General features: G+C 65.2%; 48 protein-coding genes and 1 tRNA gene (1 of these 49 cut by a window edge). 24 read left to right on the top strand and 25 right to left on the bottom strand.

Annotated features, from left to right (window positions below; translation table 11 throughout):
* Both folK and folB read right to left on the bottom strand, forming a co-directional pair.
* Positions 1-319: the 5' portion of a 2-amino-4-hydroxy-6-hydroxymethyldihydropteridine diphosphokinase gene (gene folK / locus RS899_RS29775; RefSeq protein ID WP_315808713.1), read on the bottom strand. It extends 218 nt beyond the left edge of the window; 319 of the gene's 537 nt are visible here — the first part of the coding sequence; the start codon lies at positions 317-319; its stop codon lies off the left edge, out of view.
* Entirely contained in the window at positions 310-663 is a 354-nt protein-coding gene (gene folB / locus RS899_RS29770) for a dihydroneopterin aldolase (RefSeq protein ID WP_169942437.1), read from the bottom strand. The genes folK and folB overlap by 10 nt, the downstream gene beginning before the upstream one ends.
* 80 nt (positions 664-743) lie before the next feature.
* On the opposite strand from folB, the gene plsY reads away from it, so the two are divergent.
* A complete protein-coding gene (gene plsY, locus RS899_RS29765; protein ID WP_054908021.1) occupies positions 744-1,313 on the top strand; it encodes a glycerol-3-phosphate 1-O-acyltransferase PlsY in 570 nt (189 codons plus the stop codon).
* Between the two features lie 94 nt (positions 1,314-1,407).
* Here plsY and tsaD read toward each other — a convergent pair whose 3' ends face one another.
* On the bottom strand, positions 1,408-2,433 hold the full coding sequence (tsaD, locus tag RS899_RS29760; protein WP_024763614.1) for a tRNA (adenosine(37)-N6)-threonylcarbamoyltransferase complex transferase subunit TsaD: 1,026 nt from the start codon (positions 2,431-2,433) through the stop codon (positions 1,408-1,410).
* 200 nt (positions 2,434-2,633) lie between these two features.
* Here tsaD and rpsU point away from each other — a divergent pair, with 200 nt between their 5' ends.
* The 8 genes from rpsU (at position 2,634) to RS899_RS29720 (ending at position 15,368) form a co-directional block, all read left to right on the top strand.
* On the top strand, positions 2,634-2,849 hold the full coding sequence (rpsU, locus tag RS899_RS29755; RefSeq protein ID WP_003085057.1) for a 30S ribosomal protein S21: 216 nt from the start codon (positions 2,634-2,636) through the stop codon (positions 2,847-2,849).
* 200 nt (positions 2,850-3,049) lie between these two features.
* The gene (dnaG, locus tag RS899_RS29750) at positions 3,050-5,074 is read left to right on the top strand and encodes a DNA primase (protein WP_054908019.1); all 2,025 of its coding nucleotides are present in this window, start codon (positions 3,050-3,052) and stop codon (positions 5,072-5,074) included.
* A gap of 78 nt (positions 5,075-5,152) precedes the next feature.
* Positions 5,153-7,006, top strand: coding sequence for an RNA polymerase sigma factor RpoD (rpoD, locus tag RS899_RS29745; RefSeq protein ID WP_054908018.1), 1,854 nt, complete (start codon positions 5,153-5,155; stop codon positions 7,004-7,006).
* Positions 7,007-7,112: 106 nt separating this feature from the next.
* Positions 7,113-10,847 carry a bifunctional diguanylate cyclase/phosphodiesterase gene (locus RS899_RS29740; RefSeq protein ID WP_054908017.1) on the top strand — a complete coding sequence of 1,245 codons (3,735 nt, stop codon included), beginning with the start codon at positions 7,113-7,115 and terminating at the stop codon, positions 10,845-10,847.
* Between the two features lie 16 nt (positions 10,848-10,863).
* Positions 10,864-10,940 (top strand) — tRNA-Ile (locus tag RS899_RS29735).
* A 194-nt stretch (positions 10,941-11,134) separates the two neighbouring features.
* Entirely contained in the window at positions 11,135-11,458 is a 324-nt protein-coding gene (locus tag RS899_RS29730) for a hypothetical protein (protein WP_024763617.1), read from the top strand.
* Between the two features lie 164 nt (positions 11,459-11,622).
* On the top strand, positions 11,623-13,803 hold the full coding sequence (locus RS899_RS29725) for a putative bifunctional diguanylate cyclase/phosphodiesterase (protein ID WP_315808712.1): 2,181 nt from the start codon (positions 11,623-11,625) through the stop codon (positions 13,801-13,803).
* Positions 13,800-15,368: a PAS domain-containing methyl-accepting chemotaxis protein gene (locus tag RS899_RS29720; RefSeq protein ID WP_315808711.1), complete on the top strand. Its 1,569-nt coding sequence runs from the start codon at positions 13,800-13,802 to the stop codon at positions 15,366-15,368. Before RS899_RS29725 ends, RS899_RS29720 begins: the two co-directional genes overlap by 4 nt.
* Here the strand turns inward: RS899_RS29720 and RS899_RS29715 are convergent.
* The 5 genes from RS899_RS29715 to RS899_RS29695 form a co-directional block, all read right to left on the bottom strand.
* The gene (locus tag RS899_RS29715; RefSeq protein WP_003084988.1) at positions 15,365-15,523 is read right to left on the bottom strand and encodes a YqaE/Pmp3 family membrane protein; all 159 of its coding nucleotides are present in this window, start codon (positions 15,521-15,523) and stop codon (positions 15,365-15,367) included. The genes RS899_RS29720 and RS899_RS29715 overlap by 4 nt on opposite strands.
* Before the next feature lie 204 nt (positions 15,524-15,727).
* Positions 15,728-17,077 carry a glutamine synthetase family protein gene (locus RS899_RS29710; RefSeq protein WP_054908014.1) on the bottom strand — a complete coding sequence of 450 codons (1,350 nt, stop codon included), beginning with the start codon at positions 17,075-17,077 and terminating at the stop codon, positions 15,728-15,730.
* A gap of 76 nt (positions 17,078-17,153) precedes the next feature.
* Complete coding sequence (locus tag RS899_RS29705) at positions 17,154-17,705, bottom strand: helix-turn-helix domain-containing protein (protein WP_037010973.1); 552 nt, start codon at positions 17,703-17,705, stop codon at positions 17,154-17,156.
* A 13-nt stretch (positions 17,706-17,718) separates the two neighbouring features.
* Entirely contained in the window at positions 17,719-19,008 is a 1,290-nt protein-coding gene (locus RS899_RS29700) for an NAD(P)/FAD-dependent oxidoreductase (protein ID WP_054908013.1), read from the bottom strand.
* 107 nt (positions 19,009-19,115) lie between these two features.
* A complete protein-coding gene (locus RS899_RS29695) occupies positions 19,116-19,874 on the bottom strand; it encodes a hypothetical protein (protein ID WP_315808710.1) in 759 nt (252 codons plus the stop codon).
* A gap of 287 nt (positions 19,875-20,161) precedes the next feature.
* Between RS899_RS29695 and fnr the strand changes: the two genes are divergently transcribed.
* On the top strand, positions 20,162-20,863 hold the full coding sequence (gene fnr, locus RS899_RS29690; protein WP_139092941.1) for a fumarate/nitrate reduction transcriptional regulator Fnr: 702 nt from the start codon (positions 20,162-20,164) through the stop codon (positions 20,861-20,863).
* A 159-nt stretch (positions 20,864-21,022) separates the two neighbouring features.
* On the opposite strand, the gene RS899_RS29685 is transcribed toward fnr, so the two are convergent.
* Both RS899_RS29685 and RS899_RS29680 read right to left on the bottom strand, forming a co-directional pair.
* Positions 21,023-22,996 (bottom strand): PhoX family phosphatase, encoded by a 1,974-nt coding sequence (locus tag RS899_RS29685; RefSeq protein WP_315808709.1) that lies wholly within the window; start codon positions 22,994-22,996, stop codon positions 21,023-21,025.
* A 207-nt stretch (positions 22,997-23,203) separates the two neighbouring features.
* Positions 23,204-23,911, bottom strand: a complete 708-nt coding sequence (locus RS899_RS29680; protein ID WP_315808708.1) for an MOSC domain-containing protein — start codon at positions 23,909-23,911, stop codon at positions 23,204-23,206.
* 100 nt (positions 23,912-24,011) lie between these two features.
* On the opposite strand from RS899_RS29680, the gene RS899_RS29675 reads away from it, so the two are divergent.
* On the top strand, positions 24,012-24,890 hold the full coding sequence (locus RS899_RS29675; RefSeq protein ID WP_054908008.1) for a LysR family transcriptional regulator: 879 nt from the start codon (positions 24,012-24,014) through the stop codon (positions 24,888-24,890).
* 452 nt (positions 24,891-25,342) lie between these two features.
* On the opposite strand, the gene RS899_RS29670 is transcribed toward RS899_RS29675, so the two are convergent.
* The 10 genes from RS899_RS29670 to bioB all read right to left on the bottom strand — a co-directional run bounded on the left by RS899_RS29670 (position 25,343) and on the right by bioB (position 37,954).
* A complete protein-coding gene (locus RS899_RS29670) occupies positions 25,343-27,121 on the bottom strand; it encodes an acyl-CoA dehydrogenase C-terminal domain-containing protein (protein WP_315808707.1) in 1,779 nt (592 codons plus the stop codon).
* A 307-nt stretch (positions 27,122-27,428) separates the two neighbouring features.
* Entirely contained in the window at positions 27,429-29,225 is a 1,797-nt protein-coding gene (locus RS899_RS29665) for an acyl-CoA dehydrogenase C-terminal domain-containing protein (RefSeq protein WP_315808706.1), read from the bottom strand.
* A 119-nt stretch (positions 29,226-29,344) separates the two neighbouring features.
* Entirely contained in the window at positions 29,345-30,625 is a 1,281-nt protein-coding gene (locus tag RS899_RS29660; protein ID WP_054908005.1) for a GGDEF domain-containing protein, read from the bottom strand.
* Between the two features lie 165 nt (positions 30,626-30,790).
* On the bottom strand, positions 30,791-32,596 hold the full coding sequence (locus RS899_RS29655; protein ID WP_054908004.1) for a phenylacyl-CoA dehydrogenase: 1,806 nt from the start codon (positions 32,594-32,596) through the stop codon (positions 30,791-30,793).
* Positions 32,597-32,904: 308 nt separating this feature from the next.
* Positions 32,905-33,135, bottom strand: a complete 231-nt coding sequence (locus RS899_RS29650; protein WP_054908003.1) for a hypothetical protein — start codon at positions 33,133-33,135, stop codon at positions 32,905-32,907.
* A gap of 74 nt (positions 33,136-33,209) precedes the next feature.
* On the bottom strand, positions 33,210-33,893 hold the full coding sequence (gene bioD / locus RS899_RS29645) for a dethiobiotin synthase (RefSeq protein ID WP_054908002.1): 684 nt from the start codon (positions 33,891-33,893) through the stop codon (positions 33,210-33,212).
* 195 nt (positions 33,894-34,088) lie between these two features.
* A complete protein-coding gene (bioC, locus tag RS899_RS29640; protein ID WP_315808705.1) occupies positions 34,089-34,895 on the bottom strand; it encodes a malonyl-ACP O-methyltransferase BioC in 807 nt (268 codons plus the stop codon).
* Entirely contained in the window at positions 34,888-35,613 is a 726-nt protein-coding gene (locus RS899_RS29635) for an alpha/beta fold hydrolase (protein ID WP_054908000.1), read from the bottom strand. The genes bioC and RS899_RS29635 overlap by 8 nt, the downstream gene beginning before the upstream one ends.
* A complete protein-coding gene (gene bioF / locus RS899_RS29630) occupies positions 35,606-36,811 on the bottom strand; it encodes an 8-amino-7-oxononanoate synthase (RefSeq protein ID WP_315808704.1) in 1,206 nt (401 codons plus the stop codon). The genes RS899_RS29635 and bioF overlap by 8 nt, the downstream gene beginning before the upstream one ends.
* A gap of 84 nt (positions 36,812-36,895) precedes the next feature.
* Positions 36,896-37,954: a biotin synthase BioB gene (gene bioB / locus RS899_RS29625; protein ID WP_315808703.1), complete on the bottom strand. Its 1,059-nt coding sequence runs from the start codon at positions 37,952-37,954 to the stop codon at positions 36,896-36,898.
* A 243-nt stretch (positions 37,955-38,197) separates the two neighbouring features.
* On the opposite strand from bioB, the gene RS899_RS29620 reads away from it, so the two are divergent.
* The 7 genes from RS899_RS29620 (at position 38,198) to rarD (ending at position 43,705) form a co-directional block, all read left to right on the top strand.
* A complete protein-coding gene (locus tag RS899_RS29620) occupies positions 38,198-38,491 on the top strand; it encodes a hypothetical protein (RefSeq protein ID WP_024763634.1) in 294 nt (97 codons plus the stop codon).
* Positions 38,492-38,515: 24 nt separating this feature from the next.
* Positions 38,516-39,238: a ComF family protein gene (locus RS899_RS29615; RefSeq protein ID WP_315808702.1), complete on the top strand. Its 723-nt coding sequence runs from the start codon at positions 38,516-38,518 to the stop codon at positions 39,236-39,238.
* Between the two features lie 93 nt (positions 39,239-39,331).
* On the top strand, positions 39,332-40,096 hold the full coding sequence (locus tag RS899_RS29610) for a TOBE domain-containing protein (protein WP_054907996.1): 765 nt from the start codon (positions 39,332-39,334) through the stop codon (positions 40,094-40,096).
* Positions 40,097-40,216: 120 nt separating this feature from the next.
* A complete protein-coding gene (locus tag RS899_RS29605) occupies positions 40,217-40,588 on the top strand; it encodes a substrate-binding domain-containing protein (protein ID WP_054907995.1) in 372 nt (123 codons plus the stop codon).
* Between the two features lie 68 nt (positions 40,589-40,656).
* Positions 40,657-41,631 carry a serine/threonine protein kinase gene (locus RS899_RS29600; protein ID WP_045212794.1) on the top strand — a complete coding sequence of 325 codons (975 nt, stop codon included), beginning with the start codon at positions 40,657-40,659 and terminating at the stop codon, positions 41,629-41,631.
* A 56-nt stretch (positions 41,632-41,687) separates the two neighbouring features.
* Positions 41,688-42,686: a lysozyme inhibitor LprI family protein gene (locus RS899_RS29595; protein WP_054907994.1), complete on the top strand. Its 999-nt coding sequence runs from the start codon at positions 41,688-41,690 to the stop codon at positions 42,684-42,686.
* 131 nt (positions 42,687-42,817) lie between these two features.
* Positions 42,818-43,705: an EamA family transporter RarD gene (gene rarD, locus RS899_RS29590; protein WP_054907993.1), complete on the top strand. Its 888-nt coding sequence runs from the start codon at positions 42,818-42,820 to the stop codon at positions 43,703-43,705.
* Between the two features lie 647 nt (positions 43,706-44,352).
* Here the strand turns inward: rarD and RS899_RS29585 are convergent.
* Both RS899_RS29585 and RS899_RS29580 read right to left on the bottom strand, forming a co-directional pair.
* The gene (locus RS899_RS29585) at positions 44,353-44,871 is read right to left on the bottom strand and encodes a glycine cleavage system protein R (protein ID WP_024763639.1); all 519 of its coding nucleotides are present in this window, start codon (positions 44,869-44,871) and stop codon (positions 44,353-44,355) included.
* Positions 44,872-44,890: 19 nt separating this feature from the next.
* Positions 44,891-45,340, bottom strand: a complete 450-nt coding sequence (locus RS899_RS29580; RefSeq protein WP_038803503.1) for a GNAT family N-acetyltransferase — start codon at positions 45,338-45,340, stop codon at positions 44,891-44,893.
* A gap of 294 nt (positions 45,341-45,634) precedes the next feature.
* Here RS899_RS29580 and RS899_RS29575 point away from each other — a divergent pair, with 294 nt between their 5' ends.
* Together RS899_RS29575 and RS899_RS29570 are read left to right on the top strand one after the other, a co-directional pair.
* A complete protein-coding gene (locus RS899_RS29575; protein ID WP_315808701.1) occupies positions 45,635-47,812 on the top strand; it encodes a malate synthase G in 2,178 nt (725 codons plus the stop codon).
* Positions 47,813-48,257: 445 nt separating this feature from the next.
* Positions 48,258-49,787 carry an NCS1 family nucleobase:cation symporter-1 gene (locus tag RS899_RS29570; RefSeq protein ID WP_315808700.1) on the top strand — a complete coding sequence of 510 codons (1,530 nt, stop codon included), beginning with the start codon at positions 48,258-48,260 and terminating at the stop codon, positions 49,785-49,787.
* Positions 49,788-49,832: 45 nt separating this feature from the next.
* Here RS899_RS29570 and pcaD read toward each other — a convergent pair whose 3' ends face one another.
* Complete coding sequence (pcaD, locus tag RS899_RS29565) at positions 49,833-50,630, bottom strand: 3-oxoadipate enol-lactonase (RefSeq protein WP_315808699.1); 798 nt, start codon at positions 50,628-50,630, stop codon at positions 49,833-49,835.
* A 97-nt stretch (positions 50,631-50,727) separates the two neighbouring features.
* On the opposite strand from pcaD, the gene RS899_RS29560 reads away from it, so the two are divergent.
* Positions 50,728-51,603, top strand: a complete 876-nt coding sequence (locus tag RS899_RS29560; RefSeq protein ID WP_315808698.1) for a LysR family transcriptional regulator — start codon at positions 50,728-50,730, stop codon at positions 51,601-51,603.
* Here the strand turns inward: RS899_RS29560 and RS899_RS29555 are convergent, their stop codons facing one another.
* A complete protein-coding gene (locus RS899_RS29555; protein WP_315808697.1) occupies positions 51,604-52,356 on the bottom strand; it encodes a glutathione S-transferase family protein in 753 nt (250 codons plus the stop codon).
* Positions 52,357-52,534: 178 nt separating this feature from the next.
* Between RS899_RS29555 and RS899_RS29550 the strand changes: the two genes are divergently transcribed.
* From RS899_RS29550 to RS899_RS29540, 3 genes are all read left to right on the top strand, one after another.
* Positions 52,535-53,038: an RNA polymerase sigma factor gene (locus RS899_RS29550; RefSeq protein ID WP_409978100.1), complete on the top strand. Its 504-nt coding sequence runs from the start codon at positions 52,535-52,537 to the stop codon at positions 53,036-53,038.
* The gene (locus tag RS899_RS29545; protein WP_084359348.1) at positions 53,035-53,997 is read left to right on the top strand and encodes a FecR domain-containing protein; all 963 of its coding nucleotides are present in this window, start codon (positions 53,035-53,037) and stop codon (positions 53,995-53,997) included. Before RS899_RS29550 ends, RS899_RS29545 begins: the two co-directional genes overlap by 4 nt.
* Positions 53,998-54,203: 206 nt before the next feature.
* Positions 54,204-56,612, top strand: a complete 2,409-nt coding sequence (locus RS899_RS29540) for a TonB-dependent siderophore receptor (protein ID WP_315808695.1) — start codon at positions 54,204-54,206, stop codon at positions 56,610-56,612.
* 184 nt (positions 56,613-56,796) lie between these two features.
* On the opposite strand, the gene RS899_RS29535 is transcribed toward RS899_RS29540, so the two are convergent.
* A complete protein-coding gene (locus RS899_RS29535) occupies positions 56,797-57,654 on the bottom strand; it encodes a protein phosphatase 2C domain-containing protein (RefSeq protein WP_315808694.1) in 858 nt (285 codons plus the stop codon).
* Positions 57,655-57,671 lie beyond the last annotated feature (17 nt).

Below are 57,671 nucleotides of genomic sequence, written 5' to 3'. Positions count from 1 at the left end.
CATCGAACTCGCCATGCAGGTCGCCGTACAGCAACACGTCGATATCCAGCGGCAGGCCCTTGCGCTCCGGCGCATAGCGGCCGTTGTCCGCCTCGATGTGCTTGAGCCGCAGGCTCAACTCCGCCAGCGGCAGGTCGGTGCGCGCCACAATCACGAAGTTGTAGAAGGGGCCGCTGCGGATACCCACCGGCTCGCTCTCGAACACCGGCGAACAGCGGATATCCTCGAGGAACTCGTCCAGTGCCCCCAGCCCCGCGAGCAGGTGCTGCTCCCGGTCGAAGTTGCTGCCCAGCCCGAGGTAGACCGTCGTCAGCGGCATCCGCGTTCGATCTCCACACCTACGCCGATGGCGGCCGCAACGGCACCGGGCTTGGTGACCTTCAGGCGCAGCCACTGGATACCGAATTCGGTCATCAACAACTCGGCGAGGCGCTCGGCAAAGGTCTCCACCAGCTGGAAGTGCGCGTCACGGGCGAAGGCCATGACCCGCTCTGAGAGCACGGCGTAGTCCAGGGCCTTGGCGATATCGTCGTCGGCCGCCGCCGGGCGGTTGTCCCAGCCCAGCGTCAGGTCCAGGCGCAGGCACTGCCGGATACCCCGTTCCCAGTCGTAGACGCCGATCACGGTGTCCACTTCCAGCCCCTCGATGAAAACTCTGTCCACTGACTGCATGCTCCAAGGCGACACGACAAGCGGCCGGCGCCCCGTTAGAATCGGAAACGACCTCGTCTCCGGTGGAAACCATGTTCTGGTTCTTGGCGATCCTCGCCTACCTGCTCGGATCACTGTCCTTCGCGGTACTCCTCAGTCGCCTGTTCGGCACTGCCGACCCGCGCGCCAGCGGCTCGGGCAACCCCGGCGCCACCAACATGCTGCGCCTGGCCGGCAAGAAGATCGCCATCCTCACCCTGCTCGGCGATCTCGCCAAGGGGCTGCTGCCCGTACTCATCGCCCGCCTGCTCGGCCTGTCCGACGTAGAGCAGGCCTGGGTAGGCCTGGCAGCGGTAGTCGGCCATCTCTACCCGCTGTACTTCAACTTCCGCGGCGGCAAGGGCGTCGCCACCGCCGCCGGCATGCTGCTGGCGCTTTACCCGCCAGCCGCGCTGCTCGCAGCAGTCGCCTGGCTGGTGACTTTCAAGCTGTCGCGTACCAGCTCGCTCGCTTCCCTGGTCGCCACGCCGCTGACGCTACCGCTGCTGGCCTGGCAGGAGCCGTCGGCGCTACTACCGATGACCGTGCTCACCGGCCTGATCGTCTGGCGTCACCGCAGTAACCTGCGCGATCTCATCGCCGGACGCGAGCGCCACTTCTAAAGCCGCGAGCTTCCCGACCCGCGTACCACGCTGCAAGCGAAAAAACGGCCCATGCCGCTCAGAGCATGCGCCGCGTCGTTTGCAGCTTCATTATTCAGATCGCTGGCAGCGACTCCATTGGCCAACGCGCATGGACGCCGATCGACGGGCCGTCCTGCTGCCCCGCCACCAGGCGCTGGCAGCCAGCATAGGCGATCATCGCGCCGTTATCGGTGCAGAAGCGCGGGCGGGCGTAGAACACCTGGCCCTTCATTTCGCCGAGCATCTTTTCCAGATGCTGACGCAAGGCCTGGTTGGCGCTGACGCCGCCGGCAATCACCAGGCTCTTGAGGTGAGTCTGCTTGAGCGCGCGCTTGCACTTGATGGTCAGCGTCTCGACCACGGCAGTCTGGAACGCCAAGGCGATATCGCTGCGGGTCTGCTCGCTGTCGTCACCTTCGGCCACGCAGCGCTGCCAGGTGTTCAGGGCGAAAGTCTTGAGGCCGCTGAAGCTGAAGTCCAGCCCCGGACGATCGGTCATCGGCCGCGGGAAGACGAAGCGACCCGCGGTGCCGCGCTCGGCCAGACGGGCGATCTCCGGGCCACCGGGATAGGCCAGGCCGAGCAGCTTGGCAGTCTTGTCGAAGGCCTCACCGGCAGCGTCGTCCACCGACTCGCCGAGTACCTGGTAACGGCCAATGCCATCCACTCGAACCAGTTGGGTGTGGCCGCCAGACACCAGCAAGGCGACGAACGGAAACTTCGGCGGCTGCTCCTCCAGCATGGGAGCCAGCAGATGGCCTTCCATATGGTGCACGCCGACGGCCGGTATGCCCCAGGCGAACGCCATGGCCTGGGCGCAGGACGCGCCTACCAGCAGCGCGCCCACCAGGCCGGGGCCGGCGGTGTAGGCGATGGCATCGATGTCTTCAGCGGTGCGACCGGACTCGTCCAGTACCTGGCGAATCAGCGGCAGCATGCGCTTGACGTGATCACGGGACGCCAGCTCGGGAACCACGCCGCCGTATACGCGATGCAGGTCGATCTGGCTGAACAGCGCGTCGGCCAGCAGGCCTTTTTCGCTGTCGTACAGGGCGACGCCGGTCTCGTCGCAGGAGGTTTCCAACCCCAGCACTAGCATGGGTTTGAGCCTTTACTCTGGGCAAAATTGAAGCCGCGCATCATAATCTTCGGCTGGGCTTCGGACCAGTGCTTTTCGATCGGAGGCTTTGCATTCCTCCTTCCGAACGTTTAATATCCGCAACCCTTGAAAACCGCCGACTCCGAACAACCGTCAGGAGCGCGATAAATCCTCCGGTAATCATTGAAGGTACGACCTGGATGCCCGCCGTCAAAGTTAAAGAGAACGAACCCTTCGACGTAGCTCTGCGTCGTTTCAAGCGCTCCTGCGAAAAAGCAGGCGTACTGGCCGAAGTCCGTAGCCGTGAGTTCTACGAAAAGCCGACCGCCGAGCGTAAGCGCAAGGCCGCTGCCGCTGTTAAGCGTCACGCCAAGAAAGTGCAGCGCGAACAGCGCCGCCGCGAGCGCCTGTACTGAGTTACAGCGCTTCGTCGCACGCTTTCCGCATCGCCCGGCCCACTCGCCGGGCGAGTGCCTGAAACAAGGCACCCGACTCCGATTCGCATTCGCGGACTTCGGAGTTTTTGCTTTTCAAGCCCCATGCTTAGTCTCAAGCCCCGCTCGCGGCTTCATCGCCCCGCGCTATGCTTGGGTCCACCCTGCGTCCCGATGAGTCTATGGCCGGCCTGATTCCACAATCCTTCATCGATGACCTACTCAACCGCACCGATATTCTCGATGTGGTGAGTTCGCGCATCCAGCTGAAGAAGACCGGCAAGAACTACAGCGCCTGCTGCCCGTTCCACAAGGAGAAGACACCCTCCTTCACCGTCAGCCCGGACAAGCAGTTCTACTACTGCTTCGGCTGCGGCGCCGGCGGCAACGCGCTCGGCTTCATCATGGACCACGACCAGCTGGACTTCGTCCAGGCGGTCGAGGACCTGGCCAAGCGCGCCGGGATGGACATCCCCCGCGAGGAAGGCCGGCGCGGCAACAAGCCTCGTCAACCGGTCGACTCGCCGCTGTACCCGCTGCTGGCCGGCGCCGCCGAGTTCTACCGCCAGGCACTCAAGAGCCACCCGGCCCGCAAGGCCGCCGTGGAATACCTCAAGGGTCGCGGCCTGACCGGCGAAATCGCCCGCGACTTCGGCCTGGGCTTCGCCCCGCCGGGCTGGGACAACCTGCTGAAGAACCTGGGCGGCGACAACCTGCAACTCAAGGCCATGCTCGACGCCGGCCTGCTGGTGGAAAACCCCGACAGCGGCAAGCGCTACGACCGCTTCCGCGACCGGGTGATCTTCCCCATCCGCGACAGCCGCGGCCGGGTGATCGCCTTCGGCGGCCGCGTATTGGGCGACGACAAGCCGAAATACCTGAACTCGCCGGAAACCCCGGTCTTCCATAAAGGACAGGAGCTCTACGGCCTGTTCGAGGCACGGAAGAACAACCGGGATCTCGACGAGATCATGGTGGTCGAAGGCTACATGGACGTCATCGCACTGGCGCAGCAGGGCATCCGCAACGCGGTCGCCACCCTGGGCACGGCCACCAGCGAAGAACACATCAAGCGGCTGTTCCGCATTGTGCCGAACATCCTCTTCTGCTTCGACGGCGACCAGGCCGGCCGCAATGCCGCCTGGCGCGCACTGGAGTCAGCGCTGAGCAACCTGCAGGACGGGCGCAAGGTGCGCTTCCTGTTCCTGCCCGAAGGCGAAGACCCGGACAGCCTGGTGCGCGCCGAAGGCCCGGATGCCTTCCGCGCCCGCCTCGCCCACCAGGCACAGCCGCTGGCGGACTACTTCTTCCAGCAACTGACCGAGGAAGCCGACCCCAGCACGCTGGAAGGCAAGGCGCACCTGGCAACCCTGGCCGGACCGCTGCTGGAGAAGATCCCCGGCAACACGCTGCGCCTGCTGATGCGCCAGCGCCTGGGAGAGATCACCGGCCTGTCCGCCGAAGCGCTCAGCCAGATCAGCGCGCCGCGCTCGGGCCTCACCGGCCAGGCAAAACCGAATCACACCCCTGCAACGGCGCAGGCACCTGGCCCGGAGCAGCACGCCCACGAGTACGCCGACTACGACATGGGCCAGTTCGCCGGCCACGGCGACAGTCATTACCAGGATGCTTCGAGTTACTTCGAAGCGCCGATGGAGTTTTCCGCCGGCAGCGGCGGAGCCAAGCAGGGCAAGAAGTCCTGGAAGGGCGATCGCAAATGGGACGGCAAAGGCAGAAAAGGCGACTTCACACCACGCCAGCCGCGCACCGAGATCAGCGTCGAATCACCGACCCTGACCGCGCTGCGCACCCTGCTGCACCATCCCCAGCTGGCGCAGAGCGTCGAGGATGCGAGCCATTTCTCCAACGAGGGACAGACCTATTCGCAACTGCTCGCCGCACTGGTCGAAGCGTTGCAGAAGAATCCGAAACAGAGCTCGATGCACCTCATCGCGCGCTGGCACGGAACGCCCCAAGGGCGCCTGCTACAGGTGCTGGCGGGGAAAGAATGGCTGATCGACGACGGCAATCTTGAAAAGCAGTTCGTCGACACCATTACTACACTTGCACACAACCAGCTGCACAGCAGCCGTGAAGCCCGCTTGCACAGCGTGCTGCGAAAGAACCCCAGTGAACTGACCGACGAAGAGAAAGCGTTACTGCGGGAGCACTACAGCACCCCCTCTTCAACAGGCAGCCAGAGCTGAACTGGCGCCTGAAGCCTCGAATCTGGTATAATCCTCGGCTTATTTCAGCCCGCCAAGACCTTCAGTGGATAGGGTGTTATGTCCGGAAAAGCGCAACAGCAATCTCGTCTCAAAGAGTTGATCACCCGTGGTCGCGAGCAGGGTTACCTGACTTACGCGGAGGTCAACGACCACCTGCCGGAGGATATCTCTGATCCGGAACAGGTAGAAGACATCATCCGCATGATCAACGACATGGGGATCAACGTATTCGAGACAGCCCCGGATGCGGATGCCCTGTTGCTGGCGGAAACCGATACCGATGAAGCTGCCGCCGAAGAAGCTGCTGCCGCCCTTGCCGCGGTAGAGAGCGACGTTGGCCGTACGACCGACCCGGTGCGCATGTACATGCGTGAAATGGGTACCGTGGAACTGCTGACCCGCGAAGGCGAGATCGAAATCGCCAAACGCATCGAGGAAGGCATCCGCGAGGTCATGAGCGCCATCGCCCAGTTCCCGGGCGCGGTGGACGGCATTCTCGAAGAGTACAACCGCATCGTTGCCGAAGGCGGCCGCCTGTCGGACGTTCTTAGCGGCTACATCGACCCGGATGACGGCACCCTGCCGGCCGAGGAAGTCGAGCCGGTCGGCCTGAAGGACGACGCCGAAGCCAAGGATAAGGACAAGGACGAAGAGGACGAAGAGTCCGACGGCGACAGCGAGGAAGAAGAAGGCGATGGCGGTCCGGATCCGGAAGAAGCCGCTCGTCGTTTCGGCGCCGTCTCCGAGCAGCTGGAAAAGGCCAAGAAGGCCCTGAAGAAACACGGTCGCGGCAGCAAGCAGGCCACCGAAGAACTGGTCGCCCTGGCCGAGCTGTTCATGCCGATCAAGCTGGTGCCCAAGCAGTTCGACGTGCTGGTCGCCAAGGTCCGCGATGCGCTGGACAGCGTGCGCCGCCAGGAGCGCGCCATCATGCAGCTGTGCGTGCGTGATGCCCGCATGCCGCGTGCCGACTTCCTGCGCCAGTTCCCCGGCCACGAAACCGACACCGCCTGGGTCGACTCCGTACTCAAGGGCAAGCCCAAGTACGCCGAGGCCATCGAGCGCCTGCGTGACGACATCCTGCGCAACCAGCAGAAGCTGGTCGACCTGGAAACCAGCTCGCAGCTGACCGTTGCCGAGATCAAGGACGTCAACCGCTCCATGTCCATCGGCGAGGCGAAAGCCCGTCGTGCGAAGAAGGAGATGGTCGAGGCGAACCTGCGTCTGGTGATTTCCATCGCCAAGAAGTACACCAACCGCGGCCTGCAGTTCCTCGACCTGATCCAGGAAGGCAACATCGGCCTGATGAAGGCGGTGGACAAGTTCGAATACCGTCGCGGCTACAAGTTCTCGACCTATGCAACCTGGTGGATCCGCCAGGCGATCACCCGCTCGATCGCCGACCAGGCCCGCACCATCCGTATTCCGGTGCACATGATCGAAACGATCAACAAGCTCAACCGTATCTCCCGCCAGATGCTGCAGGAGATGGGTCGCGAACCGACCCCGGAAGAGCTGGGCGAACGCATGGACATGCCGGAAGACAAGATCCGCAAGGTCCTGAAGATCGCCAAGGAACCGATCTCCATGGAAACGCCGATCGGTGACGACGAAGATTCGCACCTGGGCGACTTCATCGAGGACTCCACCATGCAGTCGCCGATCGAAGTGGCGACCAGCGAGAGCCTCAAGGAAGCCACCCGCGAAGTCCTCGCCGGCCTCACCGCTCGCGAAGCCAAGGTCCTGCGCATGCGCTTCGGCATCGACATGAATACCGACCACACCCTCGAGGAAGTCGGCAAGCAGTTCGATGTAACCCGTGAGCGTATCCGCCAGATCGAAGCCAAGGCGCTGCGCAAGCTGCGCCACCCGTCGCGAAGCGAGCATCTGCGCTCCTTCCTCGACGAGTGATGAACAAACCCCCGGCCCAAAACCGGGGGTTTTTCTTTGGGCCTTCCATCGGGCAAAGTGCCACGTCTACACTTCGGCATAGTCCCCCCCTGGAATGAGGCCGTTCATGCCGCGTCTGCAGGCAGTTCTACTGTGGTGCCTCGCATTCTGGGCGGGACAGGCATTCGCCCTGAGCCTCACGCCTGAGGAGCAGCAGTGGCTGAACGTGCACCCGACGTTGCGCCTGGGCGTGGACGCCTCCTGGCCCCCCTTCGAGTTCCGCGACAGCGACGGCGTCTACCAGGGACTGGCCGCCAGCTACGTCAAAGTCATCAGCGACAGGCTCAAAGTCCAACTCCAACCGATCGAGCCGGCAAGCTGGAGCGAAGTCCTGCAGCAGGCCCGGGACAGCCATCTCGACCTGCTCCCCGGCATCATGGCCACGCCTGAACGCCTCGAATACCTGACCTTCACCCGTCCCTACCTCGACTTCCCGATCATCATCCTTGCCCGCAAGAACGGCCCCGCGCCAGCCAGCGTGAAGGAGCTTTACGGCCTCAAGGTCGGCGTGGTCGCCCACTACGCCCCACATGAACTGCTGGTCGCCAGGCACCCCGACCTCAACCTGCAACCGCTGCCCAGTGTCGCTGCCGGACTGCAGGCGCTGGCGGTCGGCCAGGTGGACGCGTTCGTCGGCGACCTCGCCTCCAGTGTCTGGAACCTTCGCCAGCTCAAGCTCGAGGGCCTGCAGATCAGCGGCGAGACCCCCTACCGCTACCAGTTGGCAATGGGCGTACCGAAGGACGAGGCGATCTTCGTTGGCATTCTCGACAAGGTGCTGGCGGACATGACCGTGGAACAGATCGACGCACTGCAGGCCCCCTGGGTTGGCGGCCTGGTCGACCACCGCAGCGTGTGGCCCGATGTGTTCCGCGTGGTCGTACCCATCGCGTTTCTGACCACCCTCACCCTGCTGGTCCTGTTCACCATGAACCGGCGCCTGCGCGGCGAGATGCAGCGCCGGGAGAAACTCGAGCAGGCCCTGCGCGACAGCGAACAGCACTACCGCGGCCTGGTGGAAAGCCTCACCGCCATCGCCTGGGAAATGCGCCTGGCGGAAAACCGCTTCACCTACGTCTCGCCCCACGCCCAGCGGCTGCTCGGTTACCCGCTGACCGACTGGCTGGAACCCGGCTTCTGGCAGCGCACCCTGCATCCGGAAGACGCCGAGCACGCGATCCACTTCTGCATGAGCGAGAGCCATGCCGGGCGCAACCACAGCTTCGATTACCGCATGCTCGCCGCCGATGGGCGGATCGTCTGGATCCGCGACATCGTTACGCTGATCCAGCATGGCGACGACCTGATCCTGCGCGGCCTGATGATCGACATCACCGAGGCGAAGCACACCGAACAGGCCCTGCGCCTGTCCGAACAGAAGTTCGCCTCGGTCTTCCATCACTGCCCCGACATCATCGTCCTCGCCCGCCGGGTCGACGGCGTGCTGCTGGCGGTGAACAGCACCTTCGAACGACAGATCGGCATCCCCGCCAGCGAAGCCCTGGGCAAGACCTCGACCGACCTGGGAATCTGGGGCGCGCCCGGCATGGGCCCGGCCATGCTGCAGCGCCTGCAGGGCGAACCGCTGAACAACGTCGAGATCCCGCTCAATCGCCGCGACGGCAGCCACTTCACCGCCCTGCTGTCAGCGCAGCACATCATCCTCGACGACACGCCGGCGCTGGTCGTCGTGGTGCGCAACATCTCCCAGGTCAAGGAAACCCAGGAGCAACTGCGCGTCTCCGAGGAGAAATTCGCCAAAGCCTTCCACGCCTCGCCCGACGGCATGCTCATCTCCCGCATCAGCGATGGCCGGCTGGTGGAAGTGAACCAGGGCTTTACCCGCATCACCGGCTACAGCCGCGAGGAAGCCGCCGAGCGCTCCACCCTCGACCTGCGCCTGTGGGCCAACCCGGCCGACCGCAGCAAACTGCTGGGCATCCTCGACAACGCCGCCAGCGCCCCCGATTTCACGGCGCAAATTCGCACTCGCGACGGCAGCCTGCGCCTGTGCGAACTGTCCGCCCACCGCATCACCATCGGCAGCGACGACTGCATGCTGACCATCGCGCGCGACATCACCGAGCGCCAGCAGATGCAGGAAAAGCTGCAGCTGGCCGCCACGGTGTTCGAAAGCACCGCCGAAGGCGTGATGATCACCGACGCGCGCCAGCAGATAGTCGCCGTCAACCGCGCCTTCACCGAGATCACCGGCTACAGCGAACAGGAAGCCCTCGGCAACTCACCGCGCCTCCTCGCTTCCGGCCAGCACGACAGCAGCTTCTACGTCGCCCTCTGGCACCAGCTCAACGCCGAGGGCCATTGGCAGGGCGAAATCTGGAACCGCCGGAAGAACCAGGAACTCTACCCGGAGTGGCTCACCGTCAGCGCCGTACGCAATGCCGACGGCGAGTTGTCGCACTATGTCGGCGTGTTCGCCGACATCTCCACCCTCAAGTACGCCCAGGCACGGCTGGACTACCAGGCCCACCACGATCCACTCACCGGCCTGCCCAACCGCCTGTTGTTCGAAAGCCGCCTGAACGCCTCCCTCAAGGAAGCCCAGGAAGACGATCACCAGGGCGCCGTGCTGTTCCTCGACCTGGACCGCTTCAAGCACATCAACGACAGCCTCGGCCACCCGGTCGGCGACCTGCTGCTCAAGTCCATTGCCACCCGCCTGCGCGAGCAGCTGCGCGACGTCGACACGGTAGCGCGCCAGGGTGGCGACGAATTCATCATCCTGCTGCCCGGCCTGCACCACGCACTGGACGCCGAACACGTCGCCAACAAGCTGCTGCTCTGCTTCGACAAGCCGTTCATCGCCGGCGAACAGGAGTTCTTCGTCAGCGCCAGCATCGGCATCTGCCTCTACCCCAGCGATGGCTCGGATGTCGCCACCCTGGTGAAGAACGCCGACGCCGCCATGTACCGGGCCAAGGCCCAGGGCCGCAACCGGGTGGAGTTCTACACCCGCGAACTGACCTTCCAGGCCACCGAGCGCATGGCCCTGGAGCATGAATTGCGCCGCGCGCTGGAAAGCGACCAACTGCAGCTCTACTACCAGCCCAAGCTCTCCCTCGGCACAGGCCAACTGGTCGGCGCCGAAGCCCTGATCCGCTGGAAACATCCTCAATTCGGCGCGATTTCGCCCGATCGCTTCATTCCTCTGGCCGAGGAAAACGGCCTGATCCTGCCATTGGGCGACTGGGTCCTGCGCGAAGCCTGTCGGCAGATGAGCCGCTGGCAGGACAGCCACGCCGCCTTCGGCCCGCTCTCGGTCAACCTGGCCGGCGCCCAGCTGCGCCAGACCAACCTGGTCGAACGCATCCGCGAGCTGCTCGCCCACTACAACCTGCAGCCCTCGCGCCTGCAGTTGGAGATCACCGAAAGCTTCCTCATGCACCAGACCGAGGAAGCCCTGTCGATCCTGCACAGCCTCAAGCACCTGGGCGTACAACTTGCCATCGACGACTTCGGCACCGGCTACTCCTCCCTCAGCTACCTGAAGCAGCTGCCGCTGGACACCCTGAAGATCGACCAGTCCTTCGTCCACGGCCTGCCGGACGACCCCCACGACGCCGCCATTGCCCGGGCGATCATCGCCCTGGGCCGCAGCATGAACCTCACCGTGATCGCCGAAGGCGTGGAACACGAAGCCCAGGAACGCTTCCTCGAAGCCGAAGGTTGCGACCAGATCCAGGGCTACGCCCTGAGCGCCCCGTTGCCGGCCGACGCCTTTGCCAACCGCTTCCTGGTTCCGCTGCATCCGATTGGCGCGACGCATAACGCGCCGGTATAATCCGCCCGCCTTCTGGGGGCCTATAGCTCAGTTGGTTAGAGCAGAGGACTCATAATCCTTTGGTCCACGGTTCAAGTCCGTGTGGGCCCACCACCTCTTCAGCAAAAAGCCGCGCAGATGCGCGGCTTTTTGCGTTTCTGCCAGTCAATTATCCAACAGCCAAACGAGAGCCACTTCACACCCGCCGTCGACCATCTGACGCGAGCGCCGCGCCGAGATGACTGGGGTCAATATCAGATAGCCACTAGCCATTAAATTGGCATCTCCCTGATATGAGCGAATCCGTCATGACTCTCCACCGGTATCCGGTCCAGTTGCTGGTCACTTCCCAGGATCCGGCGTTGGCGCGCCAGGTTCGTGCGCTGCTGGCGGCCTACGAGCTGCCCTGCGCGGTGATGGAGGGACCGCGCAACTGCGAGCAGGCGCCGCTGTGCCGATGGTTCAAGGACGCGCCCTTGAGCGATTCGGCGCGGATGCTCGCGCTGCTGGCCGACGCCATCGGTGTGCTGGAGCGAACCCGCCATGCCTTCCGCTCCCGCGAACTGGGCGAGTTGCGCCAGCGCCTGAGTGGCGCACTGCAGGAGTTGTCGGGGCCGCGCCCGCTGGTGTAAAAGACTTCCACCCGCGTTCCGCGTTGCGGAAGCTGGCTTTGCCGGGCAGGACTTATGGGCCTGCAAGACAAAGCGCCGAGTTGGTCGCCGTCGATTTCGACGAGACGACGAGCCGGCGCTTTTTTCATGCCCGACAAAAACAGCAGACCCGCAAGGAGCCAAACATGGGCCTGGGACCGAAGCTCGATAGCGTGCTCGAGCGCATCGGCCTGTCGACGATGGAAGTCGATCAGCGCCTGAGTTACCTGGAGTGGCGCGAGGAGGACGGCGGCCATCTCCACGGCCGCGCCAGCGAACTGGAGGGCTGCCACCAGCGCTTCATCGAGCAGCTCTACGATCACCTGCGCAACTACCCGCCTCTGGGCGCGATTCTCTCCGAGCCGGCGACGCTGGCGCGGCTGAAATGCAGCCAGTTCGAATACTACCGCCAGCTGTGGGACGCCCCGCAGGACGCGGACTACGTGCGCGACCGCCTGCGTATCGGGCTCGTGCACCAGCAGGTCGGCGTCGAGCTGAAGTGGTACCTGGGCGCCTATCGCCTGTACCTGGACCAGATGCTCGCCGACCTGATGGGCGACGCCCCGGAAGCGAAGACCTACGCCAGCCTGCTCAAACGAGTGTTCTTCGACATGTCCCTGGCCATCGATACCTACGGCGCCGCCCAGCGCCAGGCGCTGGAGGACAGCGAGGCGCGCTTCGCCCGCGCGCTGCGCGGTGCCAACGACGGCATCTGGGACTGGGACCTGGGCAACGACCGCCTCTACGTCTCCGAGCGCTGGGCGCGCATGCTCGGCCTGACCCGCGACAACCTCGGCGAAGGCAGTACCAGCTGGTTCGCCCGCGTGCATCCGGACGACCTGCCCGGCCTGCGCAAGGCCATCGATGCGCACCTGCGCGGCAGCAGCGCGCTGCTCAGCCACGAGTACCGTATCCGCCAGCGCGACGGCAATTACCTCTGGGTGCTGGCGCGTGGAGTAGTCACCGATGGGCGCATGGCCGGCTCGCAAACCGACATCAGCCAACACAAGGCCAGCGAACACCAGCTCAGCCACGCGGCGCGGCACGACCCGCTCACCGGCCTGGGCAACCGCCTGCGCCTGGACGAGCTGCTGCAGCAGGCCCTGATGCGCCAGCGCCGCCCCGGCGCGCGCGAGTCCGGTCTGCTGTTCATCGACCTGGACCGCTTCAAGCTGATCAACGACAGCCTCGGCCACGCCGTCGGCGACCGCGTGCTGGTGGAAGTCTCGCAGCGGCTGCTGCGCTGCCTGCGACCGGGCGATCACCTGGCGCGCTTCGGCGGCGACGAGTTCGTCGTATTGCTGGACGACCTCGCCAGCCTCTGCGATGCCGAGCAGGTCGCACAGCGCATGCTCGATTGCCTGCGCCAGCCGCTGCACGTGGACGGCCGCACGCTGGTGGTCAGCGCCAGCATCGGCATCACCGGGTTGATGACCGACGGCCAGGCCATCGACACCCTGCAGGCCGCCGACCTGGCGCTGTATCGCGCCAAGGAAGCCGGCAAGGCGCAGTACGCACGCTTCAGCCTCGAGCTGCAGGCCGAGGCGCAGCGCCGGCTCGACCTGGAAAGCGCGCTGGCGCAGGCGCTGCGGCGCGAGGAGTTCAGCCTGCACTACCAGCCCATCGTCCGCCTGGACAGCGATTCGCCGCACTGGGAGGCGGTGGAGGTGCTGCTGCGCTGGAAGCACGACGGCCAATCCGTCTCGCCGCTGGACTTCATCCCGGCGCTGGAGGAATCCGGCGAGATCGTTCCTGTCGGCGACTGGGTACTGCGCCAGGCCTGCCGGCAGACGGCGCTCTGGCAGAGCCAGGGGTACCGCGACCTCTACTGTTCGGTCAACCTGTCGAGCCGGCAGCTGCAGCAACCGGGCTTCGCCGCGCGGGTACAGCAGATTCTGGCGGAGAGCGGCCTGTCGCCGCGCAGCCTGGTACTGGAGATCACTGAAAGCCTGCTGATGCAGGACGGCGCGGAAACCCTCGCCTGCCTGCGCGAACTGGCCGCCGAGGGTGTGCGCCTGGCGCTGGACGACTTCGGCACCGGCTACTCCTCGCTGGGCTACCTCAAGCGCTACCCGCTGCACATTCTCAAGGTCGACCGCAGCTTCATCACCCGCGTGCCCGACGACCCTGAACTCAGCGCCATCTGCCGCGCCATCATCGGCCTGGGCCACAGCCTTGGCCTGGAAGTAGTGGCCGAGGGCGTCGAACGCCAGGAACACCTCGACTTCCTGCGCGCCGAAGGCTGTCGCCACGCCCAGGGCTTCCTGTTCAGCAAGCCGCTGGCGCCGGAACAACTCTTCCAGACCCGCGTGGAGCACCAGCGATGAAGCAGAACCTGCCGATCACCGGGCGCCAGGTGGATGTGCCGATCAACGCCAACATTCTCTCCACCACCGACCTCAAGGGCGCGGTCACCCACGTGAACCCGGACTTCATCCAGGTCAGCGGCTTCCAGGCCGAGGAGCTGGTGGGTTTCAACCACAACCGCGTGCGCCACCCGGACATGCCGCCCGCTGCCTTCGCCCACCTCTGGCAGACGCTGCAGGCCGGGCGCAGCTGGATGGGCCTGGTGAAGAACCGCTGCAGGAACGGCGACCACTACTGGGTCAGCGCCTTCGTCACACCGATTCGCCATGGCGGAAAAGTCGTGGAGTACCAGTCGGTGCGCACCCGTCCCGGCGCCGAGCAGGTCGATGCGGCGGAGCGCCTTTACGCGCGGATGCGCGGGGGAGCGAAGATGGCTCGCCCGCGCCTGCCACTGTCGGTGCAACTGCTGATTGGGCTGGTGCTGGCGCAGGCCGGCGGTGCCCTGCTGGCGCTGTTGCTGCCCAAGCTGACGGTGCTGGCATTCCTGCTGGCGCTGGGCGCCTCGGGCGCCTGGCTGGTGCTACGCCTGCAACCGCTGGGCGCGCTGCTCGGGCGAGCGCGGAAGATCGCCAACAACCCGCTCAGCCAGCAGCTGTATACGGGCCGGAACGACGAATTCGGCGAGCTGGAGTTCGCCTTCCGCATGCTGGAGGCGGAAACCGCCGCGGTGGTCGGGCGCATGGCGGACGCCTCGCATCAGTTGGCCGAGCATTCCGCGGCACTGGCCGACGCCATGGCCGGCGGCAGCGCCGCTTCGCAGCTGCAGCAGCGCGAGACCGAACAGGTAGCCAGCGCCATGCAGCAGCTCGCGCAGAGCGTCCAGGAAGTCGCCCGCCACGCGCAGCACAGCGCGGTGGCGGCGCAGTGCAGCGAGCGCATCACCCAGTCCGGGCATCAGGATGTGCACGGCACCCGCGGCCAATTGGCAGCGCTGGAAGCCGGCGTGCGTGCAGCGAGCGTCGCGGTGGAGCAGCAGAAGGAGCACAGCGAGGCTATCTCGCGGATGCTCGAAGTGATCCGCGATGTCGCCGGGCAGACCAACCTGCTGGCGCTGAACGCCGCCATCGAAGCGGCACGCGCCGGGGAAAGCGGGCGTGGTTTCGCAGTGGTCGCCGATGAGGTGCGGGCGCTGGCTTCGCGCACGGAGAATTCCGCGCGGGACATCCAGTCGTTGGTCGGTAATCTCCAGCAGGGCGCCGAGGATTCGGTGCGCGCGCTATGGCATTGCTGCGAGCAGGCAGTCGCCAGCCTGGAGCAGGCCGGGCATGCGGCGGGCACGCTGGAACAGATCAGCGAGCAGGTCTCGGCGATCCAGCGCATGAGCCTGGAAATCGCCGAGGCCATCGAGGAACAGGGCGTCGCCAGCGAAGACGTGCAGCGCAGCCTGCACGCCATTCGCAGCTCAGCCGACAGCAATGCGCAAAAGGTCGGCACCTGCCAGCGCAGCGCCGCGCGCATGGCGGAACTGTCGGCGGAGCTGCGGATGCTGGCGGAGCATTTCTGGGAGGGCAGCCGGGCGGGTTAGCGCTTGGCGATGATGTACACGGCGTGGACGATGCCGGGGATGTAGCCGAGCAGCGTCAGCAGGATATTGAGCCAGAACGCGCCGCCGAAACCGACCTGGAGGAACACGCCCAGCGGCGGCAGAAGGATGGCGATCAGAATGCGGATGAGGTCCATGCGGTGGCTCCTTGTGAGATTGCCTTGTGCATGGAATTGACCGCAGGAAAGCGAAGCGGGTTCAGAGAAATTGGTGAAGCGCTGCGCCGTGCTCACTCACGTGAGAGGCCTTTCTGTAGGAGCGAGCTTGCTCGCGAACAATCCCCGACGCGGGACTGGTTCGCGAGCAAGCTCGCTCCTACAGGGTGAGGTCAGCCACAGGCGTCAGAGGAACCAGCGGTACTCCCGCGCGCTGACTTCGTTCATGAAGTCCAGGTGGTCGTGGCGCTTGTTCTCGCAGTAGACGAAGACGAACTCGCTGCCCAGGCCATCCTTCACCACCGGATGGTCTTCCATCTCGGCGACGGCGCCGAGCATGTCGCGGGGGAAGTCGATGCCGCTGGAGCGGTCTTCGTTGAGCGGCGGGATGGGTTCCTGGCGGGCTTCCAGCCCGTGCTCCATGCCGGTGAGGATCGCCGCGAGCACCAGGTAAGGGTTGGCGTCGGCGCCGGCGAGGCGGTGTTCGATGCGCAGGTTCTTGCCATCCGACTCGGGAATGCGAATGCACGCATCGCGATCCTCGAAGCCCCAACTGGCCTTGCTCGCGGCATTCACGCGGGAGCCATAGCGGCGGTAGGCGTTGTGGTTGGCGGCGAAGATCGGCATGCAGTGCGGCAGCAGCTCCAGGCAACCGGCCACGGCGTGGCGCAGGGCCTGCTGGTTGTCGCGGTCGAGCAGGTTGTTGCCGTCGCGGTCGTAGAGACTGACGTGCACATGCATGCCGCTACCCGGTGCATGCAGGTAGGGCTTGCTCATGAAGCTCGCGCGGTGCCCATGCTTGAGCGCCACGCCACGGGTGGCGCGGGTGAACAGCGCGGCCTGGTCGGCGGCGTGCAGGCCGTCGTCGCAGTGGGCGAAGTTGATCTCGAACTGGCCAGGGCCGATCTCGGCGGTGATCACGTTGGCGTCCACGCCCTGCTCGCGGGAGGCTTCGACGATCTCGTGGAGCACATCGGAGAAGCGCGACAGGCGCTCGATGTGCATGTTCGGCTGGTCGTCCTCGTCGTCACACAGCGGGTCGCGCGGGTATTGCGGCAGGCCGTTGTCGAGCTTCTTGTCGAACAGGTAGAACTCCAGCTCGAAGGCCACCACCGGGCGGATGCCCTTGGACTCCAGGCGCTGCATGACGCGGGCGAGCACTTCGCGCGGTTCGAATTCGATGGGCGCCTCGGTGCCGTCGGAACTGATCAGCATCTGCCCCAGCGGCTGGTTCTCCCAGCGCACCGGTTTGAGCGAACCGGGGATCAGGCGGCGCGGCGCATCCGGGTCGCCGTCGTTGAAGCAGTAGTCGCCGATGGGGTGCAGGCCGCCCTGTACGCCCAGCAGCACGCAGTTCTGCGGCAGTTTCAGCGGGCTGCCAGCGGCGACTTTCTCGAGCATGTCCACGGGGTAGCGCTTGCCGTAGAAGTGGCCGGGAATGTCCAGGCAGATCAGGTCGACGTAGCGGATGTCCGGGTATTGCTGGCGGAAGGCGCGGACTTCGCTGAGCAGGTCGGGATGCATCGGGCGGTTCATGATTTTCTCTGGGGCCTTTGTGCGGGGGCGGCCGGATCGTTTTCCCAAGCCAACCCTCGCGGGCTGGCTTGGGAAATTACGTGAAGATCCACAGCACCCTTGTTGGTTTATCGGTGAGGTTGCCGTAGCGGAACTGGCTGTGCGGCGGCAGCTGGAAACTGTCGTTGGGATAGAGGGTGACGGTGTCGTCCTCGTACCAGATGGTCAGCTCGCCTTCGAGGACGAAGCCGCCCTGCTCCGAGCTGTCGTCCAGATGGCCTTCGCCGCTGGTGGCGCCGGGGGCGAGGATGCTGTCGAGCATGGAGAAGCCGCCGGACATGTTCGGCGAGGCGAGGATGTCGGTGACGCCGCCGGCGTAGTACAGGGTGCGGCGATCGTTCGGCCGGGTGACCCAGTCGCGTTCGCGACGGGTGTCGCCGGCGTAGAAGTAGGTAGTCGGTACGCCCAGGGCTTCGCTGATGGCGGTGAGGTCGGCCACGGTGGGTTGCGACAGGCCGCGCTCGACCTGGGACAGGAAACCCACCGAGCGGCCGATCTGTTCGGCCAGCTCACCCAGGGTGAGGTTCTTGTGCTTGCGCAGGTCGCGGATCAGCGTGGCAAGGTGTTCGTTGGTGGCCGTCTGGGTCATGGCAGGTTCCGAATTAGACAAAGTCCCGCAATCGATACCAGGCCTTGCCGACGGCTTCCAGTGGCGCGGCGAAGCGCTGGCCGCCGGGGAACCCGGGATTGCGGATGCGTTGATAGAGGTCAAGCTCGTCACTGCGCCCCTGCATCGCCTCGCTCACCGCATGGGCAGCGGCCAGGCTGGGCAGTACGCCGTGGCCGGAATAGCCCTGCAGCCAGTAGAGATCGCCGCGCCGGCCAATGTCCGGGGTGCGCCGCATGCTGCAGTCGATGTGCCCGCCCCAGGCGTATTCCAGTTCCACGCCCTTGAGTTGCGGGAATACCCGCTCGACATAGGGGCGAGTGGCAGCGCGGATGTCCGACGGCATGCCGCCCAGGTAGGTGCAGCCGCCGCCGAACAGCAGGCGATGATCAGGGGTCAGGCGGAAGTAGTCGAGGACGAACTGGTTGTCGGTGACGCAGCAGTTCTTCGGCAGCAGTGAACGAGCCAGCTCCTCGCCCAGCGGAGCGGTGGCAACCTGGTAGGTGCCCACCGGCAGGATGCGCTCGGAGACGTCGCGGTCCAGCCCGTCGATATAGGCGTTGCAGGCCAGCACCAGGGAGGCGCAGCGCACGCTGCCATGCTCGGTCGTCACCTCGTAGCCGTTGCCGCTCTCGCGGAAGCTCAGCGCGCGGGTCTGCTCGAAGATGCGGCCGCCGGCGCGCTCGATGGCCCCGGCGAGGCCGTAGGCCAGCTTGAGCGGATTCAGGTGCGCAGAGTTGGGGTCATACAGGCCGGCCTGGTAGCGGTCGCTGGCGATCCACTGCGGCAGGTCTTCACGGGGGATGAATTGCAGGCCTTCGTAGCCCCAGCGACGGTTGGCTTCAGCCTGCCAGTCGTAGAGCGAGCCGACGCGGCGTTGCAGCACGGCGGTCCACAGGTGGCCGATGCGGTAATCGCAGTCGAAGCCGTGGCGTTGCGGCAGGTCGCGCAGTTCGTGGGCGGCCCACAGCATGCCCTGCCACAGGCGCAGTGCGCCTTCATGGCCGAGGTCGTCCTCGATGGGACCGAGGTCGCTGGACCAGCCCGGCAATGCCTGCCCGCCGTTGCGTCCGGAGGCAGCCCAGGCGATCCGGCTGGCTTCGATCATGCAGACCTGACGGCCGCCTTCCACCAGTTGCAGCGCCGTGTGCAGGCCACTGAACCCGGCACCGATCACCAGGACTTCGCATTCCAGCGGCTCGCGCAGCACATCGCGCGGCTGGATCAACTCGGGGTTGGTACCGGCGTAGTAGGTGCCGACCGGCTCGGCGGAGCGCAGGAACATCGCGACCTCGTGAAATTGTTCTGTTTATTTTTCATGAAAAATAACAGAACAAATTTCACAAGGCTAGTCCGCCGGTCTTTTCGTCCGGCGGACTCCGCTTCAACTCGTCAGGAAGACAGCACCGCTGCGCTGTCCTGCCCTTCGCGCTTCTGCCGCACGCTGACCATGACCACCAGCGCCACCAGGATGCCGGCGAGAATGGCCGAGGAGCCGATGGTGCCGAAGTCCAGCCCACCCTTCTCGTGGGACTTGGTCAGCACGTCGCCCAGGGTCGCGCCGAACGGCCGGGTCAGCACGAAGGCCACCCAGAACAGCAGCACCGAGGAGAGTTTGGTGAAGTAATGCAGCAGCACCACCACGGCGATCAGGCTGCCGATCAGCAGCGCGCCGCCGGCGAAGCCCATGCCGGAGTCGTCGGCGAGGAAGTCGCCCAGCGCGGTGCCCAGGGTGTTGGAGAAGAGGATGGCGACCCAGTAGAACATCTCGCCCTTGAAGCTGCGGATGTTGTCCACCGACAGCGAGGTACCGCTGAAGCGCCAGGCCGCGAAGATCGCCACCAGGATGCTGACCAGGATCGCCGAGCCGCTGGCGTAGCCCAGGCCCAGGGTGCGGTCCATGAAGTCGGACATGGTGGTGCCGGCGGTGCTGGTGGAGAGGATCACCAGCCAGTACAGCCAGGGCACGTAGCGCTTGCTGGCGAGCTGGCCGACCAGGGTGACGAGGAAGACGCTGATGAGGATCAGCGAGCTGATTGCATAGCCGACGTTCAGGGTCATCGACAGCAGGTCGCCGGCGGTTTCCCCCAGGGTGGTGGCGCAGATTTTCATCACCCAGAAGGCCAGGGTGATCTGTGGCAGTTTATTCACGACGTATCTCCGGAAAATGAGCGGGATCGACGCGCGGGTCGCGTCACGGCACCCCGGAGTTCCTGTGGTCTCCCCCAATGACCCCGGTGCATGGGCGTGGAGACTGAAGTCGGCGCAGTGAAGAAAGGGTCAAGCGGGTATGAAAAATCCATTGGCCTGCTTCCCGACTGGTGATCCGACGGATGACAGATGGCTGTCAGTTGCTATGGTTCCATGAGGGGGCGATGCGCCCGAGAAACGCTGAATTGCGCGCGATTGGCCGGCGCATGGGGATATGGATGAATCAGATGATCAAACCGCAACCGTACTGCAAGAACTGCCGGCTGGCGCCGCCCACTCTTAGCGACGAGAAGGTCGAGGAGCTGGAGGCGATCATCAAGCCGGGGCACCTGCTGCATAAGGGCGACTTCGTGTTCCGCCAGGGCGATCCCTTCCACAGCGTGTTCCTGGTGCGTTCCGGTTCGATCAAGACCTTCACCACCAACGAGCAGGGGCTGGAGAAGATCACCGGGTTCTATTTCGCCACCGAGATCTTCGGTTTCTCCGGCATGGGCGAAGGCAGCTATCCGGTGTCGGCGCAGGCACTGGAAAGCACGCTGTGCAGCGAGATTCCGTTCAACCAGCTGGAGGAGCTGTCGCTGCAGATTCCCGGCCTGTCGCACCAGATCATGCTGATGATGAGCCGCAAGATCCGTGAGGATCAGCAGATGAAGCTGCTGCTCTCGCGGCTGAACTCGGACTCGCGCATCGCTGCTTTCCTGCTGAACATCTCCGCGCATTTCCGCGAGCGTGGCTTCTCTGCCACGCGCTTCCGCCTGAGCATGTCGCGCAACGAGATCGGCGATTACCTGGGGCTGGCGGTGGAAACGGTGTCGCGCAGCTTCACCCGCCTGCAGAAGCACGGCTTGATCCGGGTCGACGGGCGGGAGACGGAGATCGTCGATTTCACCGAGTTGTGCGCGTTGGCGGGCGGGGAAGTCGAGCTTTAAGGTTCCAGCGGACCTTGCTCGCGAGCAAGCTCGCTCCTACAGGGTCCGCATTCCCCCGCTAGCTCCGTGCCAGCTCCTGCTCTTGCAGGAGCTAGCTTGCTCGCGAACCGCCCGAGCGGCGCATTTCCCTAAAGCCCCTCACCCTCGCCACGCTGCCCATCAAGTCCCGATCACTCCCCCATCATCCTTGGTGATCACCAGCGTGGTTGAGCGCGGAATGCTCTTGCCGTCGCTGGCCGGGAAGCTGAGGCCGGGGTGCTGGATGTTCACCCACATCGTCCTGCCATCAGGGCTCTGGGTAATCCCCGTCAGCTCGCAGCCTCGCGGGCCGACCAGGAAGCGGCGCACCTCGCGGCTGTGCGGGTCGGCGCAGAGCAGCTGGTTGCAGCCCATGGCCTGCATCGGCGCCTCGGCGTCGTCGTAGTCGGTCTCGATCCAGAGGCGGCCGGTGGTGTCGAAATACAGTCCATCCGGCGAGGAGAAGATATCGCCGTTGATGGTGCCGATCAGGTTCTCCGGCGCAGTAGAGCCCTTGTGCTCGCCAGCCAGCAGGAAGATTTCCCACTCGAAGGTGGTGGCGGTCGGATCACCGCCGGCTTCGTTCCAGCGCAGGATCTGCCCGTGCAGGTTGTCCTTGCGCGGGTTGGCGGCGTCCACCGGCTGTTTCTTGCCGCGCGCATCGTTGTTGGTGAGGCTGATGTAGACCTCACGGGTGGTCTGCTGCACCGCGACCCACTCGGGACGATCCATCGGCGTGGCGCCCAGCAGGTCGGCGGCGGCACGGGCGTTGACCAGTACCTCGGCCTGGCTGGCGAAACCGTTCTCGGCGGTGAGGCCATTCTGCCCATGCACCAGCGGCAGCCACTGGCCGCTGCCGTCGGCGTTGAAGCGCGCGACGTAGAGTGTGCCTTCGTCCAGCAGCTCGACGTTTGCCGCACGGTTGTTCGGCTCGTACTGGCCCGCCGGGACGAACTTGTAGATGTACTCGCCCTTGGTGTCGTCGCCGTAGTAGAAGGCCATGCGGTTGTCGGCGCCCAGCGAGAGGGTCGAGCACTCGCGGCAGAAGCGGCCCACGGCGGTGCGCTTCTTGGGCGTGGATTTCGGATCGAACGGGTCGATCTCCACCACCCAACCGAAGCGATTCGGTTCGTTGACGTGGCCACCGTGCGGCTGGTCGGCTTTCGGCGTGGCGTCGAAGCGCTCGTCCACCGCCTCCCAGGCGTAGTAGTTGCTGAACTGGCCGTTGGACAGCCCATAGCGCTTGTGCGAGACGCGCTTGGCATAGTCGGCCTTGTCGCGGTTGACGAAGTACTGGTGCCAGTTTTCCTCGCACGCCAGGTAGGTGCCCCACGGCGTGACGCCCATGGAGCAGTTGTTCAGGGTGCCGAGCACCTGTTTCGCCTCGGGATCGCTGGCGGTGCGCAGCAGGTCGTGGCCGGCCAGCGGGCCCGAGAGGGCCAGCGGCGAGCTGCCGGTGATACGGCGGTTGTAGCTCGAACCTTCGACGCGTTGCCATTGGCCGCCAGCGTCCTTCTTCACCTCGATGACGCTGAGGCCGTGGGCGGCGATTTCCTTGCGCACCTCGCCTTCCGGGCGGCCGCGGGTGCCGTCGGGGCGATCCTCGAGGGTCTGGCCCTTGGGATGCAGCGTCGGGTTGATGTACTCGTGATTGATCACCAGCAGGCCGTGGCTGTCCGGCGCATCAGGGAAGGGGAAGTAATGCATGCCGTCATGGTTGTCGCCGGCCTGCAGCTCCTGGGCCTTCCAGTCCTCGCTGGCGTCGCCCTTCCAGGCCGGCGAACCGGTCACCACGGCATCGCCCCAGGAGAAGAACGGCCGCGCGGTGTAACCGTCGGCGACTATCACGCGGTCGAACTTCGCATCCTGCTGCACCGGCACGCCCTTGAAACCCAGCAGCGCGGTCGGCACCGGGGCATCGGCGGCGAACAGGGAGCGGCCGGGGAACAGGCCGCCGCCGAGGAAGCCGACGGCGCCAAGCACCAGGCTGTTCTTCAGCAGGCGACGGCGCGAGGCATCGATCAGCTCGCTCATCGGCACATTGGCGGAGGGGTTGATCGACTGGTCGTCGAAAGCGGCCAATCGGTCGTGGAAATCCTGGAAACGTTCGTTCATCACGGGGAGTCCTTCCGCAGGGCCGCTCTAGGGTCGGCTCGGGTTACCAGTAGAAGCCATCGGCGGAAGGTTAGGAACGCGGTGTTACGTCGGCATGACAACGCCGCCGAGCCGTGTGACAGGTTCGGCGGCGAGAATAAAAGCCGCCCCGCAGGACCAAGACGACGTCCGGGGGCGGGCGCGAGGGCATTTGCGGAACAGTGCGGCTCAGCTGTGCAGGCCGCCCTGATCCGAACATTCGGGGCCCGCCAGGCGGGCCGTCCAGTCTTCCAGCACGCCACTGGTGAGGCGTTGCGCGGCGGTCTTGCGCCAGCGCAGGGATAAAGCGTCGCAGGCCATCATCAGGCGCAGGCCGGTACGGTCCAGCGGGTGGCCGAAGTACCAGTCCAGCAGGCTCGCCACGGAGAGCTGCGGGTAGTGCCGTTGCACCAGCTCCAGCGGTGCGTCGGGCGCGACCATGCCGGAACGGCGCACCCGGTAGAACCAACCGCAACGGCCCTGCTCCTGCACCTCGAAAGGCAGCGCGGGCAGGTTCCAACGCCGCGCCAGGCGGTAGCTGGGCGAGCGCGGCTGGCTCACTTCGATCAGCGCCTCGCCCCAGCGGAACAGGTCGCCGATACACACCTCGTGTTCATTGAGGCCGAAGGTCGACAGGTTCTCGCCGAAGGCCGGCTGTCGCCAGCGCGTCTGCGGGCGCTGCTTGCGCCAGTGGCGGTAGTGCTCGGCCGGATAGTGATGCAGGGCGCGGTCCAGGCCACCGTCGCGGCGCAGGTCGGCCCGTGCGTCCCCCGGCAGCCCTTCGGCGCCGAGCCAGACTTCCTGATGCGTTTCCAGCTTGTCGATATCGCTGAGCAGACCTCCCCAGCTTTCTTCGACTTTGCCTATGAAAACGCCCTGGATGACGATGCTTTCCACCTTTGTCTACCCATCTGAGACAGCGGACAAGCGCTAGAGTAGTGGCCTGGATGGGTGACACTCCATTTCGATTTTCCAGTTTCGTTGATAAGCAGGCCTTATGGATTTCCGCCAGCTCCGCTATTTCGTCGCGCTTTACGAGGAAGGCCATGTCGGGCGCGCCGCCGAACGTCTGGCGATTTCCCAGCCGGCGCTGTCGCAACAGATTCGCCAGCTGGAGCAGAACCTCGACGTGGCGCTGTTCCAGCGCAGCGGCAAGCGCCTGCTGCCGACGGCAGCCGCGCACACGCTGTACAACCATGCAGTGCCGCTGCTCGAAGGCCTGGAGCGCGCCCGCGAGGCGCTGCGCGGCTTCCGCGGGCAGAGCGCACGCAGTTTGGCCATTGGTGTGCTGCAGACGGTCAACGCCAGCCTGGTGCCGCACCTGGTGGAGCGCCTGCATGCGGTGCAGCCACACGTGCAGGTGCGCATCTACGAACTCTCTGGCGTGGAGATCGAGCGCCGCCTGTTGATCGGCCAGTTGGATATCGGCATCGGCTTCCTACCGCCGCGCCAGCCGGCGCTGCACGGCGTGGAGTTGTACCCGGACGAACTGCAACTGGTGATCCCGGCGGACCATCCGCTGAAGGACTTCAAGAAGGTGTCGCTGGCCCAAGCCGCCGAATTGCCGATGCTGCTGCTGGGCGAAGAATTTCGTGCCCGGCAGATCTGGCAGGAGCAACTGGCGGCCATTGGCCGGCGGCCACGGGTGCAAGCGGAGTTGAACCACATGGGTGGCATCCTCGACAGCCTGCCGCAGAGCCGTTTCGCCACGGTTCTCCCCGGCCGCGCGCGGCAGATGCATGCGCACAAGGATTTGCTCTGGAAACCCCTGAGCGAGCCGCGCATTCCGCTGAGCGTGGGGTTGGTCTATCGCGATGCGCAGCGCCAGCAGCCGACAGTGGAGTTGCTGCGCTCGTTGCTCGACGGCGCGGTTTGATGGGCACTATTGCTGATGGGTATCGGCAGGCTCAAGGCTCTCCAGCCGCGTAGGGCGCATAACCTGGAACAGGTTATCCGCCGACCCTGGAGCGGCGGATAACGCTGGCGCGTTACTCGCCCCACGAGTGGGCAGCCCTCGGGCGGGCAGGGGGCACAGGCAAAGAAAAAACCCCGCCTCTTTCGAGGCGGGGTTTTGCAGACCGATATCCTGACGTCCGTGCTAGCCACCGTCCTTGGTGGATTCCCTTGTTTCCGTATTGTCGTTGGCGCTTCCTGCGCAATGTCCTGACTGAGATAAAGGTTACCGCTGTAAGCCTTTGCCAGAAAGACGCCGATCACCACCGCTGTTTGTAAGCCATGGCTTACAAAGATTCGAAATACCCTTCTTCTCAAAGGAAATATCCCAATAAAAAAGCCCCGCCGAGGCGGGGCTTTTTCATACGCGACTGCTTAGAACTGCGCAGCGTCCAGCAGGTACAGCGACTCGCTGCCGGCCTTTACCGAGGCGGTCAGGGAGTGGATACGCGGCAGCAGGCGGGCGAAGTAGAAGCGCGCGGTACCGTGCTTGCTGGCGTAGAACTCGTCCTGGCCTTCCTTGCCCAGCGAAGCGCGAGCCATCAGGGCCCACATGTACGCGTAAGCGGTGTAGCCGAAGGCGTGCAGGTACTCGACCGAAGCCGCGCCGATCTCGTTCGGGTTGCCCTTCGCGCGATCCAGAACCCACGCAGTCAGCTCGTCGAGGTTCTGCACGGCGGCGTTCAGCGGGCCGGTGAACTCGGCCAGCTCGGCGGACGCCGATGCGGTGAAGGCACGGACCTCATCAGTGAACAGCTTGGCGTAGGCACCGCCGCTGCCGACGATCTTGCGGCCCATCAGGTCCAGCGCCTGGATGCCGTTGGTGCCTTCGTAGATCTGGGTGATGCGGCAATCACGCACCAGCTGCTCCTGGCCCCACTCGCGGATGAAGCCGTGGCCGCCGAAGATCTGCTGGCCGTGGATAGTGGTTTCCAGGCCCATGTCGGTGAGGAAGGCCTTGGCCACCGGGGTCAGCAGGGCGACCAGTTCCTCGGCGCGCTTGCGGGTGGTCGGCTCTTCGCTGTACTTGGCGGTGTCCAGCTGCATGGCGACGTAGCTGGAGAAGGCGCGGCCGCCCTCGTTCAGCGCCTTCATGGTCAGCAGCATGCGACGCACGTCCGGGTGGACGATGATCGGGTCGGCGGCCTTGTCCTTGGCGACCGGGCCGGTCGGCGCGCGGCTCTGGATACGCTCGCGTGCGTACTCCACGGCGCTCTGGTAGGAACGCTCGCCGGTGGCCAGGCCCTGGATGCCGACGCCCAGACGCTCGTAGTTCATCATGGTGAACATGGCGGCCAGGCCCTTGTTCGGGGCATCGACGATCCAGCCGGTGGCGCCGTCGAAGTTCATCACGCAGGTGGCGGAACCCTTGATGCCCATCTTGTGCTCGATGGAGCCACAGGACACGGCGTTGCGCTCGGCCAGGGAGCCGTCTGCGTTGACCATCACCTTCGGCACCAGGAACAGCGAGATGCCCTTGGAGCCAGCCGGCGCGTCGGGGAGCTTGGCCAGCACCAGGTGGATGATGTTCTCGGTCAGGTCGTGCTCGCCGCCGGTGATGAAGATCTTGGTGCCGGAAATCTTGTAGCTGCCGTCAGCCTGCGGCTCGGCCTTGGTACGGATGATGCCCAGGTCGGTGCCGGCGTGCGGCTCGGTCAGGCACATGGAACCGGCCCAGGTGCCGGCGTACATGTTCGGCAGGTACTTGGCCTTGAGCTCTTCGCTGGCGTGGTTGAGCAGCGACAGGCAGGCGCCGGCGGTCAGCATCGGGTATAGGCCGAAGGACAGGTTGGCCGAGTTGACCATTTCCTCGACCTGGGCGCCGATCACCTTGGGCATGCCCATGCCGCCGAATTCCGGCGCGCCGCCCACGCCCACCCAGCCGCCTTCGGCGTAGGTGCGGTAGGCCTCGGGGAAGCCCGCCGGGGTCTTCACACCCTCGGCGCTCCAGCTGCAGCCTTCTTCGTCGCCGCTGCGGTTCAGCGGGGCGATCACGCCGCCGGTGACCTTGCCGGCTTCTTCGAGGATCGCGGACGCGGTCTCGGCGTCGACGGTCTCGGCCAGGGCGGGCAGCTCGGCCCAGAGATTGGCGACCTCGAAGACTTCATTGAGGACGAATTGCATGTCGCGCAGGGGAGCTTTGTAGTCAGCCATGATGGATCCTCGAACGAAAACGACGGCTGATCAGGCAGCCAGCGGTATCAGAATAGGAGGTACACGAAGGTACGCCGCCGGAGTTTACTCCAACAACTTTTCAGACTTTAAGCGTCATGTTGTGACCATACAACTACAGATTGGTCACATTTTGTAGCAATGGGCAGAAGGCCCGCGCAGGGCGGGCCCCCTTATCTGGCACACGGTCTCCAAGCACGTAGGGCGCATAACGCCAGGGGCGTTATCCGCCGTTTGGGCCGGCGGATAAAGCGTTCCGCTTTATCCGCCCTACGCGGTCAGCCAAGGATTACAAGGCGAACTGCTCGGCCGACAGGCGCATCAGCACCTCGGAACCCGCCTCCGCCGCCGCCACATGGGACAGCGCGCGGGGCAGCAGGCGGCTGAAGTAGAACTCGGCGGTGGCCAGCTTGGTTTCGTAGAAGGCCTTCTCGCCAGCGCCCTCTTCGAGCTTCTGCTGGGCGACCAGCGCCATGCGCAGCCAGAAGTAGCCGAGGGTGATGTAGCCGGAGTACATCAGGTAATCCACCGAGGCGGCACCGACTTCGTCCGGGTTCTTCATGGCGGCCAGGCCGAGCTTCTGGGTCAGTTCGCCCCACTGCTTGTTCAGCGCCGCCAACTGGGCGACCTGGGCCTTGAGCTGCGGGTGCTCGGCGTGCTGCTGGCAGAGCTGATGAACCAGCTTGGTGAAGCCCATCAGCAGCTTGCCCTGGCTACCGAGTACCTTGCGGCCCAGCAGGTCCAGCGCCTGGATGCCGTTGGTGCCCTCGTAGATCGGCGCGATGCGGCAGTCGCGCACCAGCTGCTCCATGCCCCATTCACGGATGAAGCCGTGGCCGCCGAACACCTGCATGCCGTGGTTGGTGACTTCCAGGCCGGTCTCGGTCATGAAGGCCTTGCAGATCGGCGTCAGGAAGGCCAGCAGGTTGCCGGCACGCTCGCGCTCCTCGGCGTCCTGGGAGAGGTGTTCGATATCCAGCAGTTGCGCGGTGAAGTACGCCAGCGCGCGGTTGCCTTCGTTGAACGCCTTCATGGTCAGCAGCATGCGGCGCACGTCCGGATGGACAATGATCGGGTCGGCGGGCTTTTCCGGCGCCTTCGGGCCGGTCAGCGAACGCATCTGCAGGCGGTCCTGGGCGTAGCGCACGGCGCCCTGGTAGCTGGTCTCGCCGAGGCAGAGGCCCTGCATGCCGGTGCCCAGGCGCGCGTGGTTCATCATGGTGAACATGCAGGCCAGGCCCTTGTTGGCCTCGCCGATCAGGAAGCCCTTGGCGCCATCGAAGTTCATCACGCAGGTGGCGGACGCCTTGATGCCCATTTTGTGCTCGATGGAGCCGCAGGCCACGGCGTTGCGCTCGCCGGCCTCGCCGTTCGCGTCCAGGTTGAACTTGGGCACGATGAACAGCGAGATGCCCTTGGTGCCGGCCGGCGCGTCAGGCAGCTTGGCCAGGACCAGGTGGATGATGTTCTCGGAGAGATCATGCTCGCCGGCGGAGATGAAGATCTTGGTGCCGGTGATCGCGTAGCTGCCGTCGGCGTTGGGCACGGCGCGGGTCTTGATGATGCCCAGGTCGGTGCCGCAATGCGGTTCGGTCAGGCACATGGTGCCGGTCCACACCGCGCTGGTCATGCGCGGCAGGTAGGTGTTCTTCTGCTCCTCGCTGCCGTGGGCGTGGATGGCCGCCATGGCGCCCTTGGTCAGGCCGGGGTACATACCCCAGGAGCAGTTGGAGGCGCCGATCATCTCGCTGACCAGCAGGCCGAGGGACGGCGGCAGGCCCTGGCCACCGTATTCGGGGTCGCTGGAAACGCCGTTCCAGCCAGCCTCGACGTACTGCGCGAAGGCTTCCTTGAAGCCCTTGGGCGTGGTCACCACGCCGTTGTCGAAATGGCAGCCTTCCTCGTCGCCGGAGCGGTTCAGCGGGGCAATGACCTGCTCGCAGAACTTCGCGCCTTCCTCGAGGATGGCGGCGAACATGTCCGGGGTGGCGTCGGTGGCGCCGAGGGCTTCGTAGCGGCCGGTGAAGTCGAAGACTTCGTCGGTGAGGAAGCGCACGTCGCGCAGGGGGGCCTTGTACTCGGGCATCACGAATCTCCGTTCGGTTCAGGGCGCCACAATGGCGCGCAAACTTCGAACCTAACGGTGCGTGACCGCCCGGACAATCACGCTGCAGGCGCTGAATGCGGGGTCATAACCCGGCCGGGTCAGGCAGTGCGCACCGCGCCGCGACGGGATTGCCCATGTACGGCCACGCGGTTGCGCCCGCCGCTCTTGGCCGAGTACAGCGCTTCGTCGGCGCCCTTGATGACTTCCTCCGGGCTGCGCCGTTCGCCGTCGCGCTCGGCGACGCCGACGCTGATGGTGACCGAGACGGTCTGCGCATCCTTGCCAGCGCGTTTGCTGCGACCCTGGCGGTCATCCTTGGGGCGGTTGCCGCGGTCGCGCAGGTGCATGGCGTATCCCTCGATGGCCTGGCGCACGCCGTCGAGGTACGGCAGGCACTGCTCCACCGTCTTGCCGGCGAACACCAGGGTGAATTCCTCGCCGCCATAACGGTACGCCTTGCCGCCGCCACCCGTGCGACGCAGCTGGCTGGCAACCATGCGCAGCACCTGGTCGCCGACATCGTGGCCGTGGCTGTCGTTGAATTTCTTGAAGTGGTCGACGTCGATCATCGCCAGCACGTACTGCTGGCCCAGGCGCTGGAAGCGCTCGTTCAATGCGCGGCGCCCCGGCAGGCCGGTGAGCTCGTCGCGGAAGGCCATCTGGTACGCCTCGTGTGCGACGGCGCCGGCCAGGGTGAGCATCACCAGGCTGGTCATCACGGTGAGTGCATGGGGCAGGATGAAGACTTTGGGCAGCATCCACAGCAGGCCGAGCAGCCCCAGCAGTTGCGCCGCATGCAACGGCCGCGGCTGGCGCACGTAGGCCGCGACCAGGGCAATCAAGGCGATGATGAAGCCGAAGTAGGACAGCTGCGCGAGGCTCATCCACTGGCCGTGCAGCGACGGCCAGTAGGTGTCGCTGAGCAGCTCCGCCAGGCCCTGCGGGAAGCGCTTGGCCAGGGCTGTCGCCACGCCCACCACGGCGATCAGCGCGGCGCTGCGGGCGAGCAGGTCCTGCAGCATGTGCATGCGCTCCTGCCAGATGCCGTACATACCGTAGAGCAGCGGCAGCAGCACGCAACAGAGATGGAACACCAGCGCCGCCTCCGGGAGCACCACGCGATGCGCCTGGAAGTAGTCGACCTGGGTATCGAGGAGGAAATAGGCGATGTAGACCACCGCCAGCATGAACAGCTGGCGCTGGCGCCCATAGACCATGCACAGCGCACCACCGAGCAGCAGCAACAGGGTCGGTAGGACGTTGAACAGGGAGGTGAAGAAATCGGACAGTTCGGCCAGGGAGCCGGCGGCGATGCCGGCCGGGATCAGCAACAGGGGCGTGAGGAAGTGGCTGAGCCGGTAGGGGGCCGTGGGTCGCACAGGGGGTTCCGCAAGGTGGGTGCCGGGCTCGCCGTCAGTCGATCGGCAAGTGGCGTAATGATGGCATTTTCTGCGGACATTTGTGTGGGATCGGATACGAAAAAGCCCGCCTTGCGGCGGGCTCCTTCCTGTTCAGCAGACGGACGGCGAGCCGCCCTCCCCTGATCAGTAACCGAGGGCGAAATCTTCCTCGGCCAGGTCCATCAGGTTGTTGGCGCCGGACAGCATGGAGCCAACGTGCGCGCGGGTGCGCGGCAGGATGCGCTGGAAGTAGAAGCGCGCGGTCTTCAGCTTGGCCTGGTAGAAGGCCTCTTCGCTGGTACCGGCAGCCAGCTTCTCGGCAGCCAGGCGAGCCATGTCGGCCCAGAAGTAGGCCAGGCATGCGTAGCCGGAGAACATCAGGTAGTCGACCGATGCGGCGCCGACTTCCTCGCGGTCCTTCATGGCGGCCATGCCGACCTTCATGGTCAGGTCGCCCCACTCCTTGTTCAGCGCAGCCAGCGGTGCAACGAACTCTTTTACGGCTTCGTTGGCTTCGTTGGCCTGGCAGAACTTGTGCACGATCTTGGTGAAGCCCTTGAGCGCTTCGCCCTGGGTCATGAGGATCTTGCGGCCCAGCAGGTCCAGCGCCTGAACGCCGGTGGTGCCTTCGTACAGCATGGAGATGCGGCTGTCGCGGACGTTCTGCTCCATGCCGTGCTCGGCGATGAAGCCGTGGCCGCCATAGATCTGCACGCCGTGGTTGGCGGCTTCGAAGCCCACTTCGGTCATGAACGCCTTGGCGATCGGGGTGAGGAAGGCCAGCATCGAGTCAGCGGCTTTCTTCTCTTCTTCGTCCTGGCTGCGCTGGACGATGTCGACCTGCTTGGCAGCGAAGTACAGCATGGCGCGGTTGCCTTCGGCGAAAGCCTTGGCGGTCAGCAGCATGCGACGTACGTCCGGGTGCACGATGATCGGGTCAGCGGCTTTTTCCGGCGCTTTCGGGCCAGTCAGCGAACGCATCTGCAGACGCTCGCGAGCGTAGGCGATGCCACCCTGGAAACCGATTTCGGCGTGGGCCAGGCCTTGCAGCGCGGTACCCAGGCGAGCGGTGTTCATGAAGGTGAACATGCAGTTCAGGCCCTTGTTCGGCGGGCCGATCAGGAAGCCGGTAGCAGCGTCGAAGTTCATCACGCAGGTGGCGTTGCCGTGGATGCCCATCTTGTGCTCGAGCGAGCCACAGGAAACGGCGTTGCGCTCGCCCACGTTGCCTTCGGCGTTGGGCAGGAACTTCGGCACGATGAACAGCGAGATGCCCTTGGTGCCCTGCGGGGCGTCGGGCAGGCGGGCCAGCACGATGTGGACGATGTTGTCGGCCATGTCGTGTTCGCCAGCGGAAATGAAGATCTTGGTGCCGGTGATCTTGTAGGTGCCGTCAGCCTGCGGCTCGGCCTTGGTGCGCAGCATGCCCAGGTCGGTGCCGCAATGCGGCTCGGTCAGGCACATGGTGCCGGTCCACTCGCCGGAAACCAGCTTGGTCAGGTAGGTGTGCTGCTGCTCGGAGGTGCCGTGGGCGTGCAGGGTGTTCATGGCGCCGTGGGACAGGCCCGGGTACATGCCCCAGGACCAGTTGGCCTGGCCGACCATTTCGCTGATCGCAAGGCCGAGGGATTCGGGCAGGCCCTGACCGCCGTGCTCGACGTCATGGGCCAGGCTCGGCCAGCCGCCTTCGACGAACTGCTGGTAGGCCTCTTTGAAGCCGGTCGGAGTCTTGACGCCTTCCGGGCTCCATTTGCAGCCTTCCAGGTCGCCAGTGCGGTTCAGCGGAGCGATTACCTGTTCGCAGAACTTCGCACCCTCTTCGAGGATGGCATTCACCATGTCCGGAGTGGCGTCTTCGGCGCCCGGCAGGTTCTGGTAGTGCGCTTCGTAGCCCAGCAGCTCGTCGCGAACGAAACGGATATCACGCAAGGGGGCCTTGTAATCAGGCATAGCGGTAAACCTCTACGAAGGGTTCTGGTTAATGGGCGACCGGTTGCTGCGGTCGCAGTGCGGGAGCATTCCCGGCCGCCCAGTCGGTGCGCGCACGCATCCGGACAGTCAAACAGGCGTTTGAAACATACGTTTACGCCATACCCTTGTCAAGCGTGCAAACCGACCATCCGGTCACGCTCGCAAGGCGCTTCGCCGGGCATTCCGGCAGCGAACTCCTGAGCTTGATTAAAGCCCATGGCAGAGCGGCCGGCGTGTCGTGAGGACAGCCGGCCGCCAGGGGAATTCAGTTCAGGGAAAAGTGGCCGTCAGGCGCGGATATCGATGAGCGTGCCGAGCGTTTCGTCGGCTGCCTGGATGACCTTGGCGTTGGCCTTGACCTCGTGCTCGCCGCGGCGCAGGTCCACGAGGCGATCGTTCAGCACTTCGCTGGGAGCGGTGCCGGCAGTCGCGATGTCGGTGCTGGCGCGGTCGACGCGGCGCTGGCCGCTCTGCACGCCATACAAGCCCGCAGAGAAAGCATTACCGGAAATTTCCATCGCAGCGCCTCCACAACAAAAAGCAGCAAGTGGCCACTATTCAAGCAGACAGACCGCCCCAGGCCAAGGCTCGGTTACAAATCCAGGATGCCCAGGTCCAGATGCGCAGACACCGCCGCCGGAGTCGCCGAGGCCAGGCGCGGCACGCGCCCGATGCAGGGTGCGGGCAGTCGCTCGGCGAGGGTCGCGAGGTTTTCTTCCAGACGAGAGGTCTGCGCGTCGACGATGTTCGCCACCCAGCCGGCCAGCACCAGGCCGTCGCGCTGGATGGCCTCGGCGCTGAGCACGGCGTGGTTGATGCAGCCCAGGCGCACACCGACCACCAGGATCACCGGCAGCCCAAGGGCGACGGCGAGGTCCGACAGGTTCTCTTCCCCCGCCAGCGGCACGCGCCAGCCACCAGCGCCTTCCACCAGGGTGAAGTCGGCGCCCAGTTCCAGCACCGAACGCACCGGGCCCTTGAGCGCTTCCACCGTCAGCTTCACGCCCTGCTCGCGGGCCGCAAGGTGCGGCGCAATGGCCGGCTCGAAGGCGAAGGGGTTCACCTGCTCGTAGGCCAGCGGCACGCTGCACTCGCCCAGCAGCGCCAGCGCGTCGGAGTTGCGCAGGCCCTCGGGGCTACGCTCGCAGCCGGAGGCCACGGGCTTGGCAGCGGCGGTGGACAAGCCCGCCTGCCGCGCCGCGTGGAGCAGGCCGGCAGCGATGGTGGTCTTGCCGATCTCGGTGTCAGTGCCGGTAACGAAGTAGGCGTGGGACATGGCTTTCTTCAGTGCTCCTACGTGGACATATGCGCTAAGGGTTTTTCCCTCTCCCTAACCCTCTCCCTGAAGGGAGAAGGGACTGATCGGCGCAGGATGAATCTGTGGCGTCAGCAGGCACGGACCACTCCCTCTCCCTTCGGAGCGGGGCGCGCAGCCAGGACTGGGGAGAGGGTGTCCGCCCAGCAACAACGTTTACAAGGAAAAAGATTTGCGCAGGACGGCGTAGACCACCCGATAGGTCGCCGGCAGCCCCTCGGGCTGGCGGAAGCGCTCGTAGGCGGCGATCAGCGCGCGCACCCGCTCGCGCCCGGTGAGGCCGTCGGGCCGGCCGGGATTGAGGTTGTGCGCGCCGAGGGCCTTGAGTTCATGGGTCAGGCTGCGCAGGTCGGGGAAGTGCAGGACACGGTCATCGGTACGCAGTTCCAGCACGTCCAGGCCGCTGTCGGCGCAATGCCGTTGGTACTGCTCGAAGGCGCGGAAGCGATTCACGTGGACGAAACCGTCCACCACCTCCCAGCTCTGCCGCAATTCGCCCAGGGTACCGATGCACAGGCTGCTGAAGGCCAGCACGCAACCGGGGCGCAGCACTCGGCGCGCTTCTGCGAGCACGGCCGGAAGATCAGCGCACCACTGCAGGGCCAGGCTGGAGAACAGCAGATCCGTCGCGCCATCGCGCAGTGGCAGGCTTTCGGCGTCTCCGCCGACAAAATACTGCGCGCCACCCTGCTCGCGGGCGTGGCGCAGCATGCCCTCGGCGATGTCGACGGACAGCCCCTGCGCCTGTGGATAACGCGCCGCCAGCGCGCGGGTGAAATAACCGGTACCGCTCCCCAGGTCGATCCAGCGCTGCGGCGCGCCCTCGGCTGGCAAAGACTCCAGCAGACGGTTGCCGACAGCTCGCTGCAGTTCGGCTACCGCGTCATAGGTCGGCGCGGCGCGGGAAAAGGAAGCGGCCACCTGACGCTTGTCGGGCAAGCCGGTACTACTGCAATCAGGCATCGTCGCCCTCGTGGATGAATCGCAGGATGGCGCCGGCCACTTCGTCCGGCTGCTCCAGTGGCAGCCCGTGGCTGGTTCCGGACAGCAGGTTGACCTCGACGTCCGGCAGCCATTCCAGCAAGGCATCTGCGGCGCTCGCCGGGACCAGCGCATCGTTGGCTGCGAACAGGTGCAACTGCGGTCCGGGATAGCGCCCCAATGCGGCGCGGGTATCCAGTTGCCCCAGCAGTTGCAGGCCGGCGGTGAGCCCTTCGACATTCATCTGCGGCAGCGCCACCTGCAGCTGGCGAGCGAGGGTGCGCGCGTCACGAGCCCCCTGGCTGACCAACATCGTGAAGCGCTTGCGCACCAGGTGCGGTTCCAGCAGGAAGGCTTCGAAGAAGTCCTCGAACACCTCATTGGCCATCGCCTCCGGCCAGTCCTCGCGGCGGCGGAAGCAGAGGTTGCTGGCCAGCGTGACCAGGCCGCGGCAGGACTCGCCCCGGCGCGCGGCCAGTTCGGCGCCAAGCATGCCGCCCAGCGACCAGCCAGCGATCCAGGCGTCGTGGGCGACGTTGTCGTCCAGCTCGTCGAGCCACACGTTCGGATCGGCGTCGTCGGGCAGCGGCTCGATCTGTACGTTCAAATGTGGCGCCTGCTCCAGCAGCGCATCGCGCAACGGTTCCAGCGGTGCGCTGCCCAGGCCCCAGCCCGGCAGCAGGATCAGTTGATCACGCATCATCGCCCTCCTCGGCATCGATCTCTGCCAGAAGGCTAGACGACACGCGCTGCCAGCTTTCGGCCAGCGCCACCAGCAGGCGGTCGACCTGTGCCTCGGTGTGCGAAGCGGACAGGGTCACGCGCAGGCGCGCGGTGCCGGCGGGTACGGTGGGCGGGCGGATCGCCCCGACCAGAATGCCGCGCTGGCGCAGCTCCGCAGACAACGCCATGGCCTGGGCGCTGCCGCCGATGAGGATCGGCTGGATCGGCGTCGGGCTGTCCATCAGGCGCAGGCCGATGGCCGCGGCGCCGGTGCGGAAACGCGCGATCAGCGCATTCAGGTGATCACGGCGCCAGCTCTCGGCACGCAGCAGTTCCAGGCTTTTCAGCGTGGCGCAGGCCACGGCGGGCGGCTGGCTGGTGGTGTAGATGTAGGGGCGGGCGAACTGAATCAGCGTCTCGATCAGCTCCTCGCTGCCAGCGACGAAGGCGCCAGCGGTGCCGAAGGCCTTGCCGAGGGTGCCGACCAGTACGGGCACGTCCTCCATGCTCAAGCCGAAGTGTTCGACGATACCGCCGCCCGTTGCGCCCAGCGGGCCGAAGCCGTGGGCGTCGTCGACCATCACCCAGGCATTCTGCTGGCGAGCCGTCGCGCAAAGGCTGGGCAGGTCGGCCAGGTCGCCGTCCATGCTGAACACGCCGTCGGTAACGACCAGCGTGTTGCCTTCGGCCTTCTCCAGGCGCGAGGAGAGGCTGGCGGCATCGTTGTGCAGATAACGCGAAAAGCGCGCACCGGAAAGCAATCCGGCATCCAGCAGCGAGGCGTGGTTGAGGCGGTCCTCCAGCACGCTGTCGCCCTTGCCGACGAGCGCGGTGACGGTGCCCAGGTTGGCCATGTAGCCGGTAGAAAACAGCAACGCGCGTGGGCGACCGGTGAACTCGGCGAGTGCCAGCTCCAGTTCGTGGTGCGGGCCACAGTGGCCGTTGACCAGGTGCGAGGCACCGCCACCGACGCCCCAGCGTTCGGCACCGGCACGCAGCGCGGCAATCACCTCGGGGTGATTGGCCAGCCCCAGGTAATCGTTGGAACAGAAGGCCAGCATCGGCTGGCCGTCAATGACCACCTCCGGGCCCTGCGGCGATTCCAGCAGCGGGCGGCGGCGGTAGAGGTCCTCCGCCTGGCGCTGGGCCAGGCGGGCGGCGAGATCGAAAGGCATACGCAACCCCTTAGCTGCAATTCAGGCTTCCGGCTGAAGGCCGAGCCCGTAGGAGCGAGCTTGCTCGCTCCTACGAAAAGCAGGTCAGGCCGAAGCCGCGTTATAGAACAGCTGGGAGTCGCGTTGTTCCACCAGCGCCTGCTCGATGGCAGCCTGGTGCACCTCGTCGGCGTGTTCCTCGCGTTCCTCGGGCTTGATGCCCAGACGCGCGAACAGCTGCATGTCCTTCTCGGCCTGCGGGTTGGTGGTGGTCAGCAGTTTCTCGCCGTAGAAGATCGAGTTGGCGCCGGCCATGAAGGCCAGGGCCTGCATCTGCTCGTTCATCTGTTCGCGGCCGGCGGACAGGCGCACGTGGGATTTCGGCATCATGATCCGGGCGACCGCCAGGGTGCGGATGAAGTCGAACGGATCGACGTCCTTCTCTTCGGCCAGCGGAGTGCCTTTCACCTTGACCAGCATGTTGATCGGCACCGATTCCGGGTGCTCGGGCAAGTTGGCCAACTGGATCAGCAGGCCGGCGCGGTCGTCCACCGACTCGCCCATGCCGAGGATGCCGCCGGAGCAGATCTTCATCCCCGCCTCGCGCACGTACGCCAGGGTCTGCAGGCGCTCGCCGTAGCTGCGGGTGGTGATGATGTTGCCGTAGAACTCCGGCGAGGTATCGAGGTTGTGGTTGTAGTAGTCCAGGCCCGCTTCGGCCAGGGACTGGGTCTGCTCCTGGGTCAGCTTGCCCAGGGTCATGCAGGTTTCCAGGCCGAGCTTCTTCACGCCCTTCACCATTTCCAGCACGTAGGGCATGTCCTTGGCGGACGGGTGCTTCCAGGCGGCGCCCATGCAGAAGCGGGTCGAGCCGATGGCCTTGGCCTCGGCAGCGGCCTGCAGCACCTTCTGCACTTCCATCAGCTTTTCCTTGTCCAGGCCGGTGTTGTAGTGGCCGGACTGCGGGCAATACTTGCAGTCCTCCGGGCAGGCACCGGTCTTGATCGACAGCAGCGTGGAAACCTGCACGCGATTCGGATCGAAATGCGCGCGGTGCATGGTCTGCGCCTGGAACAGCAGGTCGTTGAACGGCTGTTCGAACAGGGCGCGGACTTCGGCAAGGGTCCAGTCGTGGCGGGTTACTTGGGCTGCGGTGGCACTCATCGGCAAAGTCCTTCGACGCTTGGGGGCGCGCCTCTTGTCTAAGGTGCCCCGGCGGCGCGCCACCGGGGAAATCAGGCTCAAGGCATCATATGTGGAGCTGTGACGCTGTCAACCACTCTCGCGACACAGGTCGACAAGTGATCATTTATTGATCACAAGCAAACAGCAGATGGCTGCTGTTTCTGAACCGATCCGGCCATTTGCCGCTCCAACCAGACAGCACACTCAGGAGTCATTACCCAGATGGGAACAGAAGGATTCTTCGACGGCCTTGGCCAGATGGCCGGCAAGGCCATCCGCTTCATCGTCGATCTGCTATCGGGCGTACTCGGCGGCCTCTGGCGCGCCATGGACGACTTCTTCCACGGCCTGGCACGCGCTGTAGGAATCGACGTCTCGATCTTCAGCTTCGTCCTGCTCTTTATCGGCCTGCTGCTGCTCTACAGTGGCATCCGCGCCTTCCTGCGGCGCTCGATCTTCGGCGGGCTGATCTGGACGGTGCTGGGCCTGGTGGTCCTGAGCTGGCTGATCCACTGACGGCGCCGCCCTGCGGAGGGCGGAATGCGATTGCTTCACTGGCGCCCCGTCTGGTGGCGCCCACGCGTGCAATGCCTGCTTTGCGGTGGAACGGCGGAACCGGCCGTGCTGCCGCTGTGCGCCGGTTGTGACGACGAGCTGCCCTGGCTCGCCGGCCACTGCGTGATCTGCGCGCTGCCCCTGCCGACCCTCGATCTCGCCTGCGGCCAATGCCTGCGTCGAGCGCCAGCTTTCCAGAAAGTGGAATCGCCGTTGCGCTACGGCTTCCCCGTCGATGCGCTGATTACCCGCTTCAAGCACCAGGCCAATGCGCCGCTGGGTCGACTGCTCGGCCAGCTACTGGCGCGCCATCTGCTGCACGCCTTCGACGAGGGTCTGGCGCGACCGGAGCGGCTGATCCCCGTTCCCCTCTCCCGTCGGCGTGAGCGCCAGCGCGGCTTTAACCAGGCCGCCCTGCTGGCGGACTGGATCGCCGAGCCCCTCGGCGTGCCTGTGGATAACCGCCTGGTGCTGCGCGCGCAGGACACCCCGGCACAGCAAGGCCTCGATGCCGCCACCCGCAAGCGCAACCTGCGCAATGCCTTCGTCCTGGCCGACGGAGCCATGGTCGATGGCCTGCACCTGGCGCTGGTGGATGACGTGCTGACCACTGGCGCCACCGCCGAACGCATCGCCCGCCTGCTGCGTCGCGCGGGAGCCAGGCGGGTGGATGTCTACTGCCTGGCGCGCACGCCGGCCCCGGAATAGACGACCGTTCAGCCACATTCCTGGCATCTGCCCCTTGCGTTTTGCCCGCCAGCAACGGAGCCTCCCTGCATACCAATAAGTACCCGCGGAACCATGACCACCCTCAGCCTGTTGACCCAACACGTTACCCGTCGCCCGCAGCGCATCGCCCTGCTGGCGCAGATCGCCCAGCTCGGCTCGATCACCCACGCCGCCAAGGCCGCCGGGATGAGCTACAAGACTGCCTGGGACGCCATCGATGAACTGAACAACCTCTCCGACCGCCCGCTGGTGGAACGCAGCGTCGGCGGCAAGGGCGGCGGCGGTGCACGCCTGACGGTCGAGGGCGAGCGCCTGCTGGCGCTCTACCAGCGCCTGGAAGCGCTGCGCGAACACATTGTCGAGCACGTCGAACACCAGGCCGACCTAGAACTGATCGGCCGCCTGATGATGCGCACCAGCGCGCGCAACCAGTTGCACGGGCACGTTTGCGCGGTGGAGGCGTCCGGGTTGAATGACCTGATCAGCATCGAGCTGCCCGGCGGCTCGCGCATTCAGGCGCGGGTCACCCGCGAAAGCACCGAGAAGCTGGAGCTGGCCGATGGCGTTCCGGTGGTCGCCCTGATGAAGGCCGGCTGGCTCTATGTCGACCTCCCGCACATCCCTTGCCCGGAAGGGCTGAATGCCCTGGAAGGGCACATCGACGACATCCGCGAAGCCGACGACGGGCCCAGCGAAGTGCGCATCCAGCTGCCCAGCGGGCAGATGCTCTGCGCCCTGACCGACCCGGAGCGCATCGAGATCCTCGGCCTGAAAGCCGGCTCGCCGGTGCGCGCACAGTTCTCCCCGGCCCAGGTGATCCTCGGCACGCCGCTGTAGCCTCCCAGGCACATGAGATTCCCTGCCTCATATCAACCCCCGTGACGACGCGCCGCGCTCCAATAGCAGCCAGAGTCCCGCTCATGCCGGGCGGGACCCCGGCCACCCGGAGCTCCCACCATGCGCCGCCCCTTACTGCTTCTCGCCCTCCTGTTCCTGCCCTTTGCCAGCCACGCCGGCCCCGACGTGCTGCGTGTTGGCGCCAGTACCGAGCTGATGCCGATACTGGAGCCGCTGGTGGACCAGTACCAGATCCAAACCCGCAACAAGGTCCTGCTGATCGGCGGCAACGAGGGTGAACTCGCCGAACAGGCCCGCCAGGGCACACCCTACGACCTGCTGCTGACGCCGCTGCACAACACGGCCAAGCCGTCCCAAGCAGTCAAGTGCAAAGCCCGTTCGATGCAGAAACTGACCCTGGTGAAAGGCGAGCGCCGTGCACTGGCTACGGACTTCGTCGACTACCTGAGCAAGCACTGCGCCGACCACTGAGGCGACTTCCCACCCATTGACGGTGGACTGGGTACACTAGGCAGCTTTACCACTGCCGGATCGTCGCCATGTCTCATCCTTTTTCCGACCTCACGCCCGATCTGGTACTGGATGCAGTGGAAAGCATCGGTTTTCTCAGCGACGCCCGTGTTCTTGCGCTCAACAGCTACGAGAACCGCGTCTACCAGGTGGGCATCGAGGACAGCGAGCCGCTGATCGCCAAGTTCTACCGCCCCGGGCGCTGGACCAGCGAGGCGATCCTCGAGGAGCACACCTTCTCCGCCGAACTGGCCGAGTGCGAAGTCCCGGTAGTGGCGCCGCTGGTGCATGAGGGGCAGACTCTTTTCGAGCACGCCGGATTCCGCTTCACCCTGTTCCCCCGCCGTGGCGGCCGCGCGCCGGAGCCGGGCAACCTCGATCAGCTCTATCGCCTCGGCCAACTGCTCGGTCGCCTGCACGCCGTAGGTGCCAATCGCCCCTTCGAGCACCGCGAGGCACTGACGCCGCGGAACTTCGGGCACGAGTCCCTGGCCACCCTGCTGGAAGGCAACTTCATCCCGAAAAGCCTGCTGCCGGCCTATGAATCCGTGGCCCGCGACCTGCTGAAAAAAGTCGATGACCTGTACGCCCGCGTGAAATACACGCCTATCCGCATGCACGGGGATTGCCACCCCGGCAACCTGCTGTGCCGCGACGACACCTTCCACGTCGTCGACCTCGACGACTGCCGCATGGGCCCGGCCGTGCAGGACCTGTGGATGATGCTCGCCGGCGAGCGCCACGAGCGCCTGGGGCAACTTTCCGAACTGGTCGACGGCTACCAGGAATTCCACGATTTCGACCCGCGCGAACTGCCGCTGATCGAAGGCCTGCGCTCCCTGCGCCTGATGCACTACAGCGCCTGGCTGGCACGCCGCTGGGATGACCCTGCGTTCCCGCCGAGCTTCCCCTGGTTCGGCAGCGAGCGGTACTGGGGCGAGCAGGTACTGGTGCTGCGCGAGCAATTGGCGGCGCTGGATGAAGAGCCATTGCGGCTGTTCTGATTCGGCACGCCGACGCAGGAGCGCTCGGCATTGCGCCACTTCAAGGAAGAAACACCATGAAACTGCACCTCTCACTGATCCTTGCTGCCGGTCTGGCGACCGGCCTGACGCCGGCGCTGGCGGCCAGCTTCGATTGCCGGAAGGCCAGATCGCCGATGGAAGAAGCCATTTGCGCAAGCGGCGATCTGTCTGCGCTGGATGACCAGTTGAACGCCTCCTACCGCGCGCATCTGAGCGATACGGGGCAGAACGCGAGCGCACTCAAGACTTCCCAGCGCACCTGGCTCCGAACGGTCCGTCAACGCTGCGAAGCGGTCGATGAAATAACCGACTGCCTGAGCGACGCCTATCGCGAACGGCTGGAGAACCTCGGCCCCGCCATCAATGCCGCCTCACAGGGTCACGACTGGACACGGGCATTGCGTATCGGCAACGCCGCTCCAGGCTACGACTTCCTCCTCGACATGCAGCCCTGCGCAGAGCAGACCTGCGAGGGGCCGGCCTATCTCGGCATCCAGCGCAAGGACAGCAACCACGTCCTGCAAGCGATCTACCTGCCCAATGTCTTCCTCACTCGCCAGGACAATGGCGAACCGCTGGTGAACTCGGCCCGCCTCTACGACTACCAGGGTGTGATCAATAGCGGCGACTTCAATTTCGACGGCCAGCCGGACTTCGCTGTACAGAATGGCAATCGCGGCTCCTACGGCGGGCCCAGCTACGACGTATTCCTCTTCGATGCACCGCGCCAGCACTTTATCCACAGCCCGGAATTGAGCAGCCTGACGCTGGAGAACCTGGGGTTCTTCGATGTCGACAGCAAGCGCAAGCGGCTCATCACCTTTGCCAAGAGCGGCTGCTGCTACCACGAGAAAAACGAGTACATCATCAAAGCCAACCAGCCGCTCGCCGTGAAACGCGAAATCGAGGATGCCACCGGCGGAAGCGGCGATCCGGAAATGGTGCTGCTGAGCACGGAGGAACTGGTCGATGGAAAGTGGCAGACCACCTCATCGCGCAAGGTTCCGTTCAAGGAGCTTTATGGTGATCAGTAGAGCGACGTAAAGCCGCCGTTACGCACAATCGTCGGCTGCCACCCGGTTACTCACGTGGCAGCACAGACAAGCCCTCGCGAGCGCCCTAGAATTGTGCAGCCACTCATTAGCTGCCTAACCAAGGATGTTCCATGGCCATCGCCAATCCCCGCCGGGGCTACGCCCTGGGCTTGACTGCCTATGTCATCTGGGGGCTCTTCCCGATCTACTTCAAGCTGCTCGAACGCATCCCCGCCCTGGAAATCATCACCCATCGCGCCATCTGGTCGGCGGTGTTCGGCGCGCTACTCCTGCTGGTGTGGAAGCATCCCGGCTGGTGGCGCGAACTGCGCGAGAATCCCAAGCGCATCGCCGTGCTCACCGCCAGCGGGCTGCTCATTGCCAGCAACTGGCTGGTCTACGTCTGGGCGGTGAACAACGGCCACATGATCGAGGCCAGCCTGGGTTACTACATCAACCCGCTGATCAACGTGCTGCTGGGCCTGGTTATCCTGCGCGAACGCCTGCGCCCGCTGCAGTGGGTCGCGGTCGGCCTCGCCGCGCTGGGTGTGGCCCAACAGCTGTGGCAGCTGGGCAGCCTGCCCTGGGTATCACTCGCGCTGGCGCTGACCTTCGGCTTCTACGGGCTGATCCGCAAGCAGGCGCCGGTGGCCGCGCTGCCGGGGCTGGTGGTGGAGACCTGGATCCTGCTGCCGCTGGCGATCGGCTACCTCGTGCTGTTCGCCGATGGCCCCAGCGCGCATCTCGATTTCTGGACCACCAAGGACGCCTTCTGGCTCGCCGCCGCCGGCCCGATCACCCTGGTGCCGCTGGTGTGCTTCAACGCCGCCGCACGCCACCTGCCCTACGCCACCCTTGGCTTCCTGCAGTACCTGGCGCCGACCCTGGTGCTGCTGCAGGCGATCCTGCTGTTCGGCGAGCACCTGGACACTACGCGCCTGATTTCCTTGTGCTGCATCTGGGCGGGGCTGGTCGTGTACAGCGTGGACATCTGGTATCGCCTCTCCCGCGGCGACTGATCATTAATTGATCCACCGCCTGCAAGCCACACCAGCTGTGGCTTGCAGGCAGTCACCCGCAGATTGTCCACAGCTCTATCCCGCGATTGCGGGGATAACGCTCGTTTCTTCCACAACCGGCCCCAACCCGCTCCTCTCACTGCCTACTTCTGCGGCGGCAGAATGCCGACCGATCAATATCTGATCAAATCCTTAGAGTCCCCGCTCCCTCTGGCCTGCAAGAACATTCCCCCGGCTTTTCCACAGGCTGATCCCCGCTTCGTGTGGATGAGCGAACGCCGCCCGATCAGAAAGTGGACAACTCTCTGGACGTCAGAAGCGGCGCTATCTGCAGCGTTCCATGAACGGCTTCTCCACAGACTCTTCCAGTGGATTTGTGCACAGTGTCTGGAAGGCTCGAAGCACTGTTTTCCCTGAGACGCTGCTGTACAAAAAACAATCAGCACCATCAAACCCCCGAAAACAGTGCACCGCAGACAGTTATCAACAGAATGCCCACGGTGCGATCCCCGCGATCTGTGCACAGCTTCAAGGCAGGAAGTGGATAAACAGATTGGCGCCAGGCCCAAATAAAATGGGCCCTCTGTCAATTCATCAACAGAGAGCCCACAGGTTTTTCCACAAGACGGAGGATCGGAGCAGAGCTGTTACTCCCCGCTGTGGAAATTCAGCTCCACCATCAGGTCGTCGGCCAGTTCTTCCAGCTTTCCTTGCAGGGTTTCCAGCGGCAAGGTCAGCGGCACGGCCAGCAGGGCCTCAGCGTGAAACAGCGGTTCGCTGCTCATGGGCGCCGGTAGCACCTCCGTGGTCAGGCTCTCCAGGTTCACGCCGTGTTCGGCCAGCAACTGGGTAATGTCGCGGACGATGCCGGGGCGGTCATTGCCCACCAGGTCGAGGTGGATCGGTTTCCAGTTGCAGGCTGGCTCGATACCGCTCTCCGCCAGCAGCACGCGGATACCGTGCTCGCTGAGCTCCTGCAGGCCCTCCACCAGTTCGTCATAGCCCTCGGCGGGCACCGCCACGCGAAGGATTCCGGCGAACTGCCCGGCCATGCGCGACATGCGGCTTTCCAGCCAGTTGCCGCCGTGCGCAGCGATGCATTTGGCCACGCGCTCCACCAGGCCGGGCTGGTCCTGGGCGATGACGGTCAATACGAGGTGGTCCATGAGCAGTCTCCGCGAAGGGCTAGGCCGTGAGGTCCAGCCAATAGGTGTAGAACTTGTCGTCCCGCTTGTAGCCCAGGCGCTCATACAACGACTGGCCCGCGTGGTTGGTCTTCGCCGTCTCCAGCATCAGGCCGCAGGCACCGGTGCTTTCGCCGTGGGCACGGGCGGCGTTCATCAGCGCTTCGCCATAACCGTCACGACGCGCGGCAGGCAGCACGTAGAGGTCGCTGACCAGCCAGGATGCCTGCAACGCCAGGGAAGCGAAGAAGGGGTACAGCTGCACGAAGCCGACCGCCAGCCCATCGATGCTGCGCGCGATGAAGACCGTGGACTGCCCGCTGCCGATGCGCGCCTCGAGAAACTCGCGAATCTTTGCGTGGGGCGCAGGCACCTCGTAGAAATCGAGGTAGCCGGAAAACAGCAGAACCAGGTCATCCAGATCGGAGGGGGTGGCAAGCGTCACGGACATGCGGGATTCTCCAGAAGGGAAAAAGCAGTATAGGCACGGCGAGGTTAGCCGGCTGCGACGGGCTGCCACAGGTACCCGAAGATGTTATGCGTGTACAGTTTTAAGATTTATCTGGAACAATCCAGAAGATTTTTGCGAACATATGACCTGCTACGTGACTGATATGCGTACTTTGGTCTAACCGCGACGCTAGCCCACTGATTTTTCCCACGGCATCATGTAGTATTCCGCGGCTCGGACTACAAGGCGTTTTGCCTGTGTCCAGAGCTGGTCCTGAGCAGAGTGAGGCAAGCAATGACTGAACGCGTTCAAGTCGGTGGCCTGCAGGTCGCCAAAGTCCTGTTCGACTTCGTAAACAACGAAGCCATTCCCGGCACCGGCATCGACGCCGGCAAGTTCTGGGCAGGTGTCGAAACCGTAATCAACGACCTGGCCCCCAAGAACAAGGCCCTGCTCGCCAAGCGCGACGAGATCCAGGCGAAGGTCGATGGCTGGCACCAGGCCCGCGCCGGCCAGCCGCATGACGCGGCCGCCTATAAGGCCTTCCTGCAGGAAATCGGTTACCTGCTGGCCGAGCCGGCCGACTTCCAGGCCAGCACCCAGAACGTCGACGAAGAAATCGCCCGCATGGCCGGCCCGCAGCTGGTCGTGCCGGTGATGAACGCGCGCTTCGCCCTGAACGCCGCGAACGCCCGCTGGGGCTCGCTGTACGACGCACTCTACGGCACCGACGCAATCAGCGAAGAGAATGGCGCCGAGAAGGGCAAGGGCTACAACAAGGTCCGTGGTGACAAGGTCATCGCCTTCGCCCGCGCCTTCCTCGACGAAGCCGCCACGCTGGAATCCGGCTCCCACGTCGACGCCACCGCCTATGTCGTGAAGAACGGCGCACTGGCCGTGACCCTGAAGAATGGCAGCGAGACCGGCCTGAAGAACGCCGCTCAGTTCCTCGCCTTCCAGGGCGAAGCCGCCAAGCCGAAAGCCGTACTGCTCAAGCACAACGGCCTGCACTTCGAAATCCAGATCGACCCGACCAGCCCGATCGGCCAGACCGACGCCGCTGGCGTGAAAGACGTCCTGATGGAGTCCGCGCTGACCACCATCATGGACTGCGAAGACTCCGTGGCCGCCGTCGATGCCGACGACAAGGTCGTGGTCTACCGCAACTGGCTGGGCCTGATGAAAGGTGACCTCGCCGAGCAGGTCTCCAAGGGCGGCAGCACCTTCACCCGCACCATGAACCCGGACCGCGTCTACACCAAGGCCGATGGTTCCGAGCTGAGCCTGCATGGCCGCTCCCTGCTGTTCGTGCGTAACGTTGGCCACCTGATGACCAACCCGTCGATCCTCGACGCCCAGGGCAATGAAGTGCCCGAAGGCATCCAGGACGGCCTGTTCACCAGCCTGATCGCCATTCACAACCTGAACGGCAGCGCCACCCGCAAGAACAGCCGCACCGGCAGCGTCTACATCGTCAAGCCGAAGATGCATGGCCCGGAAGAAGTCGCCTTCGCCGCCGAGATCTTCAGCCGCGTCGAGGACCTGCTGGGCCTGCCGCGCAACACGCTGAAAGTCGGCATCATGGACGAAGAGCGCCGCACCACCGTCAACCTGAAGGCCTGCATCAAGGCAGCCGCCGAGCGCGTGGTGTTCATCAACACCGGCTTCCTCGACCGCACCGGTGACGAGATCCACACCTCCATGGAAGCCGGCGCCATGGTGCGCAAGGGCACCATGAAGACCGAAAAGTGGATCGGCTCCTACGAGAACAACAATGTCGACGTCGGCCTGGCCACCGGCCTGCAGGGCAAGGCGCAGATCGGCAAAGGCATGTGGGCCATGCCCGACCTGATGGCCGCCATGCTCGAGCAGAAGATCGCTCACCCGCTGGCTGGCGCCAACACCGCCTGGGTTCCGTCGCCGACCGCCGCCACCCTGCACGCGCTGCACTACCACAAGGTCGACGTGTTCGCCCGTCAGGCCGAACTGGCCAAGCGCGCACCGGCTTCGGTGGACGACATCCTGACCATTCCGCTCGCCCCGAACACCAACTGGAGCGCGGAAGAGATCAAGAATGAGCTGGACAACAACTCCCAGGGCATCCTCGGCTATGTAGTGCGCTGGATCGACCAGGGCGTTGGCTGCTCCAAAGTGCCGGACATCAACGACGTCGGCCTGATGGAAGACCGCGCGACCCTGCGCATCTCCAGCCAGCTGCTGGCCAACTGGCTGCGCCACGGCGTAGTGACCGAAGAGCAGGTGCTGGAAAGCCTCAAGCGCATGGCCTCGGTGGTGGATCGCCAGAACGCCGGTGACGCCCAGTACCGCCCGATGGCGCCGAACTTCGACGACAACGTGGCCTTCCAGGCCGCACTGGAACTGGTCATCGAAGGCACCAAGCAGCCCAACGGCTACACCGAGCCGGTCCTGCACCGCCGTCGCCGCGAGTTCAAAGCGAAGAACGGTCTGTAAGCGCTTCGCCAAGCATTGAAAGAACCGCCCTCCGGGGCGGTTTTTTTATGGCTATCGGTTGGGATTGGCGCCTCTCCCACCCGATCGCGGACAGAGCCCGCTCCTGCGCACACGGATAGCCTCCGTGCAGTCGCGGACTCTGTCCGCGACTGTCCCAAGGCCATTGCGGAGCCCATACGTAACGCCTGTGCACAATTATTGTGTACAAAATCCCCAATCCACCTATTTCCCGCGCACGCAATAGCTGACTCTCAAGTCAATGATTGCTATGGAAAAATTATTTCCTGACCTCCTGGATGCCTGGCAAAGCCGCACCAAACGGGGGCTCTGCTCGATTCGAAAGGAAGTGGAAAATCCGCCGGAACGGCAGGGAGGACTGGGCTGGCACGAAATTGGCTTTTGCACACAAACCATAAAAAGCCGTGCATACAAAGCCGAGTAGCCCATGACCCGCAGTCCTACGCACCTGTCCGGCGTTACCCCCCTCCAATCTGTCGATAGCGCGGCCGCCGCCCGGCCGGCCGCGCCAACCCTGAGCCCGCGTCTGTACAGCGCCGACCTGGCACCGACCAAGGCCGCCGGCCGCAGTTGGGGGCGCTACAGCCTGTTCGCGCTGTGGACCAACGATGTGCACAACATCGCCAACTACTCGTTCGCCATCGGCCTGTTCGCGCTGGGCATGAGCGGCGCGCAGATCCTCGCTGCCTTCGCCCTCGGCGCGCTGGTGATCTACGGGCTGATGAACCTCTCCGGCTACATGGGCCAGAAGACTGGGCTGCCCTACCCGGTGATGTGCCGCATCAGTTTCGGCATCCACGGCGCCCAGGTGCCGGCGCTGATCCGCGCGGTGATTGCCATCGCCTGGTTCGGCATCCAGACCTACCTCGCCTCGGTCGTGCTACGGGTGCTGCTCACCGCCATTGCACCGAGTCTTGCGGCCTACGACCAGGACTCGATCCTCGGCCTGTCGAGCCTCGGCTGGATCACCTTCCTCGGCATCTGGTGCGTGCAACTGGTGATCTTCGCCTACGGCATGGAGATGGTGCGCCGCTACGAATCCTTCGCCGGCCCGATCATCCTCGTCGCCTTCGCCAGCCTCGCCGGCTGGATGTACTGGCGTGCCGGGCTGTCGATTGCCTGGTCCAGCGGCAACGCGCCGACCGGCTCGACCATGTGGCTGAAGGTGCTGGGCGCCGCCGCACTGTGGGTCTCGCTGTACGGCACGATGATCCTCAACTTCTGCGACTTCACCCGCAATTGCCCGGACCGCCGCACCATCAGCGTCGGTAACTTCTGGGGCCTGCCGGTGAACATGCTGGGCTTCGCGCTGATCGCCGTGGTGCTGGCCGGCGCGCAGTTCAGCATCGACGGCAAGCTGGTGCAGAACCCCACCGAGATCGTCGCCGCCATCCCCAACACCTTCGGCCTCGTGCTGGCCTGCCTGGCCTTCCTGATCGTCACCGTGGCGGTGAACATCATGGCCAACTTCGTCGCCCCCGCATACGTGCTGACCAACCTCGCGCCGAACCTGCTGAACTTCCGCCGCGCCGGCCTGCTCAGCGCCACCATCGCCGTGCTGATCCTGCCGTGGCACCTGTACAACAGCCCGGCAGTGATCGTGTATTTCCTCGGCGGCCTGGGCGCTTTGCTCGGCCCGCTGTACGGGATCATGGTCACCGACTACTACCTGGTGCGCCGTGGCCGGGTGAACCTGCCGGAGCTCTACAGCGAAAGCCGCGAGGCGGCCTATCACTTCAGCGGCGGGGTCAACCTGCGCGCGCTGGCGGCGTTTGTCCCCGCCGCGCTGATCGCCATCGTCCTCGCGCTGGTGCCAGCGTTCGAAACGCTGTCGCATTTCTCCTGGTTCTTTGGCGCCGGGCTTGGCGCGCTGATCCACTTCGCCCTCGCCGATCGCAAGCGCAGCCATGTGGATGTCTGCGGCGAATCCATCGCAGTGGACGCTGCGCATCATTGAGGTTGTGGATAAACGACAAGGCCGCCTTCGGGCGGCCTTGTTCATTCAGCGAGCCCGCAGGAATTCCAGCACCGCGCCTTCGAACTCGCGGGGAAACTCGATGTTCGACAAATGCACGGCCGGCAGCCTGAGCAGACGAGCGCCGGGGATAGCTTCGGCGATCAGCTCGCTGTGGCTGGCGGCGGTGACGGTGTCGAACTGGCCAGCGATCACCAGTGTGGGCAGGCGGACGTCCCGCAAAGCCGTACGCAGATCGGTTTCCTGGACGGCGGCGAAGGAACCGGCCAGCCCGTGTCGGTTGGTCGCCAGCAGCGTCGCGCGGAACGGCTCCACCTCCGGGCGCTCTTGCGCCAGCCAGGTCGCCGGGAACCAGTTGCCGAGGAAGGTCGCGGCGGTGCCCCGCATATCGTTCGCCTCCAACACTTCGGCAATGCGCGCATCCCACTGGTCCCGCGGCCCCAGCCAGGCAGAGGTATTCGCCAGCACCAGTCGCTCGATACGCTGCGGCGCGTTCAGCGCCAGCCATTGCCCGACGAAGCCACCGAGCGACAAGCCGAGAAAATTCGCACACCGCACGCCCAGTGCATCCAGCAATTCGATGACGTCTTCGCCCAGCCGCGCCAGCGAGTACGGCCCCGGCGGCACGCTGGAAGCGCCATGGCCGCGGGCGTCGTAACGCAGCACGCGGAAGTGCTCGCTCAGCGCGGCAGTCTGGCCGTCCCACATGTGCAGGTCGGTGCCGATGGAGTTGGACAGAACCAGCAGCGGCAAGCCGGCGGCGCCATCCAGGCGGTATGCGATGCGCGCGTTGTCGCGGGTCGTCAGGTAATGCAGCGGGCTCATGGGAGCGTCTCCGTCGGTGAAGGTGCAGACGAAGGTAGTTGCCGCGGCATTCCGAAGAAATTACAAAGAGCTGACCAAGACTGTCAGGAAAGCTGACATGCACGATTTCACCCTGCACGACCTGCAATGCTTCTATGCCGTGGCCACGGCGGGCGGCTTCCAGGCGGCGGCACAGCAACTGCACCGTTCGCACCCGGCGGTGTTCGCCGCCGTCGCCCGACTGGAGCGGCAGCTCGGTTTCGCGCTGCTGGATCGCAGCGGCTACCGCGTCACCCTGACCGCCTCCGGCCAATCCTTCCATCGCCGCGCCCAGGGCTTGCTGCGCGAGCTGGGCAGCCTGCGCGACCACGCCACGCACCTGGCCGCCGGAGAGGAAAGTGAATTGCGCGTGGTGCTCGGCGACTTCTGCCCGCGCCCTGCCCTGCTGGAGCGATTGGCGCGCTTTTTCTCCGGTGAACCGCAGACGCACCTGCAGCTGTACTTCGAAAGCGTCAGCGGCCCGCTGGAGCGGCTACTGGATGATGAAGCGGACCTGATCCTGCATCGCGTCGACAAGGCCGATCCGCGCCTGGAATGGCTGGACCTGGGCGCCGTGGATTTCATCCCGGTCATCGCCCCGGCGCTCCTGCCGGAAATGAAGAGCCCCGGCCCGGAACACCTGCGCCCGCTCACCCAGTGCGTCATGCGCGACAGCGCCCGGCACTCGCCGCCAGTGGAGTTCTTCACGCTGGATGGCGCGCCGCAATGCAGCGTGCCGGACCAGGCGATGAAGAAAGAGCTGGTGCTGTACGGCCTGGCCTGGGGGCACCTGCCGCGTCACCTGATAGAAGAGGAGCTCGCCGATGGCCGCCTGCGCGATCTGAGCGGAGCACAGCTGCCCGGCCGCCGCGAGGAACTGGTCGCCGCGCGCCGCCGCGACCGTGCCCACGGCCCGGTCGCGCAACGGCTCTGGAGCTTCTTGCAGGCGAGCTGATCAGCTGCGACTCATTGGCCCGCGCACCGGCTGCTCGCGCAGGTGGCTGACCTCGCTGACCGGCGCGCCCGCTGCGATCAGCGCCTCGCGCTGCTGCAGGATCGGCGTGCGGGCGATGGCGCGCTCGAAATAGTGGAGCTTTTCGAATGCCGGCAGGGCGAAGGCCGCTTCCAGCATCGCCGCCAGTTTTGGCCAGCGCTGGGCGTCGAGCTGGTAGCGGGCGAACTGCGCGTTGCGCATGAAGCAGGCAACACTGATGTCAGCGATGGACAGCTCGCCGAACAGCCAGCCGGTCGCCGGCAACTGTGCTTCCAGGTAGTCGAAGATCGACGGCAGATCCTGCTGATAGGTCTTTTCCAGCACCGCCGCGTCCGGTTCGCGACCCCAGACGCCACGGCCGATCACCAGTTGGTCGAACAGCTGCCAGATCACCACCTGGCCCATTCGGCTGTCGGCGAACTCCTCGATCCAGCGCGCCCGGGCGCGGTCGGCGACATCCGCCGGGTACAGCGGGGGCTGTGGATAACGTTCTTCGAGGTACTGGCAGATCACCGAGGAGTCGTTGAGCACCAGCTCGCCATCCAGCAGCACCGGCACCTGGCGCAGCGGGCTGAGGCGCTCGAATTCGGCGTTGCCGTAAAAGGGCACGACGGAATCGATGCGGTAGTCCACGCCCTTCATCTCCAGCAGGACCAGCGCTTTGCGCACATAGGGGGACAGGTAGGAGCCGATGATGAGTACGGGGTCGGACATGGCTGTTTTTCTTATAGGAATGGGCGCCCGATTGTAGATCGCGCCGCGAACGGCAGACAAAAGCCGACGGGCGCCAATTGCGCGCGTGACTGCACTTTGCGATCATTTGCGAATAGTTATCGTTTTTGAACTTGATCCCATTCGAGATCATTGGGGGAGTAGCTTGTCGGCCATCCAGATGGGTAGCGGCGAACTCGTTGGCGCCTTGTATCGCGATCACCGCGACTGGCTGACTGCCTGGCTGAACCGCAGCCTGGGCTGTCCGCAGCGCGCCGAAGACCTGAGCCAGGACACCTTCGTCCGCGTGCTTGGCCGTCGCGAGCTGCCTTCCCTGCGCGAACCGCGCGCCTTCCTGGTCACCGTCGCCAAGGGCCTGCTGGTGGATCACTGGCGCCGCGTGGCGCTGGAGCAAGCCTACCTCGAAGAGCTGAAGTTCCTGCCCGAAGCCGTGCAGCCCTCGACCGAGGACCACTGCCTGATCCTCGCCGACCTGCGCGAGATCGACCGCCTGCTGGGCAAGCTGTCCACCCGCGCGCGCAGCGCCTTCCTGCTCAACCGCCTGGATGGCCTGGGCCACGCCGAGATCGCCGAGCAACTGGGCGTTTCCGTGCCGCGGGTGCGCCAGTACATCGCCCAGGGCCTGCGCCAGTGCTACATCGCCCTGTACGGCGAGCCGACGTGAAGGGACCGGTTTCCCTGCAGGTGCTGGACGAGGCGATCAGCTGGCAGCTGCGCCTGGGCTCCGGTGAATCGCGCCCGGACGATGAAGCCGCCTTCGCTCGCTGGCATTCCGCCCACAGCGAACATGCCCGCGCCTGGAGCCAGTTGGGCATGCTCGACCGCAGCCTTGCTGGCGCCGCCCCCAAGGCCGCACGCAATGCCTTGCTGCGCTCGCCCGGCGAGTCGCGGCGCAAGGTCCGCCGGCTGGCCGGCACCGGGCTGTCGCTGCTGCTGGTCGGAGCGCTCGCGCTGGGCGTCGGCAATCGCTATACGCCGGTACGCTACGTCTTCTCCGACCTGGTAACCGCCACCGGCGAACAGCGCGAACTGCGCCTGCCGGACAACACCCTGCTCAAGCTCAACAGCCGCACCGCCGTCGACGTGCGCTTCGACGCCCAGCAGCGCCGCATCGTGCTGCTCAGCGGCGAGATCCTGGTAGAGACCGCCCACGGCGACAGCCGCCCCTTCATCGTCGAAACCGACGAGGGCCGCCTGCGTGCCCTCGGCACGCGCTTCCTGGTGGAGCGTGACGAAGGCGACAGTACCTTGCTCAGCGTCCTGCAATCCGCCGTGGCCGCGCGCCCCGAACAACTGCCGGACGAGCGCGTGATCAACCAGGGCCAGCAGGTGCGCTTGCGCGCCGATGGCTTCGGCAGCGTGGAGGCCAACAGCGCCACCGCCGATGCCTGGACCCACGGCATGCTGGTGGTGGACAACGTGCGCCTGGGCGAGCTGATCGACCAACTGGCTCGCTACAGCCCCGGCTACCTGGCGGTGGACCCGGCGCTGGCGGACCTGCGCATCACCGGCAGCTTCCCGCTGAAGAACATCGACCTGGCGCTCGGCTCGCTGGAGCCGACGCTGCCGGTGCGTATCGAGAAGCACGGCCCCTGGTGGTCGCGCGTGGTGCCGCGCGGCTGAAGATTCTTGTGCAGGGGCGAGCTTGCTCGCGAACGGATTCCTCCCCGATTACCACGGTATAAAGGGGTTCGCGAGCAAGGGCTAGGCGCCCCCCTCGGTCCTGCAAAAAGCCATCCGGAAAAATATTTTCACCCAGCCCTATCACTTTTTAATTCTCGTCCGGCAAGGAGGCATCGAGAAACGTTTTCATTCAGGAGTCGTTTTCAATGCGCCGCCCGTTCGAGCTTTCGCTTCGCCCCTGCCTGCTGGCCACCGCCATTCTGCTGGCTACCTCCTCGGCCCTCGCCGCCGACGCCGTGCGTGATTACCAACTGCCCGCCGGCCCGCTGGCCAGCACCCTCAACCGCATCGCCGCAGAAGGTGGCCTGAGCCTGAGCCTCGACCCGGCGCTGGCCCAGGGTCGCAGCGCGCATGCCGTGCAGGGCCGCTTCGATGCCGCCAGCGCACTGCGCCAGGCGCTGCAGGGCACCGGGCTGGAGCTGGTGGAAAGCGAATCGGGCAGCTACAGCCTGCGCCCGGCGCCGAGCGACACCCTGTCGATGTCCGCCACCACCGTCAGCGGCACCCAGGAAGACCCGGACGGCCCGGCCGTGGGCTACCTGGCCACCCGCACCCGCGCCGGCACCAAGACCGACACCCCGCTGCTGGAAGCCCCGCGCTCCATCTCCGTCGCCACCCGCGAGCAGATGCAGGACCGCAACGTGCAGAGCCTGGATGACGCGGTGCGCTACATGCCCGGCGTGATCGCCAGCAGCTACGGCAACGACACCCGCGCCGAATGGCTGAAGGTGCGCGGCTTCGAGCCGACCCAGTTCCTCGACGGCCTGCCGCTGCCCAAGGGCTCCTACGTGATGCCCAAGCTGGAAACCTGGGACCTGGAACGCGTCGCCCTGCTGCGCGGCCCGGCCTCCTCGCTGTACGGCCAGACCCCGCCCGGCGGCCTGCTGGACATGACCAGCCGCCGTCCGGAAGTTGAAAGCAGCCATGAAGTGCAGCTGCAGGTCGGCAGCTACGAGCACAAGCAGATTTCCTTCGACAGCACCGGCAAGGTCGACGACGCCGGCAACCTGCTGTACCGCGTCAGCGGTGTCGTGCGCGACAGCAACACGCAAGTCGACCACGTCGACAACAAGCGCTACAACATCGCGCCGAGCCTGACCTGGAACTTCGACGAAGACACCAAGCTGACCTTCCTCTCGCAGTTCAACCGCGACGATACCGGCATCACCAGCCAGTTCCTGCCGCTGCAGGGCACCAAGCTGTCCACCCCGGCGGGCGAGGTGAAGTACCACGAGAACCTCGGCGATCCGGACTGGGAGTTCTACGACAAAACCTATTACGCCCTGGGTTACGCCTTCGAGCACCGCATCAACGACGTCTGGCAGTTCCGCCAGAACCTGCGCTACACCAAGAGCGACCTGTCCTTCCAGGGCATCACCGCTGGCGGCAGCGCAACCTCGGTCAGCGACGACGGCACCCTGGCCCGTGGCGCCAACGTGGTGGATGAAGACATCAGCCAGTTCGCCATCGACAACAACCTGCAGGCGGACTTCTCCACCGGCCCGCTCAAGCACACCCTGCTGCTGGGCCTGGATCACCAGCGTGCCAACACCAACTACAAGTGGCTGTATGGCGCGGCGCCGACCAGCAACATCACCAAGCCGATCTACGGGCAGGACTTCAGTAACGTCGCCTTCACCGCGTACAACGATTACAACCAGAAGATGCGCGACACCGGCCTCTACGCGCAGGACCAGATCGCCCTCGACAACTGGCGCCTGACCCTGGGCGGCCGCCAGGACTGGGCCCACACCGGCTCGAAGTTCTACGACGCCAACGGCGCCACCGACACTCGTCGCGACAGCCAGTTCAGCGGCAACGCAGCCCTGAGCTACGTGTTCGAGAATGGCGTGGCGCCCTACGTGTCCTATGCCGAGTCGTTCCAGACCGAAGCGGGCGGCACCGCCGGCGCGGCCTTCGAGCCGAGCACCGGCAAGCAGTACGAGCTGGGCGTGAAATACCAGCCGGTGGGCACCGACCTGATGCTCAGCGCGGCCGTCTACGACCTGACCCGCAAGAACATCGTCCTCACCGGCAGCGACTTCATCAGCCGCCCGGTGGGCGAAGCACAAGTGCGCGGCTTCGAGCTGGAGGCCGTAGGCAACGTCACCGAGAACCTCAAGGTGACCGCCGCCTACACCTACGCCAACAGCAAGATGACCAAGGTCGCCAACCCGCTGGACAAGAACCGTCCGCTGCCGCTCACCCCGGAAAACCAGGCCTCGCTGTGGGCCGACTACACCTGGCATGACGGCCTGCTCGACGGCTTCGGCCTGGGCTTCGGCACCCGCTACGTCGGCGAGACCCACAACATCGCTATCGGCAGCATGGGCTACGTGCGCGACAAGTCGGACGGCGACACCGGTTCCTACACCGTCTACGACGCCGCGGTGCACTACGACCTCGGCCGCCTGGACAACAGCCTCAACGGCCTGAACGTCGCGCTGAACGCCAACAACGTATTCGACAAGGAATACATCTCCACCTGCGACGGCTTCTACTGCTACTACGGCGACCGTCGCAACGTGGTGGCCAGCGTCAACTACAAGTTCTGACGCCTCCACGAAGCCGCGGGCACTCGTAGGGCGCATAACGCGCAAGCGTTATGCGCCGGGCAAAAGCCGGCGGATAACCTGTTCCAGGTTATTCGCCTTACGATCCTGCGCACTGAAAGCCCCGTTCCGAAGGAGCGGGGCTTTTTGCTTTCTACGCAACGCCACTCTTCGGCGTTTCGGAGACTCAGCCGCGTACGATTCCCCACACCACGCTCGCATCGTCGTGGATCTTCAGGCGTGGATAGTCCAGCGCCTGGCCGTCGGCGCTTTCCAGCGCACGCAGTTCATCGATCAGCGCTTCGACGCCACGTTCAGGCAGCGCCGCGAACAGCGAATCGAGGTCGTAGCGACGGAAATCCAGCAGCCGGTCGAAACCATCGGTCACCAGCATGAACGCCTTCAATCCTGAAGGATCGAGCACCCGGCGCTGCACATGCGCAATCCAGCGATCGCTCGGATCGAGGCACCAATAACCCTGCGGAGTGTTCGCCAGCGCCCGGTTGCGCCGCACCCACTCGCGGCTGGCCTGCCACAGCTGTGCGTGAGACCAATCCGGGTTTGCCTCGCGCAGCGCCAGCAGGCGCTGTACCGACTGGCGGTCGATCTCCTCCAGCGGTGTGTCGCCGAAGCTCTCCACATGCCCGTCATCCCATGCCAGGTGGATGCAGGTGTCGCAGAGATTGAGCAGCTCCAGCGAGCCATCGCCCAGCACCCGCAGCAGGCTCAGGCAAGCGGTGGGCAGGTTCAGATCAAGGCTCACGGCCACGCCGGAATCGCGCTGGAAATCCGCAGCGATGCCCGCCTGCAGTTGCACCAGCAGGTCTTGAGTCGGCCTGTACGGCTGCTCCTCCAGCAGGCGCTGAAGATGAGCATTGGCGCTCTGCGCCAGCCAGCGCGCGTCGCTCTCGCCGCCGACCAGCCCCTGCCCGAGACTGGTCGCGCCATCCAGCACCCAGGCCGCCTGCGCGGTGTAGCCGATGGCATCGTCGTTCACCGGCGAGCCCTGGCGGCACGCCGCCCCCAATACGGAAATCGTCGTCACAACCGCTCTCCTTCGTT

Origin of the sequence: Pseudomonas sp. C9-3 (genome assembly GCF_032392015.1) — a bacterium.
GTDB lineage: Bacteria > Pseudomonadota > Gammaproteobacteria > Pseudomonadales > Pseudomonadaceae > Pseudomonas > Pseudomonas nitroreducens.
The sequence above is the reverse complement of the archived record's forward strand: the minus strand, read 5'-3'. Positions and strand labels throughout refer to the sequence as shown.

Bases quoted from the DNA above. Each gene is read 5' to 3' on its own strand.
- RS899_RS29710 (WP_054908014.1), bottom strand. From the start codon at position 17,077: ATGAACCGCCCGATGCATCCCGACCTGCTCAGCGAAGTCCGCGCCTTC.
- RS899_RS29580 (WP_038803503.1), bottom strand. From the start codon at position 45,340: ATGTCCGTGACGCTTGCCACCCCCTCCGATCTGGATGACCTGGTTCTG.
- RS899_RS29540 (WP_315808695.1), top strand. From the start codon at position 54,204: ATGCGCCGCCCGTTCGAGCTTTCGCTTCGCCCCTGCCTGCTGGCCACC.
- RS899_RS29715 (WP_003084988.1), bottom strand. From the start codon at position 15,523: ATGGACCTCATCCGCATTCTGATCGCCATCCTTCTGCCGCCGCTGGGC.
- bioD (WP_054908002.1), bottom strand. From the start codon at position 33,893: ATGTCCCACGCCTACTTCGTTACCGGCACTGACACCGAGATCGGCAAG.
- RS899_RS29560 (WP_315808698.1), top strand. From the start codon at position 50,728: ATGCACGATTTCACCCTGCACGACCTGCAATGCTTCTATGCCGTGGCC.
- RS899_RS29665 (WP_315808706.1), bottom strand. From the start codon at position 29,225: ATGCCCGAGTACAAGGCCCCCCTGCGCGACGTGCGCTTCCTCACCGAC.
- fnr (WP_139092941.1), top strand. From the start codon at position 20,162: ATGATCAAACCGCAACCGTACTGCAAGAACTGCCGGCTGGCGCCGCCC.
- rpoD (WP_054908018.1), top strand. From the start codon at position 5,153: ATGTCCGGAAAAGCGCAACAGCAATCTCGTCTCAAAGAGTTGATCACC.
- RS899_RS29595 (WP_054907994.1), top strand. From the start codon at position 41,688: ATGAAACTGCACCTCTCACTGATCCTTGCTGCCGGTCTGGCGACCGGC.
- RS899_RS29600 (WP_045212794.1), top strand. From the start codon at position 40,657: ATGTCTCATCCTTTTTCCGACCTCACGCCCGATCTGGTACTGGATGCA.
- bioC (WP_315808705.1), bottom strand. From the start codon at position 34,895: ATGCCTGATTGCAGTAGTACCGGCTTGCCCGACAAGCGTCAGGTGGCC.
- dnaG (WP_054908019.1), top strand. From the start codon at position 3,050: ATGGCCGGCCTGATTCCACAATCCTTCATCGATGACCTACTCAACCGC.
- RS899_RS29570 (WP_315808700.1), top strand. From the start codon at position 48,258: ATGACCCGCAGTCCTACGCACCTGTCCGGCGTTACCCCCCTCCAATCT.
- pcaD (WP_315808699.1), bottom strand. From the start codon at position 50,630: ATGAGCCCGCTGCATTACCTGACGACCCGCGACAACGCGCGCATCGCA.
- RS899_RS29670 (WP_315808707.1), bottom strand. From the start codon at position 27,121: ATGGCTGACTACAAAGCTCCCCTGCGCGACATGCAATTCGTCCTCAAT.
- rpsU (WP_003085057.1), top strand. From the start codon at position 2,634: ATGCCCGCCGTCAAAGTTAAAGAGAACGAACCCTTCGACGTAGCTCTG.
- RS899_RS29725 (WP_315808712.1), top strand. From the start codon at position 11,623: ATGGGCCTGGGACCGAAGCTCGATAGCGTGCTCGAGCGCATCGGCCTG.
- rarD (WP_054907993.1), top strand. From the start codon at position 42,818: ATGGCCATCGCCAATCCCCGCCGGGGCTACGCCCTGGGCTTGACTGCC.
- bioF (WP_315808704.1), bottom strand. From the start codon at position 36,811: ATGCCTTTCGATCTCGCCGCCCGCCTGGCCCAGCGCCAGGCGGAGGAC.
- bioB (WP_315808703.1), bottom strand. From the start codon at position 37,954: ATGAGTGCCACCGCAGCCCAAGTAACCCGCCACGACTGGACCCTTGCC.
- plsY (WP_054908021.1), top strand. From the start codon at position 744: ATGTTCTGGTTCTTGGCGATCCTCGCCTACCTGCTCGGATCACTGTCC.
- RS899_RS29700 (WP_054908013.1), bottom strand. From the start codon at position 19,008: ATGTTCCTGCGCTCCGCCGAGCCGGTCGGCACCTACTACGCCGGTACC.
- RS899_RS29575 (WP_315808701.1), top strand. From the start codon at position 45,635: ATGACTGAACGCGTTCAAGTCGGTGGCCTGCAGGTCGCCAAAGTCCTG.
- RS899_RS29615 (WP_315808702.1), top strand. From the start codon at position 38,516: ATGCGATTGCTTCACTGGCGCCCCGTCTGGTGGCGCCCACGCGTGCAA.
- RS899_RS29730 (WP_024763617.1), top strand. From the start codon at position 11,135: ATGACTCTCCACCGGTATCCGGTCCAGTTGCTGGTCACTTCCCAGGAT.
- RS899_RS29720 (WP_315808711.1), top strand. From the start codon at position 13,800: ATGAAGCAGAACCTGCCGATCACCGGGCGCCAGGTGGATGTGCCGATC.
- RS899_RS29675 (WP_054908008.1), top strand. From the start codon at position 24,012: ATGGATTTCCGCCAGCTCCGCTATTTCGTCGCGCTTTACGAGGAAGGC.
- RS899_RS29635 (WP_054908000.1), bottom strand. From the start codon at position 35,613: ATGCGTGATCAACTGATCCTGCTGCCGGGCTGGGGCCTGGGCAGCGCA.
- RS899_RS29655 (WP_054908004.1), bottom strand. From the start codon at position 32,596: ATGCCTGATTACAAGGCCCCCTTGCGTGATATCCGTTTCGTTCGCGAC.
- RS899_RS29620 (WP_024763634.1), top strand. From the start codon at position 38,198: ATGGGAACAGAAGGATTCTTCGACGGCCTTGGCCAGATGGCCGGCAAG.
- RS899_RS29650 (WP_054908003.1), bottom strand. From the start codon at position 33,135: ATGGAAATTTCCGGTAATGCTTTCTCTGCGGGCTTGTATGGCGTGCAG.
- RS899_RS29685 (WP_315808709.1), bottom strand. From the start codon at position 22,996: ATGAACGAACGTTTCCAGGATTTCCACGACCGATTGGCCGCTTTCGAC.
- RS899_RS29585 (WP_024763639.1), bottom strand. From the start codon at position 44,871: ATGGACCACCTCGTATTGACCGTCATCGCCCAGGACCAGCCCGGCCTG.
- RS899_RS29610 (WP_054907996.1), top strand. From the start codon at position 39,332: ATGACCACCCTCAGCCTGTTGACCCAACACGTTACCCGTCGCCCGCAG.
- tsaD (WP_024763614.1), bottom strand. From the start codon at position 2,433: ATGCTAGTGCTGGGGTTGGAAACCTCCTGCGACGAGACCGGCGTCGCC.
- RS899_RS29740 (WP_054908017.1), top strand. From the start codon at position 7,113: ATGCCGCGTCTGCAGGCAGTTCTACTGTGGTGCCTCGCATTCTGGGCG.
- RS899_RS29605 (WP_054907995.1), top strand. From the start codon at position 40,217: ATGCGCCGCCCCTTACTGCTTCTCGCCCTCCTGTTCCTGCCCTTTGCC.
- RS899_RS29555 (WP_315808697.1), bottom strand. From the start codon at position 52,356: ATGTCCGACCCCGTACTCATCATCGGCTCCTACCTGTCCCCCTATGTG.
- RS899_RS29705 (WP_037010973.1), bottom strand. From the start codon at position 17,705: ATGACCCAGACGGCCACCAACGAACACCTTGCCACGCTGATCCGCGAC.
- RS899_RS29550 (WP_409978100.1), top strand. From the start codon at position 52,535: ATGGGTAGCGGCGAACTCGTTGGCGCCTTGTATCGCGATCACCGCGAC.